The organism is Rhodopirellula sp. UH5 (assembly GCF_056839225.1).
This window is the reverse complement of record NZ_CM166390.1, coordinates 1,382,493-1,440,163: the sequence shown is the minus strand read 5'-3', so window position 1 is coordinate 1,440,163 and position 57,671 is coordinate 1,382,493. Positions and strand designations below refer to the sequence as shown.

Here is a 57,671-nt window from a genome sequence, read left to right as displayed (position 1 = left end):
CGGTGGGCAAGCAACTCGACACCGCCGGCCAGGAAGTGAAGGGATTCTTACAGAAGACGCGGGGCGACATGGTCGAGGGCACCATCAATATCGGCATCAACCAGATGGCGATCCGGCTGAAGGCGACTCCCGAGCAAACGGCCAAGATCCAGCCCGTCCTTCGTCAGGATGTCGAGACGACTGGAGAGATCCTGGACGAGGCCCTGAGCGTGGGCTTGGCCGCTGCCCGTGAGAGCATGAAACGCGGCATGGATCGACAGTGGAGGAACGTTCGCGCCGACTTGAGCGAAACGCTTACCACAGAGCAACTGGTGAAGGCGGACGAGCTGCAGGCAGAGCTAGCGGCCCGAATGGTGGCCCTGTTCGAGCAGCCGCCCGAGCAGAAGTAGGAGCAGTAGCCAAACGAAGAGAACGAATCCGACTTTCGGCAGGCCAGAAGGCGTACCGTCTCAATCCATTAGAAAGGAAGTCACATCATGTATTCGAACATCATTCACTTGACCGAGCGCTGCGGCTAGAAGCGACAGCCACATATGGCACGAAACAACAAACAATGAAAGCGAGATAAAGATGATTCAACAAGCAATGTTGGGTATCGGCCTGACTCTGATGCTCGCAGTATCGACAATGGCCCAGGAGCAGCCGCTGGCCAGCAGCGTCATTAGTACACAGCAGGCGGATCCGCTGGGATCATGGAATGACGGACCGACCAAAGCGGCGATTCTTCAGTTCGTGCAGGATGTCACCAAAGAGGGTGGCCCGAAGTTTGTCCCGCCTGAACAGCGGATCGCGACCTTCGATAACGACGGAACCTTATGGTGCGAACAACCGGTAGTGCAGTTTGAATTCCCGATACATCGCATCAAGGCGATGGCAGGCGATCATCCCGAATGGAAGGAACTGGAACCGTATCAATCTGTGCTTGCCGCCGACGTGCAACGTCTCGTTGACGATCTGGCAAGCGGCGGACATGAATTTCTGAAAGTGATCGAAACGTCCCATGCCGGTATGTCGGTGGAAGAGTTTGACCGTCACGTCAAAGAGTTTTTTGCGACCGCCAAACACTCGAAATTCGACGTGGCTTACACACAGCTCGCCTACGCACCGATGGTCGAGTTGCTGGCTTACCTGCGTGCCAATGGGTTCAAGACTTATATCTGTTCCGGCGGCGGAATCGATTTCATGCGAGTCATCTCGGAAGAAACCTATGGGATTGTTCCGGAAAACGTGATCGGGACTAACGGCCGAAATGAGTTCAAACAGGTCGATGGCCAATGGCAACTGTTCAAGACGGCAGACCACCTGTTCTTCAATGACAAGGCGACCAAGCCCACGGGAATTGATTTGCACATTGGTCGCAAACCGATCCTTGCAGGCGGAAACGTTCGCAGCGGTGGCGACATCGGCATGTTGACGTATTGCCACAGCAACACTCTGCCTTCATTCCAATTGCTCGTCAATCACGATGATGACAACCGCGAATTCGCCTACGCGGAAAAAGACAACGCTTCGCTCAAGGCAGCGAAGGCACAAGGATGGAACGTCGTCAACATGAAGACGGATTGGAAGACCATGTTTTCAAACGATTAACCAACCGGGTGAGATCGAACTGTGAAGGAGTCGTGGCGGGGGCTTCCAGCCCCAGTTCAGAAAAAAACACTGCGGCTGGAAGCCACAGCCACATCTGATGGAGTAGGAATTGACAAACATTCTTTACGCAAGGCGCAACAATGCAGAATGACACTTTATCACAGGGTACTAACACGATGAAAATGAAAACTCTTATTCCATTCCTTGCCGTCGCGGCGCTGCTGGTTTGCAACAACCAGTCTGCCATGGCGCAAGACGGATCCCAGTACAAAATGGACAGAACGGTTCTGCCTATACAGCCACCAACCTATGCACCGATTGAGGTGCTGGACGCTCGAGATGCCACCAAGCCACGGATGTTCCAGATCAAACCACCAGAGGACGCTCCCAACGTCGTCATTGTTTTGATTGATGACATTGGCTTCGGTGCGACAAGCACTTTTGGTGGAGCCATCGAAACACCGACCTTTGATCGCCTGGCAAACAACGGATTGCGTTTCAACCATTTCCACACGACCGCTCTATGTTCGCCCACACGAGCCGCCTTGTTGTCTGGCAGGAATCATCACGAGGTCAACGTTGGCTGCGTGATGGAAATTGCCACCGGATTTCCTGGCAACCAGGGCGAACGATCGAACGATGCCAAATACTTTGCGGAGACTCTGCGTCACAACGGCTATAGCACAGCCGCCTTCGGCAAGTGGCACGAAACACCGACGTGGGAAGTCTCGGTTTCCGGACCTTATTTCCGCTGGCCAACGCACTCTGGTTTTGACAAGTTCTATGGCTTCATTGGCGGCGAAACCAACCAGTGGGACCCTGTGATTTTTGACGGCGTCACGAAAGTCGCAAAGAAGGACGATCCCGATTATCACTTTACGACGGATATGACCAATGAAGCCATCAATTGGATGAAGTTTCAACAGGCCATGACTCCCGAAAAACCGTTCTTCATTTACTACGCACCGGGAGCCACACACGCTCCGCACCACGCACCCAAAGAGTGGATCGAAAAGTACGACGGGAAATTCGATTCTGGCTGGCTCAAGTACCGCGAAGAGACGTTTGCTCGTCAAAAAGCCATGGGCATCATTCCAGAAAACACCAAGCTCGCTCCCATGCCAACGGACATCAAGGATTGGGAAAAGCTAAGCGACAAGGAACGCGAATTGTTCGCCCTGCAAATGGAGGCGTTCGCCGGCTTCGCCGAGCACACCGACAACGAAGTCGGGCGGCTGTCCGATGCGATTGACGATATTGGAGCATTGGACAACACGCTGTTCATCTACATCATGGGTGACAACGGCTCCAGCGGCGAAGGCGGCCTGGAAGGAACCTACAACGAACTGGTTCACCTGAACGGCATTTTTGATGCGGAAACCACCGAAAGCATGTTGGCTCGCGCCGACGACTGGGGTGGCCCGAATTCGTTCCCGCACTTTTCAGCGGCTTGGGCCGTAGCTACGGACGCACCGTTTACCTGGACCAAGCAAATGGCCGCCGACTATGGTGGCACTCGCAACGGGATGGTCATGCACTGGCCGAAAGGGATCAAAGCAAAAGGTGAAATTCGTTCGCAGTGGCACCATGTCAACGATGTGGCAGCGACTGTCCTGGAAGCGGCGAAACTGCCACAGCCAACGATGGTCAATGGCGTTAAACAGAAGCCACTCTCTGGAGTGAGCATGTTGTATGCAACGGATGATGCAAACGCCAAAGATCGACACACGACCCAGTACTTCGAGATTTTTGCCAACCGCGCGATCTATCACGAAGGCTGGCTGGCGCGTGTCGTACACCGTGTGCCATGGGAAAATGATCCCATTCACACTTTGCAAAACGACGTGTGGGAACTCTTCAATGCGGAAGAAGACTTTAGCCTGACGAACAATCTGGCTGATATGCATCCTGACAAACTGAAAGAGTTGCAGGAACTGTTCAAGAAGGAGGCCATTGCCAACAGTGTCTACCCGCTGGATGACCGGTCTTACGAACGCTTCAACGCTGCCATCGCTGGCCGTCCGGACCTGATGGGTGACAGAACCAGCCTGACCCTCGGCCAGGGTATGACAGGGATCCTGGAGAACACCTTTCTCAACGAGAAGAACACGTCGAAAACGATCGTTGCCAATGTGGATCTAAAAGGGAGTGACCGAGGTGTGATTCTTTGCCAGGGCGGCAAGTTCGGAGGCTGGGCTTTGTACATGGATCAAGGCAAGCCTGCGTACACCTACAACTGGTTTGGATTGAAGAGTTACACCGTCGCATCCACCAAAGCGATTGATAAAGACAAGGCCGAGATCAAATTGGTCTTTGACTATGAGGGCGGCGGAACCGGCAAAGGAGGCCAGGCCACTCTCTTTGTGGATGGCGAGAAAGTCGCCGAAGGCCGGGTCGACAAGACGCAGCCCGCGCTTTACTCAGCCGATGAAACAGCCGATGTCGGCATCGATGAATCGACGCCAGTGGCTGACAAGGTCTTTGAGGATGTTGAGGACTCGGAGTTCACCGGACGGGTGAACGACGTCACGATTAGCATCCCGGCGAAGAAGAAGTAGAAGGTTTGAACGATGCATGAGGGGCATGGAGCATGCCTCTTGTGCACCTGTTCCAACCAAGCCGGCTTGGGCCGAACTTCGGTTGATGACCTGGCGACCGAGCGAGGACGAACTGGTGTAGTAATCGTGGCTGGGGCTTCCAGCCCCAGTTTGGAATGAATTTTTGGATACTGCGGCTGGAAGCCACAGCCACTTGGGAAAACCTAATGTTACTGAGCGAAACTAAAATACGGCCATTCAAACCGTTTGATGAGTCCGGTGAAGTTCGGATTTATTACAACGGATTCTTGCCTCATTGGCGGCAAGCCGGCTGTACGTACTTCGTGACGTTTCGTTTGGCGGACTCCATTCCCGATGGAGTTTTGCAACAATGGAAATACGAACGCGGAATGTGGCTTCAAGCTCGCGGTATCGACGTGGAGTCAGAGGATTGGCTGGCGAAATTCAAACAGCTTTCGACAGAAGATAAGAAGTTGTTTGAGCGACCCTTTGTTTCCAAGTTCTTTTCGAAGCTTGATGAAGGTTTGGGCGAGTGCGTTCTGCGAACTCCAGAGCACGCAAAGCTGGTGAGTGATGCTCTACGCCATTTTCATGGACAGCGTCTAGACACGGGCGACTTTGTTGTGATGCCCAACCATGTTCATGCATTACTTACGCCTTATGCAAGCTTTGAACTCGAGGACATCTTGCATTCAATCAAGAGTTTCACCGCCAATCAGATTCAGGCTCTCCGTGGGACGAGCGGTACGTTGTGGATGAGCGAGTCTCATGACCATATCGCCCGTGACGGCGAGGAGTTGAACCGAATTCAAGAGTATATCCGAGCCAATCCTGCAAAAGCCGGTTTGAGTTCGAATGAGTTTGTCTTACACACAGCGAGGTACGCACTTCATTAACGTGGCTGTGGCTTCCAGCCGCATTTTATTGGCTGGATAAACACTGCGGCTGGAAGCCACAGCCACTTGGGTAGGAAACCAACCACCGCCCCCTCACAAGCAAGTACAAACACCGAACGAACTACTAAGAAAGAAAAACCATGAAAAACCCAACACGATTCATCGTTGCTCTTGTTGCAGTTATCGCCTGCACCACCGTGCCGCCGAGTGCTTCGGCTCAAACGGTTCAAGAAACCTATTTGGGCAAACTTGAGTTCCAGGGCCAGACCATTACCAAAGAGACGGCGGAGCTCTTGCATCGTCGGCTTCTCCAGCAGCGGGCCACTCAACTGGTGACTTGGGCGATGCCGATGATGAATTTCGAAACGCTTTATCCGGCCCTGCACAGCAATTTTGAGACCTCCAACGGGTTGGATCTGTCTGATACCGACATTGTCTTTGGTCTCTATGACGGTTATGACGGCGTCTATCCCTACATGACCGCGAACGTGACCACCCCTTACACGATCGCAATGTCGGACCTGTCGAAGACCGGGCCTGTGGTCGTTGTTCTGCCGCCCGGGGCGATCTACGGCGTGGTCGATAACGCGTGGATGCAGCCCATCCACGAGATCAATGGCAAGCCGGGAAAACTGTTGCTGGTTGGGCCGGGACAGAACTACCCCAAGAACTTCGATGGAAAAATCATCCAGTCCGACACCTTCCGAGTGGTCTACTTCTACCGTGCGCTCGGCACCGGGGATGAGGCGAAGAAACTTCGGACAGCCGTGAAGGCCTATAAATTGTCGGACGCCGACAATCCGCCAGAAACGAAGTTCGTCAAATATGAACCCAAATCGGGCGACAAGGTCGCGCTGAATACCCAGCCGCGCGACATGCGGTTCTGGGAACTGGTGAACACCTATGTTCAGCGTGAACCGATGGCGGATCGTGACCGGTTCTTCTATGCCTGGCTGAAGGACCTCGGAATCGAAAAACGAAAACCGTTCAAGCCGACTGCTCAGCAGAAAGAGATTCTGCAGCAAGGTCTGGACGTTGGCATGGCCATGTCGCAAGCGATCTCCTTCAACAAAACCAGGAGCATGTTCCCGACGTCACTCTATGGCAAGGACTCCGGTTTTGAAGACGCGATGGCCGGGATGAATCCGAAAATTGATCTGCCGAAGTACTCCCAATTCAACGAGCGGGCATCCTACGGTTTCGAGGCGACCACCACGTCGGCTGGCATGGTCTCGCGAGTGGCGGGTAAAGGCTCAGCCTATCTGGGCAGTTACTACGATGCCGCCGGCAATGCGTTAATGGGAGGCAATCACTACAAGCTCCACGTCGGCCCCAATCCACCGGCAGCCAACTTCTGGTCGGTGACCGTCTATGACATCGAGAATCGATTGATCATCCGCAACGAAATCAAACGGTCGGACCGTTCTTCCCGCACCGAAGGTCTGATCAAGAACGACGACGGCTCGGTGGATCTGTACTTCGGTCCAACGGCGCCTGAGGGCAAAGAAGTGAATTGGGTCCAGACCAACAAAGGCCAGTCCTTCTTCGTCTACCTGAGGCTCTATGGCCCCGAGCAAGCTTACTTCGACCAAACGTTCCCGATGAGCAAGATTGAGCAAGTGCGATAGGCAGTGCCGAGTACTAACGTGGCTGTGGCTTCCAACCGCAGCGAGTTCCGAACCTACTGCGGATGGAGGCCGCGGTCACGAAAAGACACCGAGATCGAAACAGGAAATACGCGAGCAACGAATTGCGGGACTTGCATTCGCAAGAAGATGCCGACTGCTGATACCGACGCGGAAGCTAGCGTGACTGGCGAATTTGTCTTGCAGGTATCCACGCGAAAGTAACCAGGGGAATCATGAATGCAGAACGATAGCGAGGGAGCGTCCGATGAACGGATCATTGTCGAACTGAAGCGATTGCCCTGGTGCCAGCGTTTAAGTGATTCAGCCATCGCTGACATCGCCTCGATGGGCGAGTATGTGCATTTGAAAGAAGGCGATATCGTTCATCTGGCCGATCAAGCATTGACCTCGGTTTTCTTTGTCGTCGATGGACGCCTGCTTGCCTCCGTCATGGATCGATTCGGCAACTGCGTCCTCGAACGAGCGTTGACTCGAGGTACTGCGTTCGGCTTGCTTTCGATCGCACAGCCCGATCAAGCAAGCACCAATGTGGTCGCGACCGAGCCAACCACAGGAATCCGGCTAGGCATTGCCGCACTCGCGAAACTCGCGAGCACGCACACTGACCTGCAGATGAATCTCTATCGACTGGCCGGCAACATCGCTCGTCAGATTGTGATGGTCGATCGGACTAAGAATCAACCCAAGCGGGTGAGCATCGTTCATCAATCTCCAGCCTGTCGTCAGCTAACGCCTGCGTTACTAAAGCGACTCAAACAGTTGGACGAAACTCTGTGTGTCTTGGGTGATGACCCTGAATGGCATCCGGTCGAAGACGTCCCATTTCGATTGTTATTCGTCGATGGAAAATTGATCAGCGAACAAGAGCGTCAGACGCATCTGGATGAGTGGTCGGATATTGGTCGCATCTTTATCGATCTGGATGCCCAACATGAGCAATTACAACTGGTTCGCTTGATGAGCGTCGCGGACCGCGTGTTGTGGTGTGTCCAACCCCGTGACGCTCACGCCGCGCTAAAGATCATCAAGTCATTGCAATCGCTGGTCGCCGGTTGGCGTGAAAAAATCTTCTTGGTTTGGTTGCTCGACGACGAAACGACGATCCCGCCCTACTTCCCCGAAGTCGCGGATCTCGTTGAACGTGATTTTAAAATCTCATTTGCGAAAGCAGCACCGAATCAGGGAGGACTACTTCCATCGGGAGTGGAACGGATCGTTCACCATCTTCGCGGGATTCAAATCGGAATCGCTCTTGGCGGTGGAGCCGCCCGTGGCATGGCTCATCTGGGCGTATTGAAAGTGCTTGAAGACAACGGCATCTATGTCGACATGATGGCGGGCACAAGCGCCGGTGCAATGACAGGTGTCCTCTACTCGTCTGGCATGAGCGTCGACTACACCATCGAAAGTTTCAAGAAAGACCTGCGTCTGCCGTGGTACTTTCGATGTTTGCCAGGCGGTAGTTATTGGTACTTGTTAGTCAAATACAGAAGAGGCCAATTCGCTCCCATGCTGCGCAAGTATCTCGGCGACACGCGGCTGGAACAATTGCCGCTTCCGATTTGTACCGTGACCGTCGATTTGGTTCGCGGTAGGCCGGTCGTCCGAGAAGTGGGCGATGCGGTACGATGTATCCTCGAAAGCATCAACATTCCGGGTTTTTCGGTGCCAATCGTGGGCGATGGCGAGGCCTTGATCGATGGCGGTATCGTCAACAACATTCCGGCAGACGTCTTGGTCGATAAAGGATGCAATTTTGTGATCGCCTCAAGCGTAACGGCGAAGTTAGAAGCTGAGTTCGCTGGGATTTGTGCTGATCAACCGGGCAAGAAACGGACTTCGCTTTCGGTCTTGAACGTGCTGATGCGAGCCAGCATGGTGCAAAACTTCAACATGAACTCCGTCGGAGTTCAGCCTGCCGATTTTATCATTGAACCTGATGTCACAGCGTTTGATCTATCCGAATTCGAGCGCACCGATGAATTGGCTGCGGTAGGTGAAAGCTCAACAAGTGAGGTGCTGGAGATGTTAAAACAACAACTGTCCAAGTTGGATAACAAGTTGTTTCCATGGGACTCGTAGCCGAACGGATCGACCGCGATCGCGGTTTGTCTATCCGATCCTGCTAACACTGGTTCTGATTTATTCCTTTTTGTTTTGACAACCGTGATTCCCTTATGAGCCAAGATTCCTCTGCAAACCAGTCCCGTATTTCGAGGTTGCGATCGCTGACCGGGGCGGCGCTGACCACCAATCTGCTCACGCCGAAGCGGATGTGGCTTGGGCCAGTGCTGACCGCCATTGTGATTGCGATCGTAGGATGGATGTCGCATCGATCGGTTGAGAGTTCGATCAAAACAAACCTTGCCGAACAACTTCAAGCGACCATGAAAAGGGGACGGGGGCAAAAGCGACGCATCAAGTTAATTGACCCCCGTCCCCTTTTTAATGTCCGGCCGGGTGGTTGTGTCGCCCCTTCGGGACTGGTTCGGGTTGGTGGAGGGAAGGTCGTCGTTCCTTTTGCTTTTGCGCGCCCCGATGGGACAATGGATCAACCTATCATTCTGCCAGCCCGTATCCTCGTCCTCTTTGCAGTCGACCGATGTCTCAAGCGCCAGTCTCCGATCCTTTCCAACCCCAACCTGCGTACACCGAACCCAAGAAATCCAACACAGGCTGTATCCTGCTTGGCTTGGGCGGAGGTTGCCTGGTCGCCTTGTTGGTTTGCGGCGGCTTGATTGGAACCGGGGTCTTCGGTGTCTTCGCGATGATCAAATCGAGTGAACCGTACACCGAATCTCTCACCAAAGCCCAATCCAACGTGGAATTGCAGTCCGTGATCGGAGAACCGATCGAGCCTTCGGCACTGGTCCAAGGAAACATCCAACTCAAGAATGATGACGGCGACGCGAATTTGAACTATTCGGTGAGCGGACCAAACGGATCAGCGACGGTTCATGTGATCGGAACCAAAGCCGATGGAAGCTGGGACTACAGCAGAATGGACGCCACCACCGCTGACGGGACGACGATTGACTTGTTGGCCGACTAGAGGTCTGTCACAGCTAAAAGTGAGGGTTGATCGTAGTGGACGAGGCCACGAGTCCTTGGATTTGACGCCAGTTCAGGACTCGTGGCCTCGTCCACTACCCTAAAAACAAATCCTGACAGACCGCTAGGAACTAAGCTGAAGCCGGTCGGCAGGAGTCGTTCGGCATGGAAAAGGTTGTGGCGAGCGTTGTTTCTCCCACATACAACCGGGGCCAACGCCCAAACGGCTCACCTGGTTGTTCCCGATCATTCCTGCCAACCTGCTTCGCAACTGGTTTTCTTGGGAAGCATTTTGCCTCGGATGACGACGGAGTTGAACACGCTTGTTTCGATTTGATTGTATGTTTGGATTGAGAACTCGGATTGGTTGTCGCGACCGAAACGCGTTGGTGCTGACCTCGCTGGCGTTGGCGTTCTGCCAATTCGTTCCGGCTATCGCGAGCGAAGCGGACGATGCGAAGACGCGGAACGTCATCGTTGTTTACTCCTACGGCGACGTTCTGCCTGCGAACGAGATCGTTGATCGGGTGCTGCGAGACAGGCTTCAGGTCAGCGGTCAGTATCGCGTTGATGTGTACAACGAGTATCTGGATATCGCACGTTTCCCGGGCAAGGAAAACCTGGAACGGACACGCTCGCTGCTCAAGGAGAAGTACGCGGACCGAAAGGTTGATCTCGTCGTCGCGGGCGGCTCAGAAGCGTTGGACTTTTTGGTCGAGAGTCGCGATTCGTTGTTTGCCGACGTGCCTCTGATTTCCACGTGCGTGGGGCAGGAGCGGATTGCGAGCGATCCTCGTTTGAATGAGATCCCCGGCATTCCGATCCGCTTGGAATTGATGCCCACTTTGGATCTGGCGATCGGGTTGCAGCCAAAGGCAAAGCAATTGTTTGTCATCACCGGTGCTTCTCAATTGGACCGGAATTGGCAGGTCTCCACTGCCGAGCAATTGAGAGAATCGGGATACGATCAACGATTCGAGGTGACGTATCTGAGTGGTTTGCCGATGGACGAGTTGATCCGCCGTGTCCAGGTGTTGCCTCGTGATGCCATCGTTCTGTTTCTGCTTTGCATGCAAGACGGCGAGGGAGAGCATTTCTTTTCGCCTGACGTTGTCGAACAATTGTCGGCGGTTTCTCCTTCGCCTCTGTACGGCATTTACAACACGTATCACGGACGAGGGATTGTTGGTGGCCACTTTGCGACGTTCGAGGGTTTGGCGAACAGCACTGCGAAGCTAGCGTTGCAGATTTTGGATGGGAACCAAGAGGCAGTGCCAGACGTTTCGCAGACGCCCGCTCTGAACCATCTCGATTGGCGTCAACTGCGACACTGGGGGCTGAACCAATCGCGTGTTCCCGAGGGCAGCGTCGTTGCGTTTCGTGAGTTGACCGCGTGGGAGCGTTACCCCGGACGGATCCTCGCGGCGATCACGTTGATCTTGCTGCAGGCAGCACTGATCGCAGTGTTGTTGATTCAAATCCGTCGTCGGCGGAAGGCGGAACAGTTGCAGTTGGCCAGCCAAGAGACCAGCCGCCGGCAGCGAGATGAATTGGCGAGGGTGAATCGTGTTGCGACCGTCGGCGAACTGTCCACGTCCATCGCTCATGAGGTGAACCAACCCTTGTCCGCGATCGTCAGCAACGCGCAAGCCGCAATCCGACTGCTGCAACAGACACCGCCTGATACCGACGAGGTCGCCGCGGCTCTGAAGGACATCGCGGGGGACGGGAATCGTGCCGCCGGCATTCTGAACCATGTCCGTTCGCTCGCCAAAAAGGAACCCCCCACTCGTGAACTCGTCGATCTGAATGAGATCGTTCAGGACGTGCTCAAGCTGGTCGCCCCGGACGCGATCAGCCGCGGGATCACGATCGAAAAGGACCTCGACAACGGACTGCCGCCCGTCGAAGGCGACAAGGTCGGGCTGCAGCAATTGATCCTCAATCTTTTGATCAACGCAGCCCAAGCGATGACGGGAACGCCACCGGACGCCAAGCAGGTGACTGTGCGGACGAGCCTCGACGACGGATCGGTTCACCTCCGCGTGTGCGACCAAGGGATTGGGCTCGATGACGAATCGTTGCAGCAGGTTTTTCATCCATTCTTCACAACGCGGACCGGAGGGATCGGCATGGGGTTGTCGATCAGCCAGTCCATCGTGGAATCGCATCAGGGTCGGATTTGGGTCACGCAGAACCCGACGCGGGGGGTCACCTTTCACGTCCAACTGCCGGGCGTTTGCGAAACAACAGACTGATGCACCGATGTGCACTCGCATCGGCAGCCAATGGATTTTCAACCGATGAGACTCGTCAAACGGTCGCAGCCCGAGGGTGTTCGCGAGCCGACGCGTGACGATTAAGATGGCGGCATGTCCGACCCCCACGCCACCGTTTACATCGTTGACGACGATGAGTCCGTCCGAACTGCCAAGGCACGTTTGCTGAAGTCGGTCGGGCTGCGCGTGGAACTGTTTGGTTCGGCTCGTGATTTTCTCGATCACCAGCGTGCTGACGTCGCCGGTTGCTTGTTGCTCGACGTCCGCATGCCGGGACTGAGCGGGTTGGACATGCAAGAACGTTTGAAGGAGACCCAAGAGGACCTGCCGATCGTTTTCATGAGCGCCCACGGTGACATTCCGATGTCGGTCCGGGCGATGAAGGCGGGTGCCACTGATTTTTTGCCCAAACCCGTCGACGATCAAAAATTGCTCGACGCGGTGGGACAGGCGATCGACCAAAACATCTTGGCACGACGTGGCAACGGCGAACTGGGGCGAATCCGAACACGCCTGGAATCATTGACACCACGTGAACGCGAAGTCTTGACATTGGTCGTTGAAGGATTGCCCAATAAACAGATCGCCAGCCGCCTCGTTATCTCTCAGCCGACGGTCAAAAGTCATCGTCGAAACGTCATGGAAAAGATGGCAGCCTCTTCCATCGCCGAGTTGGCTCGGATGGTCGAGAAGTCAACGCAGGCCTCATCGAAAGGATGATGCGAATCATCCCAAAGGATGATATTGCCGGCAGGTAAGTGTCGCTACCGTATTCACGGTCGTAGTTCTATCCGGTTCGGAACGCTTCCTTGACGGACGCGGTCTTGTGATCGGCCGAATGATCCGGTGCGGACTTACCAATCGATGCAACATCGCGCGACCATTGCCGTGATTGACAACGATGAGTCGATCCGCACTGCCTTGCGCCGTTTGTTGCAAACAAGTGGTTACAGCGTGGAAACGTTTGCGTCGGCGGATGAATTCTTGGACGCGGCGAGTTCCGAAAAACCAGATTGCTTGCTATTGGACATGCGACTCGGCGGGACAACGGGGTTGCAGTTGCAGCAGATGCTGCTCGATGGCGAGCGGTTCATTCCAACGGTGTTCCTGACTTCCCAAGAAGATTACTTGTCGCGACATGCGGCGATGCAGGCGGGGGCGTTTGACGTGCTCCGCAAACCGATCGATGCCGAAGTGCTTCTCGATTCCATTCACAACGCGATTGAGCGTGCGTGACCACCATACATTGCCGGACGGAACCGGTTGATCTCACTGAAGGAACGAAACTTTTCTAAATTGACTGTTCGGGAGAACTGGAGTGTCTAAAGGTAAAAACACGATGGCGTTGACTCAGGCGGCGCTACTCGCTCTTTTCGGATTGGTGGCAACCGTGACAACGGTTCGAGCCGCTGACCAACCCAACATTGTCGTGCTGATTTCAGACGACACCGGGTACGGCGACCTCGGTTGCTATGGCGGAGGTGCCGGCCGCGGGATGCCAACGCCCAACTTGGACCGGTTGGCAGATGAAGGCATGCAGTTCTGGTCGTTCTACGGCCAAGCGAGCTGCACGGCTGGCCGAGCCGCGATGATCACGGGTCGCTACCCGAACCGCAGCGGCATGACGACGGTCGCCTTCCAAGGCCAAGGCGGTGGTTTGCCGGCCGCGGAATGGACCTACGCATCGATCCTGCAGAAGGCCGGATACAACACCTTCTTCGCCGGCAAGTGGCACTTGGGTGAAGACGACTACGCGATGCCAACCGCTCACGGTTTTGACGTGATGCGAAACGCGTTTCTGTATCACCTGAACGCCTACACGTACCCGCTGGAATCGTTCAACCCATCGATGGAACCGGAGCTTCGCGAAGCGTTCGCAAAGATCACCACTGGGATCCTCGACGGCGAAGCCGGCAAACCAGCTCGCGAAGTGGCCAAGGTCACCGACGACAACATTGCCGAAATCGATGTGATGACCACGAAGGCATCGATCGAGTATCTCGAGAAGTTTGCCAAGGAAGACAAGCCGTTCCTGATGAGCATCAACTTCGCCAAGAACCACCAACCGAACCTTCCCGCCGAAGGCTACGAACTGAAGTCGCCTGCCAAGAGCAAGTACGGTGACTGCGTCGTTGAGCTGGACGACAACATCGGCAAGATCATGGACAAGATCCGTGAACTCGGCATCGATGACAACACGTTGGTGTTCTACACCGTCGACAATGGTGCGTGGCAAGACGTGCACCCCGACGCTGGATACACACCATTTCGCGGCAGCAAAGGAACCGCTCGCGAAGGCGGTCACCGTGTCCCGGCGATCGCTTGGTGGCCTGGCAAGATCAAACCTGACACGGACTCGCACGAAATTGTCGGTGGCCTCGATATGCTCGCCACGTTCGCTTCGGTCGCCGGAGTGGAACTGCCCAAACAAGACCGCGAAGGCGAACCGATCGTCTTCGACAGCCAGGACATGACACCGCTTCTGACCGGCAAGGCAGACGAGTGGACTCGCAACAAGTGGTACTACTTCACCGAATCGGACCTCTCACCCGATGCAATTCGTTTCGGCAAATGGAAGGCCGTCTTCAACCAACGTGGTGACAACGGTGCCCAGGCCGGCAGCGACGCCCCCGGGGCCGAATTGGGATGGCGTGGACCGCAGAAGTATGCAGCCACCGTCCCCGCGGTCTATGATCTATGGCAAGACCCCCAGGAGCGTTATGACTTGTTCATGAACAGCTTCACCGAAAAAACCTGGACGATGGTTCTGTTCAACAAAGCTACCAGCGAGTTGATGCAGACCTACGAGAAAAACCCACCGCGTAAGCTTCAAAGTGAAACGTACACCGGCCCCATGACGATCGAGCGGTTCCGCAAGGTCGACGAAATCAAATCGCTGCTGAAGAAGAAAGGCATCGATTTGAAAGAGCTGCAAGACTGATCACTTTTGCGAGGCGTGGCGGGGATGAATTCTCGCCACGCCTTTTTTCATGCGCACTCCTCTTTCGTAACGTTTCGCTCATCTCGACTCTTCTCTTACCGAAAACGAAATCATGAGACTCAACTTCTGTGCCTTCCTCGTCGCGTCTGGCGCGGCAATGCTGACCGGTTCGCTGACCGCGATGGCGGACGATCCACTTCCCTCGTGGAACGAGACAGCGACCAAGCAGTCGATGGTGGCTTTCGTCGAGAAGGTCACCCGACCAGGTTCGCCGGACTTCGTCCCCGCGGATGAACGGGTCGCGACGTTTGACAACGACGGCACGCTGTGGAGCGAACAGCCGTACTACTTCCAACTTGCGTTCGCACTCGACCGGGTCAAAGCAATGGCACCGGATCACCCCGAGTGGAATACCAAACAACCGTTTCAGGGTGTGCTGGAAGGTGACTTGAAAGCAGTCATGGCTGGCGGCAAAAAGTCATTGATCGAGATCGTTGCCGCCACGCACGCGGGCATGACGGCGGACGAGTTTGAGCAGATTGTCACCGAGTGGATCTCCACCGCGAAGCATCCCCAGACCGGGCGTCTGTACAAGGAAATGGTTTATCAGCCGATGTTGGAATTGCTCGCGTACTTGCGAGCCAATGATTTCAAAACCTTCATCGTTTCAGGCGGCGGCATCGAGTTCATGCGGCCATGGACGGAAGCGACCTACGGCATCCCGCCGGAACAGGTTGTCGGCAGCAGCATCCAGTCACGCTATGAGGTTCGCGATGGCAAACCGGTGATCGTTCGCTTGCCCGAAATTGACTTCATCGACGACAAAGAAGGCAAGCCAATTGGCATCCATACGCACATCGGCCGTCGGCCCATTTTCGCGGCCGGCAACTCCGACGGCGACTGGGCGATGCTTCAGTACACAACGATCGGTCGTTCACCGAGTTTCGGTTTGATCGTGCATCACACCGACGCGGACCGAGAATGGGCATACGATCGCGAATCGCACATCGGCCAACTCGACAAAGCCCTCGATGATGCCGAGCAGAAAGGCTGGACGGTGGTGGACATGAAGCAGGACTGGAAGGTGATCTATCCAGCGAAGTAATGGATCAAAGCGGACAAGTTCGATCGCGATCGGAAATCCCGTCGCTGGACTCGCCAAGAGTTCAGACCCGACCCCGTTCGCTGGTTGGCCGCTATCCCGAAGAGGATTTTCAGTGAGTCGACACAAACCGGGGACTCACGGACCCGGCAAGAGTTCTGCCGACCCTCCTGGCCTTTGACGATCCCCTGAGCTGTTACCCACCGAAGGCTTCGGTTTGCGAGCTTTGCTTGGACTCTTTCGTTTCAACTCCTTCTGATCCGAGACCTCAACACGAGGAATGACGTTTCAGGGTTCATTGGAAACGAAGCAGTTACGCAGGTGTCATCGGGCAAGTGAGCCGTTTGGCGTTCGCCACGGTTCCCACGCAAAACCGGGGCTGACGCTGGGCTGCGAAATATTTGGTGTGACGGAACGCATTCGTTTGCGCAAGTTTTCATCCCGGTAGGGATGTCAGATGGTAGCCGTCGGTAAGCGATCGCGCCACCGACGGACCTGTAGCCCACGCCGCCACTCTCCATCCCGCCGTGGCCGATGGCCACGGCGGGATGGAGAGTGTTTTTGGGGACGCTCGGTTTCCGGGGGTACGCTGCTACGCAGCAACCCCCGGCTACCATCTGACATCCCTACCGGGATGAAGAAAGACAGCGAGCCGGAAGAAAAATTGCATTCGCTATCCGAACGCCAACATCAAACATTTCGCAGCCCAGCCTAACGCCCAAACGGCTCACAAGATTATGCCCGATCATTCCTGCCGACCTGCTTACACGGTGTCAAAGGGCTTTGTCTCCATCCTTCCCCACGACATCTATCCGTCGGAGATTCAGGTGATTCCGTCGAGCTAGGAGGATGACCAGAATCGAATGCTCGTGAAAGGCCACATGTGTGAGGCCAGTCAGTATCCATGTATCTTGCATGCAAAGCACGAGCGACGTAGCCCCGAAGCTGGACGGGAGGCTGGACACGAGTTGCTCCGGGATCTGTACGGCAGCAACAAGAGCCAGCTGGTGGCGCTGATCAGGGCACTCACGGGACGCCGGATAGCCGGGGTTCGGCCCGAAAACCGATATGCTAATCTGGACTCTTGTCCGGCAACATCAACGGTTGCATTGCGTTTACTCAAAATACGAGACAAACAGGATGTCCAGATGGAATGTCTCTGCGGACGCTACAGATGCGTTGCAGTTGCAGTTCGGTGCCTTGATGCGTGAAGGAGAGGAGCGAGGGGAGATCCGGTTTCCAGACTTGAGTGGTGAACAGCAGCTCGTTTTGGCGGGAGATTACTCGGGTGAGCACTCTGACGCAAAGTATCAAGTAGTCAGCTTGCTTCTCTGTGGAATGTCTGACTGCATGGGCAACTGGGATGCGGATCGCACTGCCATACGGGACCAACACCTCGCTGATGGAAGACGGCATGCGTTTAAGAAGCTACATGACGCATCGAGACAACGCGCGCTCGTGCCCTTCTTGTCTGCGACTTCGGATATCAATGGCATCCTCCTTTCTGAGGCGATCGACAAGGATATTGAGAAGACTGATCTGGGATATCAGTTTCCGTTTGAAACACCTTCAACAGAACTTGTTCATGCAAAGCTGATTCGTATAGCTACGTTCGGTGCCTTGCTGGTTAGCGGTCTTGGCGCCGTTGGGCAGGACGTGATGTGGCTAACCGATGATGATGCGATCGTTGCCAATGATGAGCAAACGACTCACGCAGTCAACGTCATTGACTCGATGCTAACTCGAATGTGCCCGTTCGGTCTTGGGGAAGTCTGTGTAGGAATAGCTGGCAAGTTCGATGACAACCGACTAGCTGAAGACCTTTGTGCAATCCCCGATCTTGCTGGTGGGGCAATCTCCGAGACCCTTGGATTATTGGATGCAGCAACAATCCCGAGGGAGTCTGGTCGCTCCAGCGTGGTCCAGAGGGAATCAGCCTTCAAGGCGAAAATAATTTGCACTTGGCTCGCTACTCTTCAGGGGAAATTATCCACTGCGGTGTGCCTCGTTCGCCCGCATGAATCGGGTGGGATTCAGATGTCTTTCGCGAACCCAACGGTGGACCTGGGGGACAGTGATGAAGGATCAGAGCCCGATCCTGTCAGTGACAAATGGCGAGCATCTTCGACTTCCTGGTAGAGGTAGAAGTGTACGAGCTAGACAGGACGCCATTTCTTCGTGCAAACTCGCTCGCTGCTGCTCGGTCACCACAAGCTGTAGACCAGAACTGCATGCGACGGCGACAACCTACCCAATGTCGGTGATTGATGGTTCTCTGCTTTTTGTTCCGAGATCGCTCTATTTCGAATTTTGCTTAGCCGATATCGGGATTTGCTCAGACAACTCTATTCTAGGTTCCTCAAGGAGATTTCAGATGGATGATGCAAGCCGCACAGCTTGGTGGGTCGCGTTTTTTGGAGCAGCCATCACGATCGCTGCAGGCCTGCTCACGGTGCTGCTAGGGATTCCGGTTAGCCTCTTAACGAACTACCTAGTGACGCAAGCCGATGAACAGCAGCGACCAGTATTCCAAGCCGTGGCAAACGAAACTGAAGGGGCCTGGGATGTGGAAGTCACCAATCCCTCAGCGATGGCGCGTCGTGTCACCGAAGTGGTTCTTCGGGGAATTTAGTGGCTGATCGCGTGGAGCGTGTTGATTCTGTACTTTGTTGGGATGAACGATCTGAACCAGCACTACCGACTACTTCTTGGGCTCAGTGACGATTGGAAAGTCGTCGGCGTCGAGCTCGAACTCTCGGCCAACCAAGTCATCATCGACCTGGAACATTCGGGTGGCAAGCTTTGCTGCCCTGAATGCTCTGCATCTTGCTCACGAAGCGATACAGCTCCGAAGCGAAGATGGCGTCATCTGGATACGATGCAATTCGCGACCGAGATTCGAGCAGCGGTTCCGCGAAGCAAGTGCCCCACCTGCGGAGTCAAGACCATCTCGGTTCCTTGGGCCGGCAAGCACTCTCGGTTCACGCTGATGTTTGAGTCTTTCGCCACCCGTGTTCTGCAAGCGGCGGCCAATGTCTCCCGCGCCGCTGAGCTTCTCAGGTTGAGTTGGGATAGCGTTCATTGCCTGATCGAACGTGCGGTGCAAAGGGGACTGGATCGGCGTTCTCTGGACTCGGTTCACTATGTCGGGATGGATGAAAAGAGTCTGGGAAAAGGGCACGATTATGTCTCCGTGATGACGGACATTGATCATCGCCGTGTTCTCGATGTCTCGAAAGACCGTACCATCGCCGCGGCGGACGAACTCTGGCAAACACTCAACGAAAACCAGCGAAATGAAGTCGAATCAGCCTCGATGGACATGTGGCCGGCCTTCATGACTAGCGGAAAAAAGAACGCTCCCAACGCAGAGATCGTCCATGATAAATTTCACGTCAGCAAGTATCTCGGCGAAGCGGTCGACAAGGTGCGTCGTCAAGAACAGCGGGAACTCAAAGGCGAGGGCGACGAACGTCTGACAGGGCTTCGCCAGATGCTTCTTTACAATGAAGAGAACCTGAGTGAGGATCAGCGAATCGATCTTCAGATCCTGCAAAAGAGCGACCTTCGCACGGGACGAGCCTGGGCCCTGAAGGAGAACTTTCGACACTTCTGGGACTGCAACGGCCAGGCTGTTGGGCAGCGATTCTTTGATGGCTGGTACGGTTGGGCGATGCGTAGTCGCTTGGAACCGATCAAGAAGGTCGCGAGAATGCTCAGGGGACACCTTCCAGGCCTGATGAGCTACTTCAATCACTACGTCACGAACGCTCTTTCAGAAGGATTCAATAGCAAGATCCAGTCGATCAAATCCGCCGCACGAGGCTTTCGTTCGTTCAAGAACTACCGTTTGAGAATCCTCTTCTATTGCGGCAAGCTCGATCTCAACCCCGTCGTCTCTGGCCACTAAATTCCCCGAAGAACCAGTTTTTTAAGAGTTCTTGATATCGCGGTTGCTGGGGCAACGGCTGTTTCGGTTTGAAGCGACCGTCCCCGTTTCACTGCCAACTGGGATTGCCGAGCAGCATCACGAAAAAATCGGGGCGACACAATTCGAACGTCGTAGACCGCCCGTTTTTGGCATGGTTCCAAAGCGATTTATGCCGCGTTTTCCTGCGTTTTCTCGTTTTTGGCTTGGTCTCTTTTGAACTTTGCCCTTCTGTCTGGCGGGGAATTCCCGGCAGGGTTCCCGGTTCGATTGGATGGCGGCATCTGCCAACCCGCTGTTCCGCAAAATATGCGAACTCGATACGGTTAGCAGGTGCCGTCTTTGCTGTGCTTCAACGGAATGGAATCGTCATGTTGCCCAAACTGCTCTTGATCAGCCTTGTTTGTAGTCTGCCCGCCCACCCAAGCTTGCACCCGATGCAGCTTGGACCAACCCAATGGATTGATTCAGCAGCACTTGAGACTCTCGAGCCTCAGTCCGAGATCGTGCTGCCAAGGCTGGTTGTTCCAGAGTGGCAAAGACCACTCAAGATAAAGCCAAGGAATTGGGAGCAGTCGCGACTGGAGTCTGAGGAGCGAGTAAAGCGGCTAAAAGAAAGGATTGAGCGAGCAAAAAAACAGCAAGAACGCATCGACAGGCAGCGGGGAATTCAGGATCGGCCGGTGTTAAAGGGCATCTGATCAATCGGGTGACTGCATGGATACAGTCTGCTGTTCCTCAACAACCGGCGTCGGCAGTTTGATCTCTGGCTCTTTGTATTCCCAATCAGCTGGTAGCCATTCTGCTGGATCTTCATCGGACACAAAACTTTTCCACACGTAGAGTTCTGTATTCTTCTCTTCGTCGGTTAGAAGAGCATTGGTTTTCAGGTTGCGTGCCGGCCCATCATTCAACTTGAGCCAACCTCCTCCGATGTCAGTCACAGAGATGGCGGTAGGAACCGTCAGGTATCCAACGACATCGGCTTTGTCGTCGGGAGCACTGTGGACGTTGCACGGTTGGCGTACCCAGGCAGTCAGGTCGCTCCGAGCCGTTGTCTGCGGTGTCGGTGGCGGGACCGCCGTGCGACGATTGTGCCCCTGACCTGGACATCCATCCGCGATGAATGCCAGCAGGAAGACTCCGATCACGACAACGAAGACCAGGCCCCCGCATCCAGGAAGGCAACCGGAACGTTTTTCGGGAGCGATGTACTTCAGGCCGCAATGTTGACACGTGACGGCCAAGCCCGCAGCATTGCTGCGGTGACGATTTTGGCCCCCACATTTCGGACATGTAGCATCTATCAGAGCCATGCGACTGTTCTACAACCGGTTGACGCATCCAACGCACAGGCGTCAATGGCTTGGCTGGACCTGCGTTCCCTGGTTCACGCTGACTGAACGCAACGCAGAGCCGCAACGAAGATTTTGATCCGCTTTGTCTCTTCGACTCCACCCCAGAAACACCGGGCGTGGCAAATTGCAAGAAAACCCGCAATTCAGCGATTCAGAGTACACCCGGAGGGTGCCGCAGTCATCAACGAATACGTTGGTGGATCGCTTGCAAGGTGTCGCGGTGGGCACGCCAGTAGGCACATCAGCACCAATCAGGGCCGATCAGGAAACCGAGTTGCTGCAGTTGTTCCGTGATCTTGAACCGAGCCAGCAAGCGAAGCTGCTGAGCATTGCCAAGGGCATGGCAGCCAGTCACCAAAGTGTCCACCAAGCCTGAGGCAACATCGGGGGACTTCACCGGGGTATCATCGCGGCAAACATGCCAACGCATCGAAGGGGGTAGGCGACCCGGTGGCCCGGCCCCAACCCCCGGCGATCCCCCTTATTATGTCCATCCCAAACTATTTCAACCCTCGCAGGGCCAATTGGCAGCGCATCGGAGGCAAGCTTTGCACGTCATCAAAGAACACACACGAGAGGGCGCACGTGCCCACATCGATCACCTCACGGCACTTCTCGACTCGCTGAGCAGTCTTTCAACAGCGGGTTGCAAGCAGGTCTACGACGAGATGCTGCTAGTCATGCAAGAGTTGTCCCTGCTGTCCAAAACGCAGTACGGGGCCGATGCAGAAATCTCAGAGCGTCTTCGAAGCTTGCTTACACATGCTGGCAAATTTGCAGGAACGTCAAGATTGATGGGCACGACATCAAGAAGTATCTTGTACTGGCCAAGTCGGGACTTTCAGGCTTGAAAACGACTATGGTCCTTGATCCAAAGGACGAAGCTAAAACCTGAACTTTGTTGCCTCAATGGGACAAAGCTCTCGGGAGCCAACCGGAATCGACCATCATGCACTGCCGCCCTTTGACAGGCTGACGCATTGCAAAGGGGAAGACAAACTTCTTAAATCAAATTGAGCACGGAATCTAGGCATGTCAGCAACCGATCGCAGCATTGCTCAGAAAAACTCGGACCTGCAGGGAGGTTATCGCTCGCTTGCTGGCTATTTCTTTCAGTTGTTGGGCTCAGTTGCGGAGCAGATCGAATTAATACGCATTGCCCCGAACGCACCGGTAATCGAAGGAGCGATCACGCTGGAGCAATTCGGCCAAGACGCATTTGTTGCCTTGGTGCCGGGGACGGACCAATCACGACTTACTCAGTACAAACACTCGAATGAAGAGAAAGAGATCGAACCAGCTGAACTGCGGATCATTCTCAAGCGTTTCGCCGAAGCGACCGCCAAAGGAAATCTTTCGATCTCTTGTTGCCAGTATGAATTGAGGACGAATCGGAAAAAGCACAAGTGGACAAATGAACTACTGAAATCACAAAACGCGTTCATTAATAACCAATCGGACGAAAATGCAAATCATCTAAGTGCACGGCTCTGGAGAAATGTTCGAAGCACTCGCCCTGAACTCGCGGACGAGATGTTCGAGATCATGAAAAAGATCAAATGGAAACATGTAACTGAAGAGAAAGCGAAAAAAACGGTGGAGGCACACGCCGCTGAACTAGGGGTTCCGCACGAAGAATTTGATCAGCGTATCGTAGACACGCTTGGTTTGTTCTTAGACCGTGTAAACTCCGCGACGTTTCGCTCTGTCTACCGCAAGGAACTAAATGACCGCCTAGCGGGTCACTCCCACGCTATAACTTTGCGAGGCGAATCGGCGCGGAAACGGCAGAAGGAACAAGTCACAGGTGCTCTCAAACGCATACACCACAATAAGCCCTTAGCACGACGCAGCACAGTTGAGGACATAGCTGTAGAGTCTCTTGCTTCACCGCTGGTCTTGGTCGTTGGAGATGGAGGGCGTGGGAAATCTGTCGCCGCGTGGCAAGCCCTTCTGGGGCACATGTGCGACGAGAACCAACCACCAGACTTCGTGGCTGGGAGCCACTTCGGCGAGTTTACCGAAAACAACTTGATAAATAAATTTGCTAGGTGGCGAAACCAGAAACCAGACGGAGATGGACAAACACTTGATTACGCTTTCTCAAGACTGTCCGCTGGCTGCAAGCATTCACATCTATTAGTCCTTTACATAGACGGAATCGACGAAAAAGAAGGCCAAGTGAATCCGTATCCAAAGAATCAGCGATTTGCAGAACAACTGTTACAGGACCTCGTTTACAGACGGACAGATCCATCAAAGCCTTCGATTTCGATCGTTGTAAGTTGCCGCACTATCGATGAAGCCGAGTGGTTGACCAACATTGTTGGCGATCAGGGCTATTCGTCGGTCAGTGTCCAAAAATTTACCAACCTGGAACTCGAAGAACTCGCCCGGGGATTGGACCAAGGTCCGCAAAGCAAGTTGCTTCCATTGGTAACACCGGGTCTTCACGCTTCGCATCGGTTCACCAAAGGTGCCGACGAAAACATCATCACCCCGTTGCGTGAACCGCGAGTATGGGCGTCGTTCGCTGAGCTTGATCCAGCAACACAAACAGACTATCTGACAGGCACACGGAAGGGCGCAGTCAAACTAGCGAGCAGGTACATCAAGCACATTGAGAGAAAAGCCAGCAATCGATTAGCGATGAATCTAAATGCAAACGTCATCAATACTATCCTCGAAGCTGCTGGACAAGTTTCGCTCGAAAACCCGAATGCAATGTGCGTTCAATCACAATGGATTGAAGTTTGTAGACAGGAGCATTTTAGCCGCTCGGAAGCTATTTCCTTGTTCGGCGAATTCGTCACTGCGGGGCTTTTGAATGATGAAGAGGATCAAGGCAAGCGATGGTCCTGGAAACAGACTTGGCTACGAGATTGCATTTGTCTACAGGAGGTCACCCATTGAGTAATTCGAAATCCCCCAGTGCTCAATCGACTAGGGAAAGCATTCGGAACTGCGAAACACTTTCGGGGTTAATGCCTATAATGAAAGGTATCTACCACACTCGGGAGATAGATGGCACCAGAACGTTCTGGGAGCTTTGTGGCGATTTTTCTTATCGCGTCAAGACGCTGCTAGACCAAGGTAGCGACACGATTACAATTCAAAGAGAAAGCATTTCGCAATTGGTAATGCTTTCATTAGAAACTGTCAAAGACGAAGATCCCGGCCCTGATCGCGACAGTCGTTTCATTCAATTTGAAATTCGCAGAACACTGAAGACAGTGTTCCGTCAGCTCGAGATTTCGAGAAGATTGAAATTGTTTAGTGAAATGGAACGCAAATTTTGCGGACTACTTCGCCAAACACCGACAGAATCCTTGTTTGGAACGATTTCGACTTTGGGCATTCGTTCCGACGCGATTGCCACCGCACTTTGGCAAGTTGCACGGTCAGATGGACCAATGGCCAAAAATGCGATTTGCACCTTGATTGACCTGGGTGTTCCGAGGCCTACAGATCGTAGCCCAAAGAACTTGCGAGCCGAATTGTTCTCCCTTGGCTTCCATCAAATGGAGGAGGAAGAGCTAAAGGCGGTGCGGCACATTGTCTGGTATCTGTGCGGACCCGATGGGATGGAACTCGCTTTGGCTGCGCTAGATAAGGTTGATGGCAAGAAAGATCACAACCTGCGGGTTGAACTCACATTGTCTGGAGTTGCTCATGCCATTGACCGTTGCGACGCAGGTTCGTCGTTGCATCAACAGGTTTGGGGAGTCTTTCGGCGAAATAGGGCAGTCATCAGCATGAACGCAAGTTTTGCTTTCGGCTGCCAAATCCCCGACCCGGTTCGCGATTATTTGGTCTGGGTTCTCGAAGATTCCAGTGACAAAACATCCGTACGGAAGAGGGACATTGCTCTTAGCATCACGGACTCAAGAATTGCTGAACTAGTCAAACCTCAGCATCTCGACGGCTTTGATCTTGTGGATGCAGGTTCAGCAGTTCCGGTGTTAAGGCAGGTCGGGGCGACAGACACGGGTATCACGGGACGACACGTCACACCGGAATTGGATGCAAAGCGATCATCCATTGAATGGATGCAGTGTTTGGGGGCGGAAAAAATCCATGAGCTAAACGTGCCAGCGGTTCTGGAGGAGACGAATCCTTACGTGGCCCATCGCGTTGCAGAGGCTCTTTCGGCCTCGCCGCAGCCTGATTTCTCGAAAGCCTTGCGCGAACAGATAGAGTCAGCGGCTGTTCTTGATCATGACGACAACGAGAATTTCTTTCGTCAATCAGCTGTGATCCAGCTTGCGCACGCCAGCGGACATCGAAACGCTTTCTGTGCAATGACCAAGTTTGGGTATCTGAACCGCGAAAGAGTTTTGCTTTCAGTCATTGATGCTTTGACTGATCTCGCGATCGCTAGGATTGCAGCCGGAGATTCAGACGTCGTGGATTTGATTCTTGAGATGATCGCGAATGATGCTGCGAAACATCATCGTGAAGCCGGTGTAGCTGCGTTGTGCCGACTGATTTATCGCGGCGATGTTGACACGGGTGTTGCAAACCAGCTCTGGGAAATTGCAGATGACCAATCACTTGACGCATTCAGTCGCGAAACAGCATTTTCGCTACTGGGATCGCCCGCTGTAACCGCCAGCGATGAACAACTGAACTGGCTTCGTGAGAAAGCATTTTCATCGGACTTTGAACATCAAAAGTATGCATTTGAGGGACTGCTGTTTCGTGAAGGTGTCACCATCAGCGAATGGCCTGAAGCGGTCGCTATACTCGGATGCTCAAGTGTCAGCGGCCGGTTGCAGATTGAAAAAACAAAGAAGGTTTCCGAATGGCAGGCTTACATGCTTGCACACTTGTACCAAATGGATCCAACCCGGGTCTGCGACGCTATCGCCGCCATTCTTGAGTTTGCTTCAGACGCGGCAGTGCATCAGGTTGCATGGGCTGTTGAAGAGCGAAAAAGCGATCAGCCAGCGATCGTTATTGGCTGCCTCCTTGATCGTGTCTGCGTGTCGAACACTCATGGTCGAGCAGACACTTCTTTGATTCGCACTCTTGCCGCTGTATCTTGGGACGCAATTACTCAAATTGTTTCAGATGGTTCGTGGATCGACTGGCTAGAGCCAGGCCGGATTACTCTGGCAGAGAACACTTTATTGGTAGATGAAGGAGAATCGGTTAAAGAAGAAACGCTCCGTGTTGTCTTTGGTGCATTGATTCAAGATCCTTCGTTCCAGGTTCGACGTGCGGCCTACCGCCGATTCGCAGAAATAAACCCAGGCGAGTTCGCTTTGTATTTAGAGCTGCTTTCGACAAGCCATGAGCCAGAACTACTTATGCGTTCCGCGGAGGGCATCCGATGGTTGCCGTCAGAGCAGTTTAACGACGACTTCATTCGTAAAGCAGATTTGGACAGCCATCCTTTGCCTGAGGTCCGAGACATTGCAAGAAATGCCATCACCGAGCGTCGCAATCGAGAATGGTGCAACAACTACACAAGCGAAATCGAAGAAGCCGTTCGACAAAACCGTTTGGGAGCTCGTGAGTTTCGTTTAGGGTTGGCAATTAAGTCGATTGGGGATGATGAGACATTGCGCAAGCTTGGGCGTCTTGCCAACGCTGACGAGGTCGAACCGAGGGTTCAGCTTTGGCTAAAAGGACTCCGAAAGGCGATTGACAAACAATGGAAAAAGACACTTGGGAAAAATGCGAAGCCTTGGTCTTTACTTCGCGGGAGCGTGCAACTGCTTAGTGGGATGATCTGGCTTCCAGGGTCTGCGAAAGAAATCGCCGCGACGGTGTACCTTTGGAAGCACCAACGTAGAGGTTTGACTGAGAAGTACTCTTGGGGAGGCATCTTGGAGCCGCAAAACGGAACAGCATCAGAGTTGTTCAATTTGGAAGAGGCGGAACTCCGGTTGCACAACCGGAAATCTTGCCAAATTCGAATTTCTGGAAGTTCCTGGAGTAGTGCGAATACCGTTCGCATTTCCTTCGTCGCTGATTCGCCATGGCCGGAAGAGATTTGACTCTTGCTTGAACCGTGCTCGGCTTTCACATACCTTTTGGTTTCGGTTCCTGCGATTGTATAAGTCAGCGGTTGAGAGAAGGTATTTATTTCCAGCTTAGCCAGTGATGATCAGAGACGTGACGTTTGTGATTCATCGCTTGGTAAGTTTGAAACAACTTCAGCGAGAATTGTCTAATAGGTCATTGGCCAGCTGCTGACATCAACTCATCCAATGTCCTTCCGGTGTGCTTGGGTTCCGCGTAGCTCCACCCAAGGAACTCCTGTAACCATGGCAATTTCCGATTTAGGCTCGGACGTGGGATTCCGCGAGCATCCAGCATCAGACCAATCCGCTCGATGCGTGCTTTTTGCATCTCGCCATCGTTATCGTTTTCAACTAGCCAACTCGGGCTCTGAAAAGCCTCTTCGTACTTGCGTAGAAGATCCTCGTCACTCGCGCCAACCATCTGACTGATTTCGCCGGCCCGCGACGGATCCTGGCGAATTGCATTGGCTCCCCAGTCGATCGCTCGAGCTTGTTTTTTAGGATTTTGGGCGGAGTAGGCCAAGGATGCCTGAAAACTCTCAGCGGGTGTGAGCCGCTTGTCACCGCCATCGACTTCCCGTCCCGCCAAAGCCATCCGCTGCTCGTAGTATTCCGGGCTTCGTTGGTACTCACCAGCGGCGACCGTCTGATCGGTCAATCGCTTCTGGTTCTCGTACTGGTTCTGCATCTCACCAAACCGCATCGCCAGCTCATCGCGACGAAGGCCAAGCGAATCCTTCGCGACACCTTGGCGTGCAGACATGTCGGCAATCTGAGCCGTCGTCATCTGCCCTTGGTTGTCGACATTCGCAAGTTGCACCAGTTCTTCGAGAGTCATTCGCTTGTTCGCCAGTGCGTTCTGCTGCTGGGCCTGGGAAGCAATCTGGTCCAACCGTGAACGCCCTTGCAGCGTTTCATTCAGGTTGTTCACCGCGCCAAGGGCCAGGGTTGGATCCCGTCGCATCGCCTCCATCGCAATCGGGTTCATAAACGGGTTGATCACCGGAGTTTGGCTCTGTTGCGCCAACGCGGCTTGACGCTGTTGAGCCAATTGATCCTGCCGCATCTGCCGAGCTTCGGTCTTCTGGTCAGCACGGGCGGACTGGGCGGCTTCGAACTTGGCTCGGTTGCCAGCGTCCGATGCACTTGGGAACAACTGATCCATCGTCACGCCTTGGGCGTGCATCGTTTGGCCGTCCGGTCCTTTGCCGATCTTGGCGGTTGGTTTGGCAGCACGCCGAGCGGCACGTTGAGCGTAGGCCGCATCGATCGCGCTCTGGTTTCCCATCGACGGTCCGGCGTATCCAACGCCACGACGCGTCGTGACACCGAAGTTGTCGGTGTAGCCCTGAGACGAAGCGGCGTGTTGACCCATTGTGGCGGCGCTTGCCATACGGGATTGGATCTGAGCTGCACGATTGTTCGTCATGCGAGCGCCGTTTGCGAGCGGGTTCTGTTGAGACGCAGCGCTGAGTCCGAAGACATTCTCAATGGTCTGTGGCGTCTTGGCTGTTTGCTTGCGCCGTTGCTCCATCGCTTGGCGTAGGGGATCTTTGCGAACCGATGCTGATAGTGGATTCGCGGCGAGGTGGTCAGCGAGACTGCCTGCTGCTTGGGCCTTGCGCTGGGTTTGGCCGATGGTGGTTGGTGGGTACATTGGGTGGGCTCCGGTGAAACGTTTGGTTGATACGTGTTGGCACAAGCATTCTACCGAACAGCACTCACAAGGAGTCAATGTTGGCAAGCCCAAAATGGCGAGAAACGTTCCATCGACTGACCACCGCGACCGTCGCTCGATCGACTGCGACTGACGATGACCAGTTCCACAAGGAGCACAAGCGACCACTGCACGGTGGGCGGCTCGATGAAGTGCAAAGCCTGGTCTGGCATTGGTTGCTGTCACCAGAGGAATCTTGCCGGATCGTCGACTTTCCGATTGAGCACTACCGGGAGTGGGACACCGATCGAGGCGAACCGCCCTACCTTCCGAGCCCGGCTGAGATCGCTCGGGTGTCGCGTTTGATCGCAACCGGGAAGCTGATCGTTGGTGGTGACCAAGGCAAGGTTTTCAAGCAGGACCCGAACGAGTTCGAAAGCAACGAGGATGAGCTGCTGATTGTTCCTGATGCGTCCTGATGGACGTTTGGAAGCCGAACCCGGCATAGTGCTCGTCACAATCGATCGAGCCCGCGCTGCTCGAAGTGAGTCTTGCTTTTTACCCGTACATAGTGGGGCTCTGCTATTGGCTTGCTTACCGCTCACCGATCCAAAAGGAGAGACCAGCGACTCAAGCCACGGATCTGAATCAGTGACAACTCCGAAAATCGTATCGCCGCAACAGGCTGCCGAGATGTTGAGCGTAACAGTCGCCCACGTTCGCCAACTGATCGCCAACAAGCAACTGCGAGGCGTCAACGTCGGAACTGGCAAGCGAAACACCTGGCGTATTGAAATCGAAGAGATCGACTCTTTCATCGCACGTAGGAAATCCGCATCCGCGTCCGCAACGAGACGTAAAGCAGTAAGAAGCTCGGTCCCGCAGTACGTTTAACAATCCCTTACCCAAGTTGATGGCAGATCGACGGCCAACGAAACCCGAGGGTTGACCGACACCCCCAATCAGCGCATCATTCGCTCATCGTTTGGCAGTTGCTTCGGCTTAAGAACCGACTCAACTTGACCCCCAGGTTCTCTTTGACCACGGGTGACAAAGCCAGTAAGTACAATCTGAACGAGGGAGAATGCCAAAGCCCATCAACTTGGGAATCATTGTGAGTGTTGATCCGCGCAGGCGGGGAACAAACGTGGTTCGGCGCGGAGTACTTGCCGCGTTTCTTAACCGAGCTGATGGGCTTTGTCGTGCGCGGTCGCACCGACGCGAGCGCGGAAGGAATCGGGTCCAAGAATGGCCAAGCAACCAAAACGTCCTGCAGTCGATTCAGGCGGTGACACGAACGCCCTCAGCATCGACTGGACCAAGCCAATTTTGACTTTCGAGGAATTGGGGTCCATCTTGGGCTACAGCGAGACTTCAATGAAACGTTGGTGCCAGCGTCACAGGTTCCTTTGTGAGCCTGTGAATGGTGGTCGGTTTATCGTTCATCGAGACAAGTTTCTCGCCTGGATCGGATCGAGCCACGAGACGGAGGCAGGGCAATGACCATCGACCCCAAATCAATCGAGCTAACGCTTCGGAACCTCAACATGTTCAGAATGAACAAGCACCCCGTTCAGTTTCGACCAAACAGAGCAACTGCTGCCAAGAAGACAAGGAAAGTGATTCCGAGGAAAGTCCAGATCGATTTGTCGTGATCAGACATTGGTTGAAGCTCCAGCGGGGCGAGGTTGAAAAGAGGTCCGAGCCGGATTTTAGCGATTGGTCCAGGGCCGCGCGATCGACTTGACGACTTTCGCCAACGCCCGAAAATGACGATTCACGCGGTTTGATCTACGCGTTTCCATCCGCCGATTGATCCCGGTGGATTTTCGCCCGTCGTCGCGTCGTCTCATGCAACAGGCGCGAGGGCGGGCCTTCTTTTGCATGGAAAACATCAATGAGCGAAGCAACGCATTGCCGAGAACGGGTCGAGTATTGGGCTGGCCAATTGCTTGCGACGTGTGAAACCAAAATGTTGCGAAGAGATGACGATAGCATCCCGAAGTTGTGGAACGCTTGCCGTGACTACTGGGGAACCAAGCAGGTGGACCAATGGTGCGCGGGATACGACGCGGAAATGCAGCCAAGTGATAGCCCTCCAAACCCATCAGTGGAGTCAGAGGCGATGGCGAGTCTGCGTGATGCGTGCAAACTCAATGAGCGTCTGGACGATTGCGACCCGTCGCCATGTGACCTGAACCGGGCGTTCGTCATCGGCTATCCGTCAAAACGACGTGGCATTGTCGATGCCGTGAGGATGATGCTGGTGGAACATCGCCCCAATTTGGAGGCGTTAGAGGACAACACGAAGTCGATCGACGCCGACTCAGCTTCACGGGAGTTGAACACTGAATCAAACGCTGAGACCGAGTGTCGTGGTGATTCGGGGGGAGGTGCGCCTGCAACAAGGCGAGGTAGGCTTCCAAAGACAGAATCCGAATTACGTAAGACCCAGATGCTCGCAACGCTGCGAGACCACCCAACACTTAAGGACGATCCTGCAAAGCTCGCTTCGATGGTTAATGTGTCAGAGTCGACGGTGAGACGCTGGATCGAGCAAGAAGACGCGAAATTTGCGACGTTCAAATTGGCGACCGAAGAAAGATTGACTGAAGAATGAAAATTCTTTTGGCAACAGAGCCGAAAAACACGAAGGTTTTCATTAATTAATGACGCTGGCCTTGGTCCTACAGGAGGACCAACACAATGGCCAAATGCATTTACGACGTGACGCGGAAAGATGATCCCGCGTATTGGGCTGCGGCACTGGTGCTTGCGATCAAGCACCACAAAACCGCCGATGAAAAGACTGCACGACGCAGCTTACAGAGATTGGGCTACGACGTGTCCAGAACGAGGGACGCTACCACCAATCAATCGGAGGCGTCCGAATGACTCGCGTAGAAATCGAGGGCACCACGCCCTGTAAGCTGGCCGAGACCATTACCGCCGCCGTGGTCGCAGAGTTGCGGCCAATGATCGAGGCATCTACCGAACCGATGCTGGTCGATGGCGACCGAATGGCCGAGCTGGTCGGGATCTCTCGCCCAAATTTAGATCGACTTCGCGCCGCCGGAATCGTCCCGTCCGTGCTTGTTGGTCGGCGCCGACTCTACCGGCCCGGTGCGGTTGTTGCCGCATTGGAAGCACAAGCTGCAGGAGGGCCAATCGATGAGTGACTTGAAAGAGCCGCTTCCGCTGATTGATTACGCGGAGACGACGATCGAAACCCGCAAAGCTGCCTTCCTCGCAAGCATTCCGAAGCTGAGCCGCCGTTGCAGCATCGTGCTCGAGTTCATTCGTCGCCAAGGTTCCCAAGGCGCGACCATGGCCGAAGCGTCAGCCGGGACAGAGATCTTGCTTCAGTCGATCTGCTCACCATTTGGGACGCTCCGCAAACGAGGCCTGATACGCCGGGCTGGCCAGAAACGCCCAACACCCACCGGAAGTTCAGCGGCGGTGTTTGTTGCAGTTCCGCAGTGCGAATCCGCCGGTGATAGTCAAACGCTACCGAGTGGTGTTCAGCACATCAGCGAACCCATTCAAGCCGTTCTAGACCGTCACGGGATTGGAGGTGCGGAATGACCACCAGCAACGAACGCATGGAGCAGTTGAAGTCCGCCCTTCTCGACGCGTTGGTCGTGGATAGGCGAGCTCGCGAACTGAACTTCGAAGAGCGTGTGCGACAACGCCTCGGTGACGACGCCATTGAGGCTCGCAAGCGATGCGAATGGCTCATTTGCCGTGGCATGGCTTGCTCCAGCAAATCATTCATCGAAAACGGCCAAGTCCGGTTCGAATCAACACGCAAGGCGGAACTTGAGGACTCGATTGAGCGGTTCAATCGAGTGCTATCACCCGGCGGTGAATCCTACGCTGCCTTCACGCTTAAACGACTTTGTGCGGAGGAACGCTGAGATGGCGAAGTATCGCAAGATTGATCCGCGAATCTGGAACGACGAAAAGTTCTGTCAGCTTTCAGACAATGCTCAGCTGACATTTTTGTTTGTCCTGACTCATCCTCACATGACACCATTGGGCGCCATGCGTGCCACGATGGAAGGCTTGGCTGCAGAGAAAGGCTGGACCGGGAAAGCCTTTCGGGAAGCCTTTGCGGAAGCCTCTCGGGAAGGCTTGTTGGTTGCGGACGAAAGGGCCTGTTTTGTAAGTGCCCGAAACTTTCTGAAGTACAACCAACCGGAGTCTCCTAACGTGGTCAAAAGCTGGGTTGGATCCGTAGATTCGATACCTGAGTGCCAGGCCAAAAATGAGCTTTTGTCCCGTGTTTCTCAGTATCTGAAAGGCTTGTCGAAAGGCTTCCCGAAAGCCTTTGCGGAAGCCTTCCCTGAAGGGTGGCCCCACCCTTCCCTTAATCAGGAACAGGAGCAGGAACAGAAACAAGAGCAGGAACAGGTAGAGGGTTGCCAGTCCCTGAAAGAAGTCCTGAGGGAGTGGAACTCGGCAATGGAATCCAACCAGCGACCGACCGACAAGCGAAGGTCGATGCTAAAGACCCGAATGAAGTCTGCATGGTGGAGAGTGCATTGGCGTGATGCCATCGCCAAAGCATCCACGAGCAGTTTTTGCTCAGGCAAGAATGATCGAGCCTGGAAGATGGACATCGATTTTTTCCTAAAGGAAGATACCGTCGCGAAGCTGATTGAGGGCAAGTACGACGATCGAGCGACTGCGGCGACTGACCAGCCAGAACCGGGCCCGGTCGCATCGATCGCAGAACGCCGCCAGTCGATCCGAAAGCAGGAGGCAACCAGTGAGTGACCTCAGTGCAATGGAAGCCTCTCACGGGCTCATAGCCGCGATGCTGCTCGACCCCGCCTCAATTCCCGCGATCGAAGCCGAAGTCACCGTGACGGACCTACTGGGCGACGAGAGCGGACAAGAAGCTATTGGCGAGCTTTACGGAACGCTCTGCGAGATGAATCGGGCGGGCCATGGACTCCGGGACACACGGCTGGTCATCCAAACGCTGCGGGATTCAGGTCTGCTCGATCGACTGGGCGGGCCAATTGAATTCCAAAGACAGTTTGTCCGTCCCCATGCGGATGAAAACGCATTGCATTACGCGAGGCTGGTTCGTCGACATTCAGTGCGGCGGGCAACCGTCTCGATTGCAGATGAGTTTAAGAGGCGATCAGCAACGGCGGATCCCATCGAGCTTGCACAATGGCTCAGGGCTGAATTGGCCGCAATCGAATCGCGGGCAAATGAGCGCAGCCATGCCAGCACGATTGGTGAGTCATGCCGCATGTTGCTGACCGAGATCGACCAGACACAAGCAGAGGGACGTTCCCCGGGCCTGCAAACTGGAATCGACTTCATTGATCAAACCTACGATGGCCTCTCACGTGGGCGTTTGTACGTCGTGGCAGCGCGTCCCGGCGGTGGCAAGTCTTCGCTGACTCAGCAGGTAGGGGAAACCATTGCCCTATCAGGCCATCGCGTGCTTTTGGTCAGTCTGGAAATGAGCCGGCAAGAACTCGCCGCCCGCTATCTCGCAAGGCAAACGGGAGTGAATGGCAAGTACATCTCAGCCCACACAATCTCCAGCGAAGAACGCCAGCGGATCGAGCAAGCAACGAACGCCGCCAATGACGTCCCGCTAATAATCAGCGAACCATTCGGCAAGAGATCCACCGTCGAATCGATTTGCGCAGAGGCACGGGTGCGACACGCAACGGACGGAATCGAGTTGGTGCTGGTCGACTACTTGCAGATCAGCGAACCATCGACCCAAAAGCAAACCGAGTACGAGAAGGTCACGCAGGCAACACGCGCCTTCAAACAGCTATCTCGGGAACTCAACATCCCGGTCGTGCTGTTATCACAACTTAGCCGCAAAGGCGATGAGACCAACAGCACACCACGCCGCCCAAGACTCAGTGACCTGCGTTCGAGCGGCTCAATCGAACAAGACGCCGATGCAGTCATCTTTCTTCACGACGAAGGCAACAGCCAAGTAAGACTGATCGTTGCAAAGATGCGAGGAGGAGAACGAGCGGAAACACTGCTTCATTTTGATGGGCCAACATGCTCTTTCAGTACATCAAATCAAGGTGACTTCCAGTGAAGAAACCACAACCGAACCTCACGCGGAACGAATTGCGAAACCTCAAGCGAGCACGCAAGCAATGCACACCCAAACCAGTAGCGGTTCGGTGTTCATCCTGCAACGAACCCCACAAGGTATCCCGCAAGACTTTACTCAGCCGAACCCGCATGCGTTGCCAACGTTGTGGCGGGGCTTTGAATCGGCTCCGGGAAGCGTAGCTGGGATAGGTGTGGATGCTGTGGCGGTAGGTGGTTTTGGGACATGCACTCGACCACCGCCAACCAGGAAGCGTCCTGAGTTATTAGGCGCCTTCCAACCACGTATTTGTAGCGTGGGATGAGTGTTACTGATTTGTGCTGGTTGAGCGTCGGCGTTTGTTTGACCGGTTGTGAGTGACCGGTATTGTTCGTTTGCGATGCGGCTAGGTTCGCTACCGAAGCCCCGTACCCATGCGGGTTGCCGTGTTGCCTTCATTGCTCATGGGGTAACTGAAATGGGAGTCTGTTTGGATGGCGAGTTTGGAATACGTTTCGAAAGATGGCCGCAGTTGTTGGCGTCTGCGGTTTTCTCTTGATAAGAAGCGTCAGCGTCTTGGGCTGGGGAATGTGGATGAGGCTGGGGCACGGGATGCGAAGGAACATGTTGAACACTTGATTGGTCAAAAGAGGAGGAATCGACCGCCCGCGTCATCGACGGCAGATTGGCTGGAAACGCTTCCGATGGACATCCACGACAAGTTGGCGGCTTTGTCTTTGGTAGAGGCTCGCAAGCGTGCCGAGTTACCGCGAACCGTGTTGGCGTTCATGCGTGCCTACATCAAGAGCCGGACTGATTGGAAGAAGCCCGAGAACTACCGGCAGGCGGTGGACCACCTTGAGGCTTACCTGAAAAAGGATGCGCCGCTTGGCAGCTTGGTGAAGGGAGATGTTGAGCGCTGGCAACGGTGGATGATTGATGACCGAAAGGGGCCGAAGTTGTCGCCGAACACTGCGGGCCAGAACGTGAAACGCTGTCGTCAAATGATGCGACAGGCAGTTGATGACAACTTGATCGAGTCGAACCCGTTCGTTGGGGTGAAGATTGATCTAAGAAGCGACACGAGCAAAAACCGGTTTATCACCGGTGATCAAGCGTCCGCAATCATGGAGGCTTGCCCTGATCAGGAATGGCGAGTGATCTTTGGGCTATGCCGTTTCGCGGGGTTGCGTTGCCCGAGCGAAGTCCTGCGGTTGCGGTGGACGGACATCAATTGGGACCGTGGCCGCTTCAAGGTTACGGCGCCCAAGACAGAGCGATACGGGAAGGGAATGCGGATCGTGCCGCTGTTCCGCGAAGTCAGGGCTGAGCTGGATGCTCTGTTCTCACTTGTGGGGCCAGGATTGGAGTGTGCCGCTGATTCCTACGTCATCCAACGATACCGATGCAGCGAAGGCAACCTGCGGACCACGTACAACAAAATCGTGGAGCGGGCCGGGATCGAGGTCTACCCGAAGCCATTCATGGCACTGCGAGCCAGCAGGCGAACAGAGCTTGAGCGATCCGGCAAACATGCAAACCATGTCTTGAACGATTGGTTCGGGCACTCGGGAGCCATCGCCGAAACGCACTACCTGAGCGTCACCGAGGATGACTTTCTCGAGGCCATCGCCGGCGAACCGGAGCCATCGATTGTGCCCACGAAGTCGCTCGTGGGCACCGGCGTGGGCACATCAGGAGCTACGCAGGAGTCATCAGGAGCTGGCAAGAGTGTCGAAACAGGCAGAAAAACCGCGTGTTTGACGACTGCTGATGGATCAGGATTACCCGATCAATACACCCGGAGGGATTCGAACCCCCAACCCTCGGTTCCGAAGACCGATGCTCTATCCAATTGAGCTACGGATGCGTTGGAAAGATGTCGGGTGGCCAATCAGTGCTGGCTGCCTCGACGTGCGACAGTATGCCGAGATTTGTCGGCGGTGGCAAGCCGGACAGATCGACTTTCATTTGCTATCTTCTCGGGCTCGGTGTGCCGGGCTCGCCCACGTTCTCTGGGTGTCGCATTTTGTTGTCCGCGGTGTTTGCCGTCGCAGTTTCTGCGACCGCGGGGGTGGGTTCGCCCAAGTTGTGTTGTTCCGTGCGTGGGGCTTTTTCACGCGATTTTGTTTGGGGTTGAATGTGAGTCGATTGAATCGCGGTTGCCTGCGTGTTGGGGCTTGGGCGTTCGTTGCGTTGGCGACGGTCGCATCGCTTGCGCCATCGGTCGAGGCGGCGGGGACGAGCAAGTACGCGCACAGCGACAGTGACAAGCGGTTCTTGCACCACATCGATCTCTACGACCGGAACAATCGCAAGATCTCGTCGGATTCCACTGAGCCGTATTCGGTCGAAAAAACCTGCGGTCGCTGCCACGACTTCGAGACGATCGCTCACGGTTGGCACTTCAACGCCTTCGCCAGTGAAGTGGAACGCCAACGCCAGAAACAAAATGTCGCTGGCGATGCTGGAGAAGACGACACGACCGCTGAGCCGGAGGGGGCGGCACCGGCGGATGCGGACGGGCAGGGGGACTCGGTTGAGTCAACGACCGATCTGGTGACTTCGGACGGGCGTCCGGGTGAGCCGTGGATCTGGACGGACGCGCGGACTGGAACGCAGTTGCCACTTTCCTATCGCGATTGGGCAGGGCGCTTCAGTCCGACTGAGATTGGGATCACAACGCATGAAATGACACAGCAGTTTGGGGCTCGCATTCCTGGCGGAGGCCTGGCAGCGGACTGGGACCCGAAAGCAAAAGCACTCGACGCGGAAGGCGCCGAGCCGACTCGGTGGCCGCTGACCGGATCGCTGGAGATTGACTGCATGGCTTGTCACGCCAAGTCCGGCGCGTATGACTTCGAACGAAGGCGTGAAACGATCGAAGCGGAAAACTTTGCTTGGGCGCCCACCGCCGCCTTGCGAATCGGTGAGGTGACGGGATCGGTGTCGCGCATGAAGGCCGGCGTCGATCTGGAAGACGAGAAGGTGCAAGCCAAGCTTCCCAAGGTCCAGTACGACGATCGCCGGTTTGGGATCGACGGGACGGTGTTCTTCGACTTGGTCCGCATGCCCGAGAGCAACTCCTGCTATCAGTGCCACAGCCAGCGAACGGTTTCCGACGCCGGCATCGACGCTCGCTGGAACCATGATCAAGACGTTCACCTGCGGGCGGGGATGAACTGTGTCGATTGCCATCGCAATGGCATCGATCACCAAACCGTTCGTGGTTTTGAAGGGGAACAGCATCCCGCCGGGATTTCCGCGACGACGTTGAGTTGCCGTGGTTGCCACTTGGGCGTGTCGGATGAACACAGCGAAGACGGCGATCCACTGTCGCTGACGGAAGTTGCCTTCCGGGCAGGCCGGCTTGGTTCGCCGTTTCCCAAGCACGAAGGATTGCCGCCAGTCCACTTTGAAAAACTGAGCTGCACGGCGTGCCACAGCGGTCCGATCCCAGGCGAAGCCGTCGCGGGCTTGATGACTTCGCTGGCTCACGGGTTGGGCGAGAAGGGGCATCGCAGCGGATCGGAACTGCCCTCGATTCAAGGGCCCGTGTTCGCCAAGGCCGCTGACACGGGATTGGTCACGCCACACCGTGCGATGTGGCCTGCGTACTGGGGGAAGTTGGTCGATGGAAAGGTGATGCCGCTTCCGCCGGAGGAGGTTTACACCAACACGCGTCGGGCGCTTCGAGTGCGCAAGGACTTCATCGCCGAGTTGTCGGAGGAAGGCCGCGAAGTCTTTGACGAGAAAGTTGCTGAAGCACTGGCGGCGATCGAGAAAACGATGGACGTCGGGCAAGCGGTGTATGTGTCGACCGGATTGGTTTTCGTTCGCGGCGAAGAGGACGGTTCGCTGGCCGAGGTGGAGGTGGAGAACCAAGACGCGGTGGGGATGGTTCAGTGGCCGATGGCTCACAACGTTCGGCCTGCGGGTTGGGCCTTGGGTGCGACCGGTTGTTTGGAATGTCACTCAGACGATGGGGTGGTGTTCACATCCACGGTGACACCCAAGGGGCCCGCTCCGGTGACCGCGGAGCCGATCAGCATGGCCAGCATCCAAGGACTGGATGAAGCGACGCGATTGGAATGGAACCAATTGTTTGGCGGTCGTGCGATGTTCAAGGTTTTGACGGCGACGTCGCTGATCGTGTTGTTGCTGGCGATTTTGGGGAGCTGGATTCCGGCGATTCGTTCCCGCACGGAATAGGTGCTGGGAGCGTGTGGTGGTTGTTGTTCTGATTTGAAATTTGCTTGGTTGAAATCCGGAGTCGTTTGCTTTGTTGTCTCTGATTCGAAACGTGTCGCTGCTGGTTCTGGTGATTGCCACGGCGGCGTTGGTAGCGACCGCGCTGCCAACTTTGTGGGGCGGCCACCTTGGTGGTGCAACGTTGCGGTTCCACATGATGGCCAGTGGAGCCGTGGTCGTGTTGCTGCCTGTTTATGCGATCACGCGTTTGTGGATGCGGCGACAACCCGCCTCCGAATCGGCGTTTGAGATGGGGGCGTTTCGGACGCTGTTGATCTTTGGCGTGGCAACCATCGCCACGATGTTCGTCTGCATGTTGCCCATCGCGTCGACCGATGTGATGCACGACCTGGTTGAACTGCATGGCTGGGCAGGGTTCGCGATGGCAGCGGCAATCGCGTTGGTCGTTTACGCGACGTTTTGGCGCGAGAACACGGCGTCGTAGACCAAGGGGCAGAGCTGGCTTTCGGGAGAGCGTTCATGGTGACCCGACGCGTCAGCGAGGCGGGGGGCAGTTCCGCTCGACCTTCGCTGACCGGCTTGTTGATTTTGCGGTGAGTTGGCCACTCTTGGCCGACCTCCACAACTCTGACGGGCAAGAGTGCCTTTTTGTACCCCACATCTTCTGGGAGCCGTTTGCGTTGTAAATACAGGCGTTTTGAAGCCAAACATCCCTTGCCCAAGAACCATTAAGCAGGTACGCAGGTGTCATCGGGTATGTGAGCCGTTGGCGTTAGCCACGGTTTTCACGCACAACCGGGGCTAACGCCCAAACGGCTCACATGATTGTGCTTGATCATTCCTGCCGACCTGCTTCGTGTTCGATCAGCGGAGATGAGTGTTCCCTTGGCCGCTCTGGCGGAACACTAATCCACTCTGATCGGACACTAATCTTTGGTGTTTCGAGATGTGGGGTATAAAAAGGCAAGAGTGCCCATCCTACTTGCGTTGATGACTCAATCGATAAGGCTTGACGCTTCGGGGGGCATTTCGACGGCCTTGGAAGGCCATCGTACGGCGAGCACGAGCACGAGCTAGAAGCTAACAGTGAGGGTTGACCGTAGTGGACGAGGCCACGAGTCCTTGGATTTGACGCCAGCTCAGGACTCGTGGCCTCGTCCACTACCTTAAAAACAAGTCCTGACAGCCTGCTAGAAGCTAGAAGCTAGAAGCTCTAGCGCGGTTTTGAGATCCAGACCGCGGAGGTTTGTCCCTGCGGCGTGATGTTGAGGTTGATGAAGTTGGTCCCGGCGGGTTGGTCGTTGGACGTGACCGCTGCGATCAGGCAGTTGGGGTCGAGTTCGTTCAGGTTGCGGATTGGGAACAGCTCGCTGCCGAGGCTTTGCAGGCTGGCGATCATTTCGACCATGCCGCTGCCGGCACCGATGTTGCCGAGGTGGCCTTTGGCGGTGGTCACCGGCGGTTGATCGCCGGGGAATCCAAACACGTCGGCGATCGCACCTGCTTCGCAGATGTCGGTGTCGACATCGGAGAGTCCGTGAGCGTGGATGTGTCCCACGTCAACTTTGCCTTCCGCAGGTGCGAACCCGTTCTGGCGGCCGGCTTGGAGGACTCCGCGAAGCACGTTGGCAAATCCTTTTCGCATCGGTTGGTCGCCTGCGGCAGGGCCAACGGCGCTGGAGCTGCAAGCGATGACTTCGCCGTAGATGGTCGCACCACGTTTTTCAGCGTGTTCCAACGATTCACACAGGAATGCGCCAGCGCCTTCGCCGACGACGCTGCCGTCACGGCTGGTGTCGAACGGGCGTGACATGCGGCTGGGGTCTTCCGTGTCCGCGGCCAATTTCTCTTGCATGGACGCGTGCAGCGTTCGCAGTGTGTGAACGCGAGACCCGGTGGCTCCCACGACCAAGGCGTCGGCGTGGCCACGTGAGATGGTGGAGACGGCTTCCGACAAAGCTGCACCAGCCGACGCTTCGCGAAGCGTGATCGAGTTGTTGGGGCCGCGAAGGTCGTTGTAGATCGCGATGTGCGAGGCGGGCATGTTGGGCAGGTACTTCAGCAACCACAGCGGGTTGACTTTGGGCAGGCCCAGATCGCCCCATTTGGTGAAGTCGAATTCGCCATCGGTCGTGCAGGCTGCGATTCCTTCGGCGTATTCTTCGGGCAAGGACATGATGTAGTCGCAGCCGTAGACGACACCGGTGCGATCGCGATTGAAGTCGTCGGGGTTGTGGCCGCCGTGATGCAGTGCCAGCTGGGCTGCCGCGACGCCCATTTCGATTTCGCGGCACATCACTTTGCTGCCTTTGCGAATCGTTCGTTGGAGCGTTTTTTCCAGCGGCCCGTAATCGCTGATGTGGCCCGTGAAGGCACTGGCTTCGGCGCCGTTGCTGATGGGCAAGGCATCGGTTGGGATCTGGGTGAACGGAGCGATGCCGCTCTGGCCTTCTCGCAAACCGTTGAGCAGATCTTCGGGAGTGTTACCGAGCGGACTGATCACGCCGATGCCGGTGATCACGACGCGTTGGGCGGAGGTAGCTGGCATGGACGATGGCTAACGGGATTGGTTCGTACCCAGTCACGTCTGACCGGATGGAAACGAAGCAGGAAAGGTGGACTTGGAGGGCCGGCGAAGATAGCAAATCCGCTCGCGAAGCGGGAGCCGGACTGTGACCGGGAACGTCAGAGCCCACTGCGGACCCGTAAAACGCGGGTGAGAGTGGGCTGGTGAGATGGTTGTTTCCCCGGACGAGGGGTGTCGTGTCGACGAATGCCGGGGCGAGGGAGATGCGATTGCAGGCGAATCAATAGCGGCCGCGATTGGGAGCTGAAACGCGAGATCCGATTTGTGGCACCAGAGGCGTGGTGGTCAGGTTGTCGGAGGCACGCCCGCGAAATTCGACAAACATCAATGCGTCAGATCGGCCGGCGGTGGTTCCCGTGATCGAGCTGAAATTGAACAGTGGCACGCTGGATTGCGGGCGTTCGGGGCTGGCCACAACACCGCAGGAAAGCAGCAGGACCATGTCCGATGGCCAACGGAAACGTTCGTGCAAACGCCAGCTGACCAGTTGAGGGACTTCGATTTTCGTCCGGTGGACCTGGTTGTTGGGAAGCGGCAGGTCGAGCTCAACGGGCACGAACTTGTCGACTTGATCGATGTTGGCGTTGATCACGCAGTCCAGCGTGCGTCCGTCGACGCTGAGCAGCGGGCTGACTTCGATTTGAAATCCTTCTTGGATCTCGCCGGTCTCGGGTTCGTACGGTGGCCAGTTGGCGGGCGATGGTTTGACATTCAGGACGTAGTTGCGTCCGCGTGTGCTGGCGAGTTTTTCGGTTTGACCGTTGTTGGTGATCAAATCGACGGCTTGGACTTCGCGAACATCCGTTCGAGAGCGAAGCATGTTCATGACCAAGGCAGCGTTTTCTTTGGTCAGCAACCAGGCTTGCAGGCCAGGGGATTGCACATTGACGTGTTGCATCAGCATGTGAGCGTTGCTGCGCCAGTTGGGGTTGCCAACCGTCATCAGTCGCAGGTTCATGACTTGCGGTTCTTTGTCGCCCGCCACGAAGCGCTCGACGATGCCGCCGATGACTTGGTGCATTTCGTTGGTGTGGTAGACGTTCAGTTGGTCTCGGTCGGCACTCATGAAACCAAACGGTTCGGTGTGCCAGACGTCGGTTCCAGTTTCTCGAACGATCCAGTCAACAACGGCTTGGTGAGGCCGGTCGTGTTTGGTCAGGTAGCCGGTGTAGGGGCTGAGGTCGTAAACCCGGTGTTCTTGGCCGGCTTCGCGAGGCAGTTGGCCGCCTTGGGAGAGTTGCCCACCGGAGGCGCCCGCTGGCAATGCGTTGCGATTGGCGGTTGTTTGGGGGGGAGTTTGCAGGCTAGGAGGCGTGTTGGCTGCGGTTGGTCCCGCGGCTCGCGGCGTGAAGCCTTGCGGGGCAGCCTGTGCTTCTGAGGTCGAAGGTCCTCGAGCCACCGAATTGGACGGGAGAGCGAAACCACCTTGAGCGTGAACGTGATCGCTGAGCGCGGCGGAACCGACAGCGAACAGGCAGGCGGAGGCGAGTCCGCGAACGATTCGCGAGCGAAGGTAGAAAGGGAGAGTTCCCGGGAGGGTTGCTTGAGCCATGGCGGGTCGCAATTGAAAAGACGGGCATTGTTCGTGTGCGGCCCATGGGACCGCTTGCGAACATGCCTATACAGCAATCGGGAGGTGGGCAACAAGTCCGAAAGAATTGCGTGATGGGCAGGAAAAGTCTTGCGACAGACGGATTCAGCCCTCGAACACCGCCTCTTTGATGTTCCGCACGAGGGCTTGGCGAGTCAGTGAAATCGCTCGAATCGAGTCCACTTGGACGCCCAGTTGTTGCCCGAGTTTGATCGCCAGGTCGACGTCGCGAACCCCGTGATATTGGTTGACGACACGGCGCCCGGATTCGGGATCGGGGACGGAGATCGTTTGATCGCGAAAGCGGTAGCTGGTTTCGAAGGCATCGGCCAGCTCGTCGATCCAGGCTTGGGGGACCCGGCGGAGTTGGCAGTGTGCGATGCTCCAGAGATCATCGCCGTTGCACTCGTCCAGCAGCGCCAGGGCGCGGTCGTGGGACACAATCATGAGAGGATTTGGTCGATGCGAGCCGCCATGACAAATTCGTTTTCACTGAGTCCACCGATGGCATGTGTGGTCAGGACCACGCGCAGGTGGCGATACCCAGTCAAATGCAGGTCCGGGTGGTGTTGTTCTGATTCGGCCAAGTCCGCAATGGCATTGAGGTGCCGAACCGCCGTGCGAAAGTCCCCGGTGTTGAGTTGGCGGGCGATTTGCAGCCCGTCATTTTCCAGCGACCAGTCCGGCAGATCGGTCAAGTATCGATGAGCGGATTCGGCAGAGACACGATCGATCCCGCCCTCGCAGGGCACGCAATGACGATCTTTCCAGTCGGGTGTGGAGGTGGATTCATTCATGGGCCCGATTTTACATTTCAGGGAATGTGTTTCGTAGGTGCAAAAGTTGGGTTGATCGACGCATTTGCGAATTGCCGTTAACCTGTGGTCATGAATGCATCTGCTGATTCCCCGTCCGCCGACAACGATCCCGACCGCGAAGAGGAAATTCGGCTGATCGGTTCGATTCGTGAGGGGGACCAGCAGGCGTGGCAACAATTAATCGACCGGTATGAGGGGCGCCTGTTGGCGTTTGCTCGCCGGCGCCTGGGGGACATGGCGACCAGCGAAGATGTGGTACAAGAAACGTTTGTTGGGTTTCTGGTTTCATTGCCCAACTACGATTCGCGGCGAAAGCTGGAGAGCTATCTGTTCTCGATTTGCAGTTACAAGTTGACTGATCATTTGCGGCAGAGCGGTCGCCGTCCGGAGTTGCCGTTGCTGGGGCGAGGCAGTTCATCAGGATCGGGCAGTGGTGACAACGTGGAAGCCAGCGGAGTTCGTTTGGCGAGTTCGATTTGTAGAAGCGCGGAGCGTCGCGAACTGGAGCAGCACCTGGTGAGAGAAGTCGTCCAAGAGCAAATTGTGAATTGGCAATCACGTGGCAACTTTGAAAAGCTCAAAGCGATTGAGCTGTTGTTTGTGCTGGGACGAGGCAATCGCGAAGTGGCGGAAAAGCTGCATTTGACGCAGCAACAGGTCGCGAACTTGAAAAGCGATTTTCTGACCCGGATTGCGGCCGTCATCAAACGAAAAGATTTGGACCTGGACGTGTTTCCAGAACTTCGCGAGAACGCTTGAGCGTCGGTACGGATCGGCAACCGATTCGTCTAAGCAGGTACGCAGGAATGGTTGGGTCTAAATGAGTGAGCCGTTTTGGCGTTCGCCTGGGCTGTTCAATCTTTGGGGTTGCAGCGTTTCTGGTGTGCGCAAGTTTCTGTCTCGCATCGACAAGACACCTCTCCCTCAGCTTCGTCGGGGGAGAGGTGCCAGGAAAGAAACTGTCCACGAAAACGCTGTGTCAACACCAAAGATTGAACAGCCCAGCGTTAGCCCCGGTTGTGCGTGGGAACCGTGGCTAACGCCAAGCGGCTCACATACCCGATGACACCTGCCTACCTGCTTAGCAGCCAATCGGCACATCGATTGCTCATGAGAGGAAAGCACACAGTTGTGTTCCTTTCAATCAAGCGGTGGAGTTGTGGGTTTTCTCAAGCAGACGTTTTCGGAATTTTCAAAGGATCGCTGCAGCACGTTGGCGGCGGCTTTGGCGTACTACACCGCGTTTGCTCTGCCACCGCTGTTGTATCTGATGTTGACCCTGCTGACGTTTGGTCTGTCGGTGATGTACGACAGCGAACAGGCGACCGACAAGGCTCAAGGCATTTTGCAATCACAAGCCTCGCAGATGATCGGCAATCCCGCAGCGGTGGACCAGATTGAAACGATCATGAACAACCACGAGCAAGCCTCAGGGAAGTGGTGGAAAACCCTGCTCAGTTTTGCTGGGATTTTGGTGGGGGCAACGGGAGTCGTCTCGGCATTGCAGGGGGCGCTGAACCAGGTTTGGGAGGTCAAACCGGATCCAGAAACCAGTGGCATCAAGGACATGCTCGCCAAGCGATTCTTGTCCTTTGGAATGATCCTGGGGCTGGGTTTTTTGATGCTGGTTTCGCTGGTTGTATCTTCGGTTTTGACTGCTTTGGGGGACCAGGTCGGCAGCTGGATCGGGATGTCCGAAACGGTGGCGCACCTCGCGAATTTTGGAGTGCAGGCGGTGGTGGTGTTCGTGATTTTTGCGTCCATTTTTAAATTCATGCCGGACGCGGTCACCAAGTGGCGTGATGTGGCGGTCGGCGCGGCACTCACGACCCTTCTGTTCTTGATTGGGCGGTACGCGATGCAACTGTATTTCTCGATGAGTGAACCGGGGGCCCAACTCGGGGCCGCGGCAGCGTCGCTGGCCGTGTTGTTGGTTTGGGTCTACTACACCGCAATGATTGTGTTGCTGGGGGCAGAGGCCACGCAGGTCTATGCGGTTCGCTATGGAGATGGCATCCAACCTGAATCCAAGGCGGTTCGCGTGGTGGAGCAAATCAAACGTGAGGGCGATCGCAGCCCGGCGTGATTCCGATCGATGAATCTTTCGATCGATGAGTTTGCCGTTCACAGAGTTTGCCGTTCTCTTGCCGGAGTCGGTGTAGTAAGTAGCCGGCGGTCGATCGGAGCCAACACCGCCGGAGACGCGTGGAAGGACTCCCCGGCCGCCCCCGACGGTGGTCGTGCATCGGCCAGGTTGAATTCTGTGACGCCGCTTCGGAGGCGAAACGCGACGGTGCCTTCCCTCGATCCGCAGGTGTGCTACGCGACCTACGGATGCGGTCTAAGATCCTTCACGGGATATCGTTTTTACTGGTGGGCAATCGAGACCTGGTTGAATTGTCCACGGAGAATTCGCCCGTTGTGCATCACGCGATGCTTCGCCACGCTTGTGCGTCGGAATCGTGGCGTTCGCCAAACGGCTCACATTCCCGAAAGCTCCCGCACGCCTGTTCAAAGCAGTCCGTCTTTGCGATTTTGATCGCGCTCGGTTGCCGCTGCGATGGCAGGCAGCGCTGCCTTGGACAGCAGGCCGAGGCGTTCCGCGATGACGCTGACCTCGATGCTGTCTTTCACCAGGTGCATCGGGACGCCTGATGCGAGGCTTTGTCTGGCGAAGCGATCGACTGTTTCATCATGGTTGCTGAACGCACCCGGATCGATGTCGCGAATGAAAATGGCCTGGATGCGGTCGCCAAACTCGGCCGCCGCGGTCGCGTACAGGCGTGCATCCTCTTGGCCTGAATCCCCGACCAACACGAATGGGAGATCGGGGAAGGCGTTCATCAAGAAACGCGTTTGTTCGAGCTTGCGATCATGACCTTGCTTGATGAATTTGTCCTCATCAATCCCGAGGTCGCGGAGGAACAGGGGGCCTTGGGGGATCGCATTGTTCTGAAGAAAATCTTCCAGCAGATCGGACAGGTTCCATGGCGATGACGAGACGTAAAAGATGGGGTTCAAAGGCGGTCCAAATGGGGTCCCGTCATGTTGCATCCACTCGTAGAGAGAGGCGACCCCTTCCAACGGAGCACGCGTTCGCGCGTTTCCGAAAAATGTCAGCTTGGCCATCGTGGCGATGTCCGTGGCTCCGGTTCGAAGGATGGTGTCGTCGACATCGCTGACGACGGCGTACTTGGCCTCGACCGGAGTTTGAAGGACGTCGCAGGTGGTGAGTGAATCAAAGGGCGAGATGCGTTCGTCATCCACAATTGCAAGATGCGCCAGCGACCAGAATTCGGACGTGGTCTCGCAATCCTTTCGTGGCAGATCGAGTTGGAAGTAGCCTTCCGAATCGCTGATGGTGCGACTGGTGGAGCCCGCGAAGAAACCTTCCAGCCTGACGCCGGGAACTTCATCGCTCGCGAATCGACGCCAGGAATGCTTCAGGTTTTGCCACCACCGGTCGTTGTGAAAGTCCGGGTTCAGGGGTGGGTTGGCGAGAATTCGTCCGCGAAGATGGATGGTTTCGGCGGTCGCGAAACCGGTGTAGGCCTGGATTTGTGGGGTGACGCCTTGTCCCCAGCGGTGGCGGATACGGCGGATGGCTGAGTCCGCCACATCGTCCGCCATCGCTGCGGTGCGGGTCAGCCAGTGGCGAAGTAAGTCATGGATTGGAGGTGGAGCTGATCGGGGCATGAATGCGTGGTGAGGACGGAGTGGTTGAAAGCTCTCCAAGGCAGCAAATCCGGCGCCACGCTCAGCCGTCCAGCAATCCCTTGGCGATTCGAAGCAATCGGTTCACTTTCAACGGCTTGCTCAGGTATTCGTCAAAGCCCTCGCTGATCAGTCGCCGGCGGGTGCCTTTCATCGCGTCAGCGGTCAGTGCGATCACCGGCATTTCGATCCCTCGGTTACGAAGTTCTCGGACTGCGCCCAGTCCATCCAGTTCGGGCATTTGCATGTCCATCAAACAAAGCTCGAATGGTGAACCGTTGGCGATCGCCGCGACAATCATGTCCACGGCTTGCCGTCCGTTTTCGGCGACCTCGACTTCACAGCCCGCCTTCTTGAGGAAGTGCTGGGCCACGAATCGAACGTCTCGCATGTCGTCGGCGATCAAGATTCGCGAGTTGAGTTGGATGTCTTGGTCAATCGTCGTCTTCAGGTTGTCGTTGTCCTTTTCATCGCTCAATTGGATCGTCAGGTGGCTCATGGGACCGATTGGATCCACCGGCAATCGGATGGCGAACTCGCTGCCCTCCCCTTCGGTGCTGTTGACCTGGATCGTCCCGCCCAGCGCGTTGACGAGGCGTTTGGTGATGCTGAGCCCCAGTCCGGTGCCACCGAAACGATTGGAAATCGTCGCATCGGCTTGCACGAAGGGTTGAAACAGCGTTCGCAGTTTTTCGTCGGCAATGCCGATGCCGTTGTCGACCACCTTCAGCAACAAGTAGGTCTGACCCTCGTCGCCTTCGGACCGGACGATCACGTCAACGCGTCCTTTGGGAGCAAACTTGATGGCATTGGCGATCAGGTTGATCATGATCTGACGAAAACGGGCGGAGTCGGTGGTGATGGTTTGTGGCAGCGGTTCGCTGACATCGAAGTGCAGTGTGTTCTCGTAGTCTTGAGTCCGCATCTTCATGGTTTCGAAGATGTCCCCCAATAGTTCGCCCAGAGAAACACTGTTGTTGGCGGTGGTGAATTTGTTGGCTTCGATGCGAGAGAGATCGAGCACATCCCCGAGCAGTCGCAGTAAGTAGTCGCCGTTGCGTTGGATGGTGGCCAAGTATTCTTGGATGGTGCTTTCGTCGGGGTCTTCCTGCAGAATTTTTGTGAACCCAAGCATCGCGGACAGCGGCGTGCGGAGTTCGTGGCTCATGTTGGCCAGGAAATGACTTTTGGCATCGTTCGCGGCGTCCGCCGCCAGTTTGGCTTCCCGCAACTCGGTCTCGACACGCAGGCGATCTTCGATGTCCACAAAGGTCACCACCGCACCGATGATTTTGTCGTCCTCGTGAATCGGGTGACACCAATATTCCACTGGGAAACTGCCGCCATCTTGGCGGCAGAAGCGTTCGTCGTAGCGATTGAGCGCTTCGCCGTTGTGGATCGCACTGAGAATTTGCAATTGCTGTCGCTCGACTGGGTGCCCTTCCGCGTCACAAGGCTTTGCCAAGTCAGCCAGCTCGAGACCAATGATTTCGCTGCCGCAACGGTAGCCCAGCATGCGGGCCGCCTTTTCATTGCTGAAGGTGCAGGTGCCATCGACGTCCAGGCCGAAGATGCCTTCGGCGGTTGAATCCATCAAAAGACGAATCGTTCGTTCATTGGTTTCCGTTTGTCTGGCCGATTCAATGCGTTCGGTCACATCGTTTTGAACGCCAACAAAATGTGTCAGTTGGTCGTGTTCATTGTGCACCGGAGTGATGTACAGGTCGTTCCAGAACGGCTCCCCGTCTTTGCGATAGTTCTTGATCAGCTCTCGGACAGACTCACCGCGATCCAAGGCCCGGTGAATCGATTGAATCGTTTCAGGATCGGTACCATGGCCTTGTAAGAAGCGGCAATTGTGCCCCAGGATTTCCTGCTCGGAAAATCCGGTCATGTCCATGAATCCTTGATTGACGAACATGATGGGGTGGTCGCTTTGCGAGCAATCCGTGATCACAATTCCATTGGCAGCGGATTCAATCGCCTTGCTGAGCAACCGCATCTGAGCCTCGTGTGATTTGCGAAGTGAAATGTCGCGAATCGATGCGAACAGGCACGGTCTGTTCTGCAAGGTGACGGGCGTCAATGCAATCTCGACGGGGAACTCGGTGGCATCCTTTCGGCGGTGCCATGATTCAAAGACGTCCCCGCGGTTCTCGTGCGATTTCTGGAGTCGTTCGTCGTAGGTTTGCGGGTCCATCTCCGATTTGAAACGGGAGAACAATTGCCCAGACAATTCCTCTTGGGCGTACCCCAGTTGCTCGCACATCTTGCGATTGGCGTAGCTGATCTTTCCGTTTTGGTCGAGCAACACCAGTGCATCGATGTTCTCATCCGCCATGAATTTAAACTTCAGGACGTCCAGTTCGGCTTTTCGAAGAACGTTGACGTCAATGAAGGCGAGCACGACACCGCTGGCTTCGTGATTGCGAAGGTAGGGCAGCGCTCGGACCAGGTAGGACGACTCGCGGCAGGTGACCTCCCATTCCATTTCGATGCGGTTGTCACGAACGGTTTGAATACGTTCCAGGAATTGTTTGTCATCAATGGGGTGAATGAACGACTCGAACAATCGGCCGGCGTCATCCTGTTCGATGGACAACAAACGCGAAATTTCGGGGGTGACGCGTCGAATGCGAAGTTCACTGTCCAAGAACACCACTCCAACACGCGTGGTCGCCAAGAGGTTGACCATGTCCGCGTTGGCTTCGTTCAGTTCATTGACGCGGATTTGAAGTTCGGCGTTGACGCTGTAAAGCTCTTCGTTGACGCTTTGCAGTTCCTCGTTGGTGCTCTGCAGTTCTTCATTGCTGGCGACCATTTCTTCGTTGGTCGCTTGGAGTTCCTCGTTGGAGGTTTCGAGTTCTTCGATCGTGGCCTGAAGGTTCTGGCGGTTGAAATTGAGTTCTTGTTCCAGGTCCTCAATTCGCGCGTGAGCCACCGACGAAAAGTCCAACATGGTTTCGGTGGCAGAATCTTCGCCGGTCGAATCCGTCGCGGCTTCACGGACGACGCTTTGGATCTCGGAAGACTTGAATTGGACAAGGATGCAAGTCTCGGCCGATTTGGGGATTTGGTAGGGCTGGACGATCAAGTCCAGCACCCAATTGGGGCCGTCGATGGGCGACGGAATGCCGTGGTAATGGACGGCTTTGTTCTGCTTGACGGCCTGGGTCACCGCGGCGCCGATGGAGGCTCGCAATTCCTTGGAGACCATGTGCAGAACGTTGTCCGATGGGGTTCCATCTGGGACCCGCAAGTACTGGTTCATTCCTGGGAAGGTGTGAATGATTCGGTAGTCTGTGTCGATCACCACGCTCGGGGGCATCTTGTCGGCCAGCAGAACGTTGTAGATCTCGAGCAGGTTGTCGCCGCGTCGTGTCGAAGGGGCGACGACGGTTGTTGGCGGGCTGGCGGTCATCCTTGGGAGCGATTGGTTGGTCAGCGGCATCCGCAGTTCGATGGGCAGGCGAACGTCCCGACGCTTTCGAAAAAGCTTCCATTGAGAATTGATCGCATCAAATTCATCGCCAATGTCGCCGACGCTTTCGCTAGGGCCCAAGAACAGAATCCCGTTCGCTTTCAAGGCGAAATGAAACAGGGACAACGTTTTGCGTTGTGCCGGTGACTGCAGGTAGATCAGCATGTTGCGGCACGACACCAAGTCCATCTGCGTGAAGGGGGGATCGTTGATCACGTTTTGTGCTGCAAAGACGACGCTTCTTCGGAGTGAATCCTTGACCACATAGCCGTTGTCTCGGCGAGTGAAAAATCGATCGCGTCGTTCCTGAGAGATTTCGTTGAGTTGAGCTTCGGAATAGAAACCGGTGGCCGCCGTTTGCAGGGATCCACGATGCGGGTCGGTCGCAAACATTTTGAAATCGAGATTTCGGGCCGACCGCTCGATGCCTTCCCGCATCATCATGGCGATCGAGTAGGCCTCCTCTCCGGTCGCGCATCCACAAACCCAAATGCGGATGGTGTCTTCAGCACGCTCGATCAGTTCTGGGATGACTCGATTTTCAAGGGCATCGAACGCATCCCGATCGCGAAAGAATTTGGTGACGCCGATCAACAAATCGCGATACAGCTCATTCACTTCATCGGCATGTTCGTTGATATGGGCGACGTACTGAGTGAGGTCGTCCAGATGAAGCAGGTCCATTCGCCGCTGAATACGGCGGTGAACCGTTCCCACTTTGTAGTGATTGAAATCAATCCCGTGATTTTGTTTGAGCAGCTGGAAGACTCGTTCCAAGCCGGAACGTTGGATTTCTTCCATCTTGGAGGGATGATCGGTGATCGATTTCTGTCCGTCGAACAGATATTGCTGCAAGGCTTCGCCCATCCGCTCCGGTGCCAGTTCCAGGTCGACCTGACCCGTGTTGCGAGCGTTCATGGGCATCGAGTCAAATTTACAAGTCGCAGGATCTTGAACCACAACCAAGCCATGGTTGTTGCTGATCTCGACGACTCCTCGCGACCCATCACTGCCGGTCCCGGAAAGGATGATCCCAATGGCACGTTCGCGAACGTCTTGCGCCAGTGACCTTAGGAATTGATCGATGGGGTGCGTCAGGACTTTTTCAATCCCTCGGTCGGTGAGCAGGAGCTTGCCATTGCTGATCACCATCTCCTTTTTCGCAGGGATCAAATAGATGGTGTCCGGCTGGACTTGGACCCCGTTGTCGACCACCTCCACCGGAATGTTGGTGACTCGTCGTAGCAAGTCATCCATGTGGCTCTTGAAGTCCGGTGACAAATGCTGAACGACGACGAAGGACATGCCTGTGGCAACAGGCATCTTCCCGAACAGTTTTTCAAGGGCTTCCAAGCCGCCCGCTGAGGCCCCAATCCCAACCACGTGCTGCGGAGTTGCACGGACGGGTTGATTGCTGTCGACGCGCCCGGTTTCTGAGTCGATGGGGGCGTCGTCGGGAGAGTTGGTATCAGCCATGGATGATGGTTTGAAAGGGACTGGTTGCCGTCTCGAAGGGCCCTTTCATTCAATGGCGAGTTGGGCACCTGGCGGAGATCCGTGAGTCAGGTGATCAACAGGATGGCGTGATGTGCGATCACCATCCAATTGTGACATCCGATTGCAAACCGACCGCGTTGAACGACTAGGCACCGCTGCAAAATGGATGCCATTGCAGTGTAAGAATGCACTGGCAGTTGTCAATCTTACCTGGCGTTTGCAAAGAGGTACGTTTGCGATGCCTCCTTCGCGACAGGGGGTTGGTGGCAGATCGGTCATAGCGATGGACATTCCACCACGCGAGATCATGGATTGGCACCTCGCGTGTGGGATGATGCAACGTGGTTTGTCAGAACTCGCGGAATTCCGATGCGATCCGTCGAAATCGTGACGAGACGGAATGCGCCGCTGCCGAGCAATCGCCTGGCGGCATTGGGTTGTTGCTTTGAGTGATGAAACGCACGCAGCCGACCACCTGTTCCTTGGAGACCGGCTTCCTCAAATAGGCGTTTCCACCGAGGATCGCAATCATTCGATGGATTTCACCATCTTCCAAACTGCTTGAAACGATCACAGGAATGGCGGCAACCTTCGGGTCTGCGTCAGATCGAACGGTTTGCAGCAGATGCAGGCCGCTGACATGGGGCATGTCGATGTCTGCGATCACCAGATCGGTCGGTTCGCGACGCAACTCCGTCAGCGCCGTTGCGCCACAAGACGCGTGCACGACCGAGTATCCCAGTTCTCGCATCCAGTGTCCCAATTGCTCTCGGATGACACGAACGTCATCCGCGATCACACACCGGCGGGGGTGATCCGTTTGGTCGGGCGATGTTGTTGGCATATAAACTCGTGGGCGTGGGGGAAGCTCGCGACCGGCGATGCGAAAGATGTGCCAAACGGATCGAACGATTGCAAATTCGGCAGCACATCGCTGGCCGAGACCCTCCCGCTGACGGTGTCGTGCGATTTCGAAGTGCTGTGCATCACCACCGAGAGCTCCGCCCGTGAAGAGGTCGTGCGGATTTCAAATGCGGTGCTCGTGACATCTTGCGAACCTCGCCCGCCCAGAGGTCGTGCAGTTTTTAAATGCTGTGCTTGCAATGCCTTAAGAACCCCGCCCGTGCAGCGGGAGGGGTCGGAAAGCGAGCGTTGAGCGAGATTACCGGGGGAGGGCCATCCGCGCCGCTCCCTATGCTCGGCCCTCACCCTCGCGTACGCCTGAACGGCGTCGCTCGACCTCTCCCCAAACTGCGTTTCAGGAGAGGTGCGCCGAGTGAAAACCCGCCAAAATGCAGCTCCAAAAAACTGCACGACCTCCCCAGCGGGAGTGGTCGGGAAGCGAGCGTTGAGCGAGCTTTGCGGTGGAGCGGCACTTCACGATGCGATCTCATTCCCGGCACCCTCCCTCGCATACCCCTGCACGGCGTCGCTCGACCTCCGCCCGAAACTCCGTTTCGGGGGAGGTGCAGCACGCGGAAAAACGCTGGTAAGTGTCGGGGATCAACTGCACGACCTCTCCGGTGGAGATGACTGGCTCGCCAAAGAACTTTGCTGGGTGGATTCCAGTGGCAAATCTCGAGGGCGTTGACGCCAGAGGCGGATCGAAATGGCGACGTACACGATGGGATAAACGAGCGAGAGGAACGCCAGCCAAATGGGCGGTTGAGGATAGGACGGAAGCATCGCGAGCAGGGCCAAGCTCCAGACCGCGGACCCCAGCAACAACCAACGCCGATGACGACGCGGTGCTTGGTTGGGGTAAATCAAATGGATCGGTGCCACAGTCAACCCAGCCAGCAACCAGAGCAGCACGGCGACGGGCCAAGGGCCCCACCAAGCGTGCATGATTCCTGCGTAGAAGACAGCAATGTTCCAGTACGACGGGAATCCGCGAAAGAAGCCGTGACGCTCGTCCTTGGCTTCGCGATGAGCGAATCCGAACAGGCTGGCTCCCATCGCCAAGGAAACTGTGAAGCCAAACCCGACTGGCATCCAACCCATTCGCCAGGCCAGCATCAACGGAATGAACGCGAAGGTGAGGTAGTCCAGCAGATCATCAATCGTCCTGCCGTCGATTGCCGGAGCTCGCGTCTTCACGTGAAAGCGGCGTGCAAGCGGACCATCGACGGCATCGATGAGGGTGGTCAACAAGAGCCACCCAAAGACCCAGCGCGGATCACAGTCGGGCTGCGTGATCTCGTGCATCGCAAACGCGGCAGGGATGATGCCGGACGCGGTGAACACGTGCACGCCGTAGGCGATCCACTTTGCCATTCGTGGAATCCGCATGGCTCAGGTGATCGACGGCGTTCGGGCGGGAAAGAAGGCCGAGACCGTGTTGATCTCCTCTGACTCCGCGGCTCGACGCAGCTTTTCTTCGGCCTCTTCCTCATCGCTGGCCTTTTCCTCCAAAGGGCGTTGCTCGTCTTTCAGCACGGGTTGATATTGCAGGTCGATGAGAATCGGAAAGTGATCCGAACCAACATGCTCCATGCGTTTGAGTTCGCGGATCGCAAAGTGGGTGGAGTGAAAAACATGGTCGAGCGGGAATCGCATCCAAACGTGATCGGCGTGAAAGGAATTGTAGAAGCCGCGGCCTCGACGAGGATCCAGCAGTTGGCTCAGTCGCAAGAACAATCGGGTGGATGGTGACCAAGCAACGTCGTTCAAGTCGCCACCGATCACGATCGGACGATCGTCTTCCGCCAGTTCTTTTCCCCACAGAACCAACTCCGCATCACGAGCTGTCGCGTCGTTGTCGCGGATGGGTTCTGGAGGACGTGGATGAACTCCGATCACGCGGATGGCTTCGCCGCTGGGAAGCTCAATCATCGCGTCGATCGATGGGACATCGTCTTGGACTCGAAACCGAATTTCACTTTCGAGAATTGGTAAGCGAGACAGCATCGCCATCCCATACCAATTGTCCTGCGGGTAAATGATTTGATGCGGGAAGATCGGCTTCAACTTTTCGAGGGTCGATGTCCATCGCCCGTCGATCTCGGCTGCGATGACCACGTCGGCATCCGTCTGTTCAACGACCCGCGACCATTGTTCGAACTGGCCATTTTCCATTTCCACGTTGGTCACCAGCATCCGGAATCGACGTTGTTCAGCGGAGACGCCACTGGATTGGGGCGGATCCCAGGCGGTGGCTTGGGTTGGCGCAACAAAGGTGTAAGGAACGATACGAAACAGGTGCCAAGCCGCGATGGCGACGGCGAGAACGGTGATCGATTTCCAGCTGATGGCAGGAGGTTCTGCGCCGAAGGAATTCACCGCGAAGAATGCGACGGCGGCGACAATCGCAATCAACACAATTTGAACGCGAGGGTAGTCCCAACCACGAATGAACCAGTGAGGATGCGAACTCAATGGCGCAAGCGAGCCAAGTGCCAGCACAGCGAACAGCAAATAGATGACTGAGTTGAATGTGGTCAGCATCTGACGTCCCGTGGTCCGAGGAGTGCGACTCGTGGCAAAATGAAGTGTTCTGGCAATGTTGGAGGGGATCGGCCGACGGTCACGCCGAGTGCTGTGAGCGGTTCAATCAGCGATCAGTCGCTGTGCATCGTAAACGTTCTGCAACAGGAGCGGATCAATGGGTTCGTTCGATTTCGAATGCAGGACAGAAATATCACCGGTGGTTTCAAAGACAACCGCTTGGACATCGTTGAGGCTGCAGGCGTTGGACTCTCGCAGTTTTCCCATCAAATCGTTTACAGTCAAATTCGCTCGATGAAGATTTTCGTGAAGGATCGTGGAGCCTGCCATCAACAGAACCGGTTGGTTGTCGATGCACGCGCTGAACTTTCTCGAGCGACGGCGGAAGAACGCGACGGCCCACTGGAGCGTGAACAGGGACAGCAGCGCCAGCGATCCTGCAAATAAGGTGGGAGATGGCTGCGAAATGGTTGCACCCAGGATGGATCCGGTCGCGATGGTCATCGCAAAATCAGGAGCCGACATCTTTGAGAAGCTGCGTAGGCCCGTGACGCGTGTGTAAACCATCACCGCGGCGTACGCAAAGAACGCTGTCAAAAGAATCCCTGCGATCTCAGTCGAGGAAATGTCAATCCATTTTTCGAACATCGAGTTCTTTCCGAGGCGGAGGTGGCGTCCAACAGGCGGGATGACGAAGAATTGGGCGGCGATTGCAACGCAGCACTCGGGTGCCGCGGATGATACCGGAGCGCCCAATTCAATCGGGATGATTCCGACGCCTGGCGATGGGAATTAGAGCACGACAATCAAGGCGTGGATGATTCCGATGATCCAAAATCCGACCAAGGTCAGCACGATGTTCAGAAGGAACTGAGTCCCAACGCCCTTGTCCATGTAGACAGCCAAGGGCGGCAGCAGAATCGCGAGTAGAACTTTCAGGACGGTGTTTTCGTTTTTTGCAATGGTTGTCATTTTGGCGCTCCGGTGAACGGGAGGAAAAGTGAAAGGGACGTTGGTCGCGTGGGACGAATGTCAACGCGATCAGTCAATGGTTCACTCGTCGGCGGGAAGGTCGATGTCAACATCAGGAACTTCGATCGTCTTCTCTTTCATGTCGACGTCCACGTCGGGCACTTTGACTTTGCTTTCTTTGGTTGAGATGTCGACGTCGGGTGCGTCGACGTCGTATTCAGGGAGT

Annotated in this window: 46 protein-coding genes, 1 tRNA gene and 1 pseudogene (2 of these 48 cut by a window edge); 31 read left to right on the top strand and 17 right to left on the bottom strand. The window is 55.6% G+C overall.

What is annotated here, in order from left to right; translation table 11 throughout:
• The 16 genes from UH5x_RS05430 to UH5x_RS05355 all read left to right on the top strand — a co-directional run.
• On the top strand, positions 1-389 hold the 3' portion of the coding sequence (locus UH5x_RS05430; RefSeq protein WP_283431085.1) for a hypothetical protein. The gene continues 121 nt to the left of window position 1, outside the view; the window shows 389 of its 510 coding nt (coding positions 122-510); the start codon falls outside the window, past its left edge; its stop codon occupies positions 387-389.
• Positions 390-570: 181 nt separating this feature from the next.
• Positions 571-1,590 (top strand): HAD family hydrolase, encoded by a 1,020-nt coding sequence (locus tag UH5x_RS05425; protein WP_482634994.1) that lies wholly within the window; start codon positions 571-573, stop codon positions 1,588-1,590.
• A gap of 176 nt (positions 1,591-1,766) precedes the next feature.
• On the top strand, positions 1,767-4,148 hold the full coding sequence (locus UH5x_RS05420) for an arylsulfatase (protein WP_482634993.1): 2,382 nt from the start codon (positions 1,767-1,769) through the stop codon (positions 4,146-4,148).
• Positions 4,149-4,303: 155 nt separating this feature from the next.
• A complete protein-coding gene (locus UH5x_RS05415) occupies positions 4,304-5,044 on the top strand; it encodes a transposase (protein WP_482634992.1) in 741 nt (246 codons plus the stop codon).
• Positions 5,045-5,283: 239 nt separating this feature from the next.
• Complete coding sequence (locus UH5x_RS05410; protein WP_482634991.1) at positions 5,284-6,672, top strand: DUF1214 domain-containing protein; 1,389 nt, start codon at positions 5,284-5,286, stop codon at positions 6,670-6,672.
• Positions 6,673-6,909: 237 nt separating this feature from the next.
• Positions 6,910-8,775, top strand: a complete 1,866-nt coding sequence (locus UH5x_RS05405; protein ID WP_482634990.1) for a patatin-like phospholipase family protein — start codon at positions 6,910-6,912, stop codon at positions 8,773-8,775.
• 520 nt (positions 8,776-9,295) lie between these two features.
• Positions 9,296-9,745, top strand: coding sequence for a cytochrome c oxidase assembly factor Coa1 family protein (locus UH5x_RS05400; protein ID WP_482634989.1), 450 nt, complete (start codon positions 9,296-9,298; stop codon positions 9,743-9,745).
• A 340-nt stretch (positions 9,746-10,085) separates the two neighbouring features.
• Complete coding sequence (locus UH5x_RS05395; RefSeq protein WP_482634988.1) at positions 10,086-12,002, top strand: sensor histidine kinase; 1,917 nt, start codon at positions 10,086-10,088, stop codon at positions 12,000-12,002.
• A 114-nt stretch (positions 12,003-12,116) separates the two neighbouring features.
• Positions 12,117-12,743 (top strand): response regulator transcription factor, encoded by a 627-nt coding sequence (locus tag UH5x_RS05390; protein WP_047816927.1) that lies wholly within the window; start codon positions 12,117-12,119, stop codon positions 12,741-12,743.
• Positions 12,744-12,887: 144 nt separating this feature from the next.
• Positions 12,888-13,259 carry a response regulator transcription factor gene (locus UH5x_RS05385; RefSeq protein ID WP_482634987.1) on the top strand — a complete coding sequence of 124 codons (372 nt, stop codon included), beginning with the start codon at positions 12,888-12,890 and terminating at the stop codon, positions 13,257-13,259.
• A gap of 82 nt (positions 13,260-13,341) precedes the next feature.
• Positions 13,342-14,964: an arylsulfatase gene (locus UH5x_RS05380; RefSeq protein ID WP_482634986.1), complete on the top strand. Its 1,623-nt coding sequence runs from the start codon at positions 13,342-13,344 to the stop codon at positions 14,962-14,964.
• Positions 14,965-15,076: 112 nt separating this feature from the next.
• On the top strand, positions 15,077-16,069 hold the full coding sequence (locus UH5x_RS05375) for an HAD family hydrolase (RefSeq protein WP_482634985.1): 993 nt from the start codon (positions 15,077-15,079) through the stop codon (positions 16,067-16,069).
• 1,137 nt (positions 16,070-17,206) lie between these two features.
• A complete protein-coding gene (locus tag UH5x_RS05370) occupies positions 17,207-18,205 on the top strand; it encodes a hypothetical protein (RefSeq protein ID WP_482634984.1) in 999 nt (332 codons plus the stop codon).
• Positions 18,206-18,320: 115 nt separating this feature from the next.
• Positions 18,321-18,698, top strand: a complete 378-nt coding sequence (locus UH5x_RS05365; RefSeq protein ID WP_482634983.1) for a hypothetical protein — start codon at positions 18,321-18,323, stop codon at positions 18,696-18,698.
• Between the two features lie 18 nt (positions 18,699-18,716).
• Positions 18,717-19,976 (top strand): ISL3 family transposase, encoded by a 1,260-nt coding sequence (locus UH5x_RS05360; RefSeq protein ID WP_482634982.1) that lies wholly within the window; start codon positions 18,717-18,719, stop codon positions 19,974-19,976.
• A 389-nt stretch (positions 19,977-20,365) separates the two neighbouring features.
• Positions 20,366-20,695, top strand: coding sequence for a hypothetical protein (locus UH5x_RS05355; protein ID WP_482634981.1), 330 nt, complete (start codon positions 20,366-20,368; stop codon positions 20,693-20,695).
• Here UH5x_RS05355 and UH5x_RS05350 read toward each other — a convergent pair whose 3' ends face one another.
• Positions 20,696-21,241 (bottom strand): SH3 domain-containing protein, encoded by a 546-nt coding sequence (locus tag UH5x_RS05350; RefSeq protein ID WP_482634980.1) that lies wholly within the window; start codon positions 21,239-21,241, stop codon positions 20,696-20,698.
• A gap of 352 nt (positions 21,242-21,593) precedes the next feature.
• Entirely contained in the window at positions 21,594-21,749 is a 156-nt protein-coding gene (locus tag UH5x_RS05345) for a hypothetical protein (RefSeq protein WP_482634979.1), read from the bottom strand.
• A 635-nt stretch (positions 21,750-22,384) separates the two neighbouring features.
• On the opposite strand from UH5x_RS05345, the gene UH5x_RS05340 reads away from it, so the two are divergent.
• Positions 22,385-24,265, top strand: coding sequence for a hypothetical protein (locus tag UH5x_RS05340; RefSeq protein ID WP_482634978.1), 1,881 nt, complete (start codon positions 22,385-22,387; stop codon positions 24,263-24,265).
• 80 nt (positions 24,266-24,345) lie between these two features.
• Positions 24,346-27,357 (top strand): hypothetical protein, encoded by a 3,012-nt coding sequence (locus UH5x_RS05335; RefSeq protein ID WP_482634977.1) that lies wholly within the window; start codon positions 24,346-24,348, stop codon positions 27,355-27,357.
• A gap of 181 nt (positions 27,358-27,538) precedes the next feature.
• On the opposite strand, the gene UH5x_RS05330 is transcribed toward UH5x_RS05335, so the two are convergent.
• A complete protein-coding gene (locus UH5x_RS05330) occupies positions 27,539-29,041 on the bottom strand; it encodes a hypothetical protein (RefSeq protein ID WP_482634976.1) in 1,503 nt (500 codons plus the stop codon).
• A gap of 77 nt (positions 29,042-29,118) precedes the next feature.
• Between UH5x_RS05330 and UH5x_RS05325 the strand changes: the two genes are divergently transcribed.
• The 8 genes from UH5x_RS05325 (at position 29,119) to UH5x_RS05290 (ending at position 35,129) form a co-directional block, all read left to right on the top strand.
• Complete coding sequence (locus UH5x_RS05325; RefSeq protein WP_482634975.1) at positions 29,119-29,520, top strand: hypothetical protein; 402 nt, start codon at positions 29,119-29,121, stop codon at positions 29,518-29,520.
• The gene (locus UH5x_RS05320) at positions 29,510-29,935 is read left to right on the top strand and encodes a helix-turn-helix domain-containing protein (RefSeq protein WP_482634974.1); all 426 of its coding nucleotides are present in this window, start codon (positions 29,510-29,512) and stop codon (positions 29,933-29,935) included. The genes UH5x_RS05325 and UH5x_RS05320 overlap by 11 nt, the downstream gene beginning before the upstream one ends.
• Before the next feature lie 1,003 nt (positions 29,936-30,938).
• Positions 30,939-31,661, top strand: a complete 723-nt coding sequence (locus UH5x_RS05315) for a hypothetical protein (protein WP_482634973.1) — start codon at positions 30,939-30,941, stop codon at positions 31,659-31,661.
• Positions 31,662-31,932: 271 nt separating this feature from the next.
• The gene (locus tag UH5x_RS05310) at positions 31,933-32,220 is read left to right on the top strand and encodes a DNA-binding protein (RefSeq protein WP_482634972.1); all 288 of its coding nucleotides are present in this window, start codon (positions 31,933-31,935) and stop codon (positions 32,218-32,220) included.
• Positions 32,213-32,626, top strand: coding sequence for a hypothetical protein (locus UH5x_RS05305; protein WP_482634971.1), 414 nt, complete (start codon positions 32,213-32,215; stop codon positions 32,624-32,626). The genes UH5x_RS05310 and UH5x_RS05305 overlap by 8 nt, the downstream gene beginning before the upstream one ends.
• Positions 32,623-32,958, top strand: a complete 336-nt coding sequence (locus UH5x_RS05300) for a hypothetical protein (protein ID WP_482634970.1) — start codon at positions 32,623-32,625, stop codon at positions 32,956-32,958. Before UH5x_RS05305 ends, UH5x_RS05300 begins: the two co-directional genes overlap by 4 nt.
• A 127-nt stretch (positions 32,959-33,085) precedes the next feature.
• A complete protein-coding gene (locus UH5x_RS05295; RefSeq protein ID WP_482634969.1) occupies positions 33,086-33,820 on the top strand; it encodes a hypothetical protein in 735 nt (244 codons plus the stop codon).
• Entirely contained in the window at positions 33,813-35,129 is a 1,317-nt protein-coding gene (locus UH5x_RS05290) for a replicative DNA helicase (protein ID WP_482634968.1), read from the top strand. Before UH5x_RS05295 ends, UH5x_RS05290 begins: the two co-directional genes overlap by 8 nt.
• A 640-nt stretch (positions 35,130-35,769) precedes the next feature.
• On the opposite strand, the gene UH5x_RS05285 is transcribed toward UH5x_RS05290, so the two are convergent.
• On the bottom strand, positions 35,770-35,916 hold the full coding sequence (locus tag UH5x_RS05285) for a hypothetical protein (RefSeq protein WP_482634967.1): 147 nt from the start codon (positions 35,914-35,916) through the stop codon (positions 35,770-35,772).
• Here UH5x_RS05285 and UH5x_RS05280 point away from each other — a divergent pair.
• Positions 35,915-36,643: pseudogene (locus UH5x_RS05280) on the top strand (tyrosine-type recombinase/integrase); the annotation flags it as partial. The gene UH5x_RS05285 and the pseudogene UH5x_RS05280 sit on opposite strands and share 2 nt — an antisense overlap.
• A gap of 279 nt (positions 36,644-36,922) precedes the next feature.
• Here the strand turns inward: UH5x_RS05280 and UH5x_RS05275 are convergent.
• Positions 36,923-36,996 (bottom strand) — tRNA-Arg (locus UH5x_RS05275).
• A 272-nt stretch (positions 36,997-37,268) separates the two neighbouring features.
• Here UH5x_RS05275 and UH5x_RS05270 point away from each other — a divergent pair.
• Together UH5x_RS05270 and UH5x_RS05265 are read left to right on the top strand one after the other, a co-directional pair.
• On the top strand, positions 37,269-39,338 hold the full coding sequence (locus UH5x_RS05270; RefSeq protein WP_482634966.1) for a hypothetical protein: 2,070 nt from the start codon (positions 37,269-37,271) through the stop codon (positions 39,336-39,338).
• 73 nt (positions 39,339-39,411) lie between these two features.
• Positions 39,412-39,822, top strand: a complete 411-nt coding sequence (locus tag UH5x_RS05265; protein ID WP_482634965.1) for a hypothetical protein — start codon at positions 39,412-39,414, stop codon at positions 39,820-39,822.
• Between the two features lie 729 nt (positions 39,823-40,551).
• On the opposite strand, the gene UH5x_RS05260 is transcribed toward UH5x_RS05265, so the two are convergent.
• The 4 genes from UH5x_RS05260 to UH5x_RS05245 form a co-directional block, all read right to left on the bottom strand.
• Positions 40,552-41,886 (bottom strand): beta-ketoacyl-[acyl-carrier-protein] synthase family protein, encoded by a 1,335-nt coding sequence (locus UH5x_RS05260; RefSeq protein WP_482634964.1) that lies wholly within the window; start codon positions 41,884-41,886, stop codon positions 40,552-40,554.
• A 259-nt stretch (positions 41,887-42,145) separates the two neighbouring features.
• On the bottom strand, positions 42,146-43,477 hold the full coding sequence (locus tag UH5x_RS05255; protein ID WP_047813687.1) for a hypothetical protein: 1,332 nt from the start codon (positions 43,475-43,477) through the stop codon (positions 42,146-42,148).
• A 144-nt stretch (positions 43,478-43,621) separates the two neighbouring features.
• A complete protein-coding gene (locus UH5x_RS05250; protein ID WP_482634963.1) occupies positions 43,622-43,963 on the bottom strand; it encodes a hypothetical protein in 342 nt (113 codons plus the stop codon).
• A complete protein-coding gene (locus UH5x_RS05245) occupies positions 43,960-44,313 on the bottom strand; it encodes a 4a-hydroxytetrahydrobiopterin dehydratase (RefSeq protein ID WP_482634962.1) in 354 nt (117 codons plus the stop codon). The genes UH5x_RS05250 and UH5x_RS05245 overlap by 4 nt, the downstream gene beginning before the upstream one ends.
• Positions 44,314-44,403: 90 nt before the next feature.
• On the opposite strand from UH5x_RS05245, the gene UH5x_RS05240 reads away from it, so the two are divergent.
• Together UH5x_RS05240 and UH5x_RS05235 are read left to right on the top strand one after the other, a co-directional pair.
• Positions 44,404-45,093, top strand: a complete 690-nt coding sequence (locus UH5x_RS05240) for an RNA polymerase sigma factor (RefSeq protein WP_047813684.1) — start codon at positions 44,404-44,406, stop codon at positions 45,091-45,093.
• A 400-nt stretch (positions 45,094-45,493) separates the two neighbouring features.
• On the top strand, positions 45,494-46,420 hold the full coding sequence (locus tag UH5x_RS05235; RefSeq protein ID WP_047813683.1) for a YihY/virulence factor BrkB family protein: 927 nt from the start codon (positions 45,494-45,496) through the stop codon (positions 46,418-46,420).
• 425 nt (positions 46,421-46,845) lie between these two features.
• Here the strand turns inward: UH5x_RS05235 and UH5x_RS05230 are convergent, their stop codons facing one another.
• From UH5x_RS05230 to UH5x_RS05195, 8 genes are all read right to left on the bottom strand, one after another.
• Positions 46,846-48,030 carry an App1 family protein gene (locus UH5x_RS05230; protein WP_482634961.1) on the bottom strand — a complete coding sequence of 395 codons (1,185 nt, stop codon included), beginning with the start codon at positions 48,028-48,030 and terminating at the stop codon, positions 46,846-46,848.
• 61 nt (positions 48,031-48,091) lie between these two features.
• The gene (locus tag UH5x_RS05225) at positions 48,092-53,005 is read right to left on the bottom strand and encodes a chemotaxis protein CheB (RefSeq protein WP_482634960.1); all 4,914 of its coding nucleotides are present in this window, start codon (positions 53,003-53,005) and stop codon (positions 48,092-48,094) included.
• Between the two features lie 370 nt (positions 53,006-53,375).
• On the bottom strand, positions 53,376-53,870 hold the full coding sequence (locus UH5x_RS05220) for a response regulator (RefSeq protein WP_482634959.1): 495 nt from the start codon (positions 53,868-53,870) through the stop codon (positions 53,376-53,378).
• A gap of 659 nt (positions 53,871-54,529) precedes the next feature.
• Positions 54,530-55,303 (bottom strand): CDP-alcohol phosphatidyltransferase family protein, encoded by a 774-nt coding sequence (locus UH5x_RS05215; RefSeq protein WP_482634958.1) that lies wholly within the window; start codon positions 55,301-55,303, stop codon positions 54,530-54,532.
• Between the two features lie 18 nt (positions 55,304-55,321).
• Positions 55,322-56,473, bottom strand: coding sequence for an endonuclease/exonuclease/phosphatase family protein (locus UH5x_RS05210; protein WP_047813679.1), 1,152 nt, complete (start codon positions 56,471-56,473; stop codon positions 55,322-55,324).
• Between the two features lie 102 nt (positions 56,474-56,575).
• Complete coding sequence (locus UH5x_RS05205; RefSeq protein ID WP_047813678.1) at positions 56,576-57,121, bottom strand: DUF421 domain-containing protein; 546 nt, start codon at positions 57,119-57,121, stop codon at positions 56,576-56,578.
• A gap of 144 nt (positions 57,122-57,265) precedes the next feature.
• Entirely contained in the window at positions 57,266-57,445 is a 180-nt protein-coding gene (locus UH5x_RS05200) for a YqaE/Pmp3 family membrane protein (RefSeq protein ID WP_047813677.1), read from the bottom strand.
• A gap of 81 nt (positions 57,446-57,526) precedes the next feature.
• Positions 57,527-57,671: the 3' portion of a hypothetical protein gene (locus UH5x_RS05195; protein WP_047813676.1), read on the bottom strand. Its footprint extends 131 nt past the window's final position; 145 of the gene's 276 nt are visible here — the last part of the coding sequence; its start codon lies beyond the right edge, outside the window; the stop codon is at positions 57,527-57,529.

Excerpts from the sequence above, each read along its gene's own strand:
- UH5x_RS05385 (WP_482634987.1), top strand. The coding sequence starts at position 12,888 with ATGCAACATCGCGCGACCATTGCCGTGATTGACAACGATGAGTCGATC.
- UH5x_RS05210 (WP_047813679.1), bottom strand. The coding sequence starts at position 56,473 with ATGCTGACCACATTCAACTCAGTCATCTATTTGCTGTTCGCTGTGCTG.
- UH5x_RS05390 (WP_047816927.1), top strand. The coding sequence starts at position 12,117 with ATGTCCGACCCCCACGCCACCGTTTACATCGTTGACGACGATGAGTCC.
- UH5x_RS05200 (WP_047813677.1), bottom strand. The coding sequence starts at position 57,445 with ATGACAACCATTGCAAAAAACGAAAACACCGTCCTGAAAGTTCTACTC.
- UH5x_RS05325 (WP_482634975.1), top strand. The coding sequence starts at position 29,119 with ATGTTGGCAAGCCCAAAATGGCGAGAAACGTTCCATCGACTGACCACC.
- UH5x_RS05295 (WP_482634969.1), top strand. The coding sequence starts at position 33,086 with ATGCGTGCCACGATGGAAGGCTTGGCTGCAGAGAAAGGCTGGACCGGG.
- UH5x_RS05370 (WP_482634984.1), top strand. The coding sequence starts at position 17,207 with ATGTCCAGATGGAATGTCTCTGCGGACGCTACAGATGCGTTGCAGTTG.
- UH5x_RS05420 (WP_482634993.1), top strand. The coding sequence starts at position 1,767 with ATGAAAATGAAAACTCTTATTCCATTCCTTGCCGTCGCGGCGCTGCTG.
- UH5x_RS05320 (WP_482634974.1), top strand. The coding sequence starts at position 29,510 with ATGCGTCCTGATGGACGTTTGGAAGCCGAACCCGGCATAGTGCTCGTC.
- UH5x_RS05215 (WP_482634958.1), bottom strand. The coding sequence starts at position 55,303 with ATGGCAAAGTGGATCGCCTACGGCGTGCACGTGTTCACCGCGTCCGGC.
- UH5x_RS05335 (WP_482634977.1), top strand. The coding sequence starts at position 24,346 with ATGAAAGGTATCTACCACACTCGGGAGATAGATGGCACCAGAACGTTC.
- UH5x_RS05305 (WP_482634971.1), top strand. The coding sequence starts at position 32,213 with ATGAGTGACTTGAAAGAGCCGCTTCCGCTGATTGATTACGCGGAGACG.
- UH5x_RS05330 (WP_482634976.1), bottom strand. The coding sequence starts at position 29,041 with ATGTACCCACCAACCACCATCGGCCAAACCCAGCGCAAGGCCCAAGCA.
- UH5x_RS05400 (WP_482634989.1), top strand. The coding sequence starts at position 9,296 with ATGTCTCAAGCGCCAGTCTCCGATCCTTTCCAACCCCAACCTGCGTAC.
- UH5x_RS05395 (WP_482634988.1), top strand. The coding sequence starts at position 10,086 with ATGTTTGGATTGAGAACTCGGATTGGTTGTCGCGACCGAAACGCGTTG.
- UH5x_RS05310 (WP_482634972.1), top strand. The coding sequence starts at position 31,933 with ATGACTCGCGTAGAAATCGAGGGCACCACGCCCTGTAAGCTGGCCGAG.
- UH5x_RS05340 (WP_482634978.1), top strand. The coding sequence starts at position 22,385 with ATGTCAGCAACCGATCGCAGCATTGCTCAGAAAAACTCGGACCTGCAG.
- UH5x_RS05230 (WP_482634961.1), bottom strand. The coding sequence starts at position 48,030 with ATGCCCCGATCAGCTCCACCTCCAATCCATGACTTACTTCGCCACTGG.
- UH5x_RS05405 (WP_482634990.1), top strand. The coding sequence starts at position 6,910 with ATGCAGAACGATAGCGAGGGAGCGTCCGATGAACGGATCATTGTCGAA.
- UH5x_RS05260 (WP_482634964.1), bottom strand. The coding sequence starts at position 41,886 with ATGCCAGCTACCTCCGCCCAACGCGTCGTGATCACCGGCATCGGCGTG.
- UH5x_RS05285 (WP_482634967.1), bottom strand. The coding sequence starts at position 35,916 with ATGAACGCCAACACGGTTCGCGGTAACTCGGCACGCTTGCGAGCCTCT.
- UH5x_RS05315 (WP_482634973.1), top strand. The coding sequence starts at position 30,939 with ATGAGCGAAGCAACGCATTGCCGAGAACGGGTCGAGTATTGGGCTGGC.
- UH5x_RS05365 (WP_482634983.1), top strand. The coding sequence starts at position 18,321 with ATGTCGGTGATTGATGGTTCTCTGCTTTTTGTTCCGAGATCGCTCTAT.
- UH5x_RS05255 (WP_047813687.1), bottom strand. The coding sequence starts at position 43,477 with ATGGCTCAAGCAACCCTCCCGGGAACTCTCCCTTTCTACCTTCGCTCG.
- UH5x_RS05250 (WP_482634963.1), bottom strand. The coding sequence starts at position 43,963 with ATGATTGTGTCCCACGACCGCGCCCTGGCGCTGCTGGACGAGTGCAAC.
- UH5x_RS05225 (WP_482634960.1), bottom strand. The coding sequence starts at position 53,005 with ATGGCTGATACCAACTCTCCCGACGACGCCCCCATCGACTCAGAAACC.
- UH5x_RS05240 (WP_047813684.1), top strand. The coding sequence starts at position 44,404 with ATGAATGCATCTGCTGATTCCCCGTCCGCCGACAACGATCCCGACCGC.
- UH5x_RS05300 (WP_482634970.1), top strand. The coding sequence starts at position 32,623 with ATGACCACCAGCAACGAACGCATGGAGCAGTTGAAGTCCGCCCTTCTC.
- UH5x_RS05375 (WP_482634985.1), top strand. The coding sequence starts at position 15,077 with ATGAGACTCAACTTCTGTGCCTTCCTCGTCGCGTCTGGCGCGGCAATG.
- UH5x_RS05220 (WP_482634959.1), bottom strand. The coding sequence starts at position 53,870 with ATGCCAACAACATCGCCCGACCAAACGGATCACCCCCGCCGGTGTGTG.
- UH5x_RS05205 (WP_047813678.1), bottom strand. The coding sequence starts at position 57,121 with ATGTTCGAAAAATGGATTGACATTTCCTCGACTGAGATCGCAGGGATT.
- UH5x_RS05355 (WP_482634981.1), top strand. The coding sequence starts at position 20,366 with ATGTTGCCCAAACTGCTCTTGATCAGCCTTGTTTGTAGTCTGCCCGCC.
- UH5x_RS05415 (WP_482634992.1), top strand. The coding sequence starts at position 4,304 with ATGAATTTTTGGATACTGCGGCTGGAAGCCACAGCCACTTGGGAAAAC.
- UH5x_RS05425 (WP_482634994.1), top strand. The coding sequence starts at position 571 with ATGATTCAACAAGCAATGTTGGGTATCGGCCTGACTCTGATGCTCGCA.
- UH5x_RS05245 (WP_482634962.1), bottom strand. The coding sequence starts at position 44,313 with ATGAATGAATCCACCTCCACACCCGACTGGAAAGATCGTCATTGCGTG.